The sequence below is a fragment of the Mesorhizobium ventifaucium genome, assembly GCF_935822925.1.
Lineage (GTDB): Bacteria > Pseudomonadota > Alphaproteobacteria > Rhizobiales > Rhizobiaceae > Mesorhizobium > Mesorhizobium ventifaucium.
Genome location: NZ_CAKXZS010000023.1, coordinates 1 through 57132, shown reverse-complemented (window position 1 = coordinate 57132; position 57132 = coordinate 1). Strand labels below are relative to the sequence as shown.

Sequence of the window (57132 nt, the reverse complement as noted above, 5' to 3'; positions counted from 1 at the left end):
GGCGATCGAAGCAGGCGCTCCGATGTCAGCCGAGGAGGAAATCCAGGCGCTGGCCGAGGTCCGTCGGAAGGACCGGAAGTGAAACTGCGACGGCCCGGCTTGCTCTGAATGGAATCCAACTTTCTTTGAATGGAATAAAGCCGGCAATCGCCCGTTACTCCGCCGGGCCGCAACTGCCGGTCCGGTCTGAAACAAGGAGTAACTACCATGGCAAGACACTGGAAACTCAAGTCGGCACTGGTCGCAGGAATGGCAGCGCTCGCGGGCACCGCGGCGCAGGCGAAGGAGCATCCCGCGGCGGCGCCGGAAACCGAGCGTCCGCCGGCCACAATGAGCAGCCAAAGCGAGGGTGCCTACATCGTCGCTGGCAACAGCTCGTCAAATTCGAGTTCCAATTCGTCGTCCAACGGTTCGTCGAATTCCAGCTCTAATTCGTCGAGCAATTCGAATTCGAACTCGTCGTCGAACTCCAGCTCCAATTCGTCGAGCAACTCGAATTCGAACTCATCGTCGAACAGTTCCTCCAACTCGAACTCGAACGGTTCGGATCGCGGGTGGTCGCGCAACTGGCGGCGTTGACGTCGGCAGGGCGATAGAGCGACGGCGCGCTTCGACATGAAAACCCGCCGCTCTACACAATCCCCAGACAAACGGGGGCCAGCCGGCCCCCGTTTCGCATCGCTGGCGATTGGCATAGGCCACCACGACTTGGTCGTCCCAGGGCGGAGCAAGGAGCGAAGCGACGCGGCGCAGACCCTGGGATGACGAAGTGGAGGGATGCTTCGGCTACTCTCGAAGGTTTGCGATCTGCCACTGAGATGGCCGCTGAAAGCGACCGTGGACGTTCGCTGCCGATCGGCCCCGACGCGTCAAGATAAAGCGGCGGTGCGCTTCGACTGACAGTCGGCCGCGCTCCACAAAGAAACGGGGCCAGCGGCCCCGTTTCGGATTTCTTCTCCGGCAAAAATTCTAGCGGGCCGCGCGGGCCCATTTGCGATACCAGCCTTCGCTGGCAATCGTGTTGCGGTAGACCGTTTCGCGCTCTGTCGCCTCGGCTCCCGTTTCCGCCTGGATCTCGGCCTTGAGCGCCACATCTTCGCGGCGAAACGGTAAGACCTGGACTAGCGGCGTTCCCTTTTCGATGACGTAGAGGCCATCCGGCGCCGTCGCAAAGAACGGAAAATGGATGTGGGCTGCATAGGTGTCGGTATCAACGATGCCGGCGACGCATTCAAAAGGCTGAGCCGGCCGATTGAGCGGCGGCAGGAACAAACAACTCCAGCCCGGCGGGGTTCGGATTGACCAGTAATTGTGAAACTTGCATGGCGGTGCCGGTTCCTTCGGATTGCCGGCGACCTGATGGGCGCCATGATTGCTGACCATCACCCTGTCGAACTCCCAGCCGGCATCGACGGCGCTGCCGCCATCCTTGATCTCGAGGCGGACGGTCGCCGCGAGCGGCAGGATCCAGCCGGTTGTCATCGCGTCGAGAAACGGCATGCAGCGCTTGACGGTCAGGCCGTTGTTGGTGGCCGAGGCTTGCTGCGGATCGACCGCCGGCAGTTTGCGGAACCAATCCGGCAGGACCGTCTTGGCCGCCACTGGCGGCGCGATGACGCCATGATCTTCCGGCCGACAGGCAAACCGGATCGAGCGAGAGGTCTTCTGAGAAGTCTGGGAAAAATGAAACATCGATGGCCTCCATGGAAAAATCCGAGGAGGAACGGGCCGGAGCCGGATTTATTCCCGGGTGGACGTCAACCGTCTGATTGATGCAGGCAGACCACGATAGTTTGGCCGCAGCAGAGCGACAGCGGCGCGCCAGCAGCGTTGGCTAAAGCACCAATCGCATCAGCGGCCGGCCTGCCTTGCGCTCTACCAGCCTCTCGAAGCCGGCTTTCTCGAACACCCGCGACGAGCCGACGAACAGCCCGATCGAACGCGAATCTTTCGACAGGTCGATCGGACATGCCTCGACCAGCCGCGCGCCATTCTGGCGAGCAAATTCGATGCCGCCTTCGACCAGCCGGTGCGTTATCCCTCTGCCGCGCGCCTTGACGCGGATGAAGAAGCAGGAGATCGCCCAGACGCCCGGATCGATGGCGTCGGCGGGATCGACTGGCGCCGACCCCCTGCCCTTGTTGTTCCATTCGGGCACGTCGGCACGCGGGCCGATCTGCATCCAGCCGACCGCCTTGCCATCCTCGAACGCCAACAGGCCCGGTGGCGGCCCGGCCTCGATCCGCGCCTTGATGTGGTCCTTGTTGCGCTCCCGGTTGCTGGCGCGGCGCGCTGCCGGCGACAGCCGGAAATGTGTGCACCAGCAGCCGTAGCAGGCGCCCTGTTTACCGAAAAGATCTTCAAAATCCGCCCAAAGCTCGGGCACGACCGGCGCTATGGTCTTATTCATGAACTCTCTCGGCCCGCCGCTTGTCGTGGCGTCCGTCCTGACGTACCATTGCATTTGTTCTCTTTATGTTCGCAGCAATGGCGGCTCCTGTCAACAATCCCGATCACGGTTTTTGCCGCGACTGCCTGACCTTGCAGCGCGGCGCGGCACGGCGCTGCGAACGCTGCGGCAGCCCACGGCTTGCCCGCCATCCGGAGCTCTACCGGCTGCATCTTGCCCATATCGACTGCGACGCGTTTTACGCGGCGGTCGAAAAGCGCGACAACCCGGCGCTGAAGGACCGGCCGTTGATCATCGGCGGCGGCAAACGCGGCGTCGTCTCCACCGCTTGCTACATCGCCCGTATCCACGGGGTGCGCTCGGCGATGCCGATGTTCAAGGCGCTCGAAGCCTGTCCGGAAGCGGTCGTCATCCCGCCTAACATGGAAAAATATGCGCGGGTCGGCCGCGAGGTGCGCGCCATGATGCAGGCGCTGACGCCGCTGGTCGAGCCGATCTCCATCGACGAAGCGTTTCTTGACCTTGCCGGCACCGAGCGCCTGCATGGCTTGCCGCCGGCGGTGGTGCTGGCGCGCTTTGCGTTGGGTGTGGAGAAAGAGATCGGCATCACCGTTTCATCAGGCCTTTCCTACTGCAAGTTCTTGGCCAAGGTGGCGTCGGACTTTCGCAAGCCGCGCGGCTATTCGGTGATTGGCGAGGCCGAGGCGACCGGCTTTCTGGCCGAGCAACCGGTGACGCTGATCTGGGGTGTGGGAAAAGCCTTCGCCGCCACGCTTGAGCGGGACGGCATCCGCACCATCGGCCAGTTGCAGCGCATGGAGCGCAGCGACCTGATGCGCCGCTACGGCGTCATGGGAGACCGGCTCTACCATCTTTCACGCGGCGAGGACGACCGCCGCGTCCACCCCGACCAGGATGCGAAAAGCGTTTCGGCAGAGACCACTTTCGACACCGACATTGCCTCACTCGATGAATTGGTTTCGGTGCTGAGAGCGCTGTCGGAAAAAGTCTCGGGGCGGCTGAAGAAATCCGGCATTGCCGGGCGCACCGTCGTGCTGAAGCTGAAGACCCAGGATTTCAAGATCCGCACGCGCAACCGGCAGCTCGGCGATCCGACACGGCTGGCCGACCGCATTTTCTCGACTGGGCTCGAGCTGCTGCGCAAGGAAGCGGACGGCACCAGATACCGGCTGCTCGGCATCGGCGTCAGCGACCTCTCGAATGACGAAAAGGCCGATCCACCCGACCTCGTCGATAGCCAGTCACGCAAGCGTGCCATGGCCGAAGGAGCCATCGACACGTTGCGCGACAAGTTCGGCCGCAGGGCGGTTGAGACCGGCTACACCTTCGGCAAGGGCCGCAACGTCCACCCGCCCGAGCCGATCGAGGACTAGGTTATGGCATGACCCCGAACCGAAGGTCCGCGCAAACGAAAAGCGGATGCAGTTTTCGGAAAGATCACGCTCAAACAAGAAAGGTAAAGCGGCCCCTTCAGATGCGTCGCAAATCGATCCGGCTGGTCATCACGCGCTCGCCGGTTTTCGGGTCGACGTCGATAACGGTCAGCCGCATGCCGTCCTCGCCGTTCTTCTCGACGGTCATTTGCGCGGTGCGATCGCCGTTGACCTCCTTGGCCCAGCGGATGCCGAGATTGATCGCATTGCCCGAGCGCTTGCCGCTGAGCTGCGCCGGCCCGGTGCGGGATCCGACATAGGTGCCGGTGTACTTCGTCCCGCTGGACTTCAGATCGGCACTGATGGCACGCGTCACCACGACAAGACCGCGGCAGGTGCCGTCCAGCGACAATGAACTCGATGTCGCGTCGGAATTGAAGCGGCAGGAGACGTTCACCGTCGGCGCCTCGGTGGTTACCTTGACGGTGCCCTTGCCGGCAAAATTCCCCTCGAACGAGCGAAGAAAATCGGCCTCGTCGGCATCAGCCGCGCCGGCCGCAGCCGCCAGGCAGCCGGCAAGTGCAAATCGTGCGAATGATTTCATGGGATCTCCTCGTTGATATCGAAACGACGATATTTCCAAACAAACTGGCTGTTGGACCAACGCTCGCCGTGACGGCAGGTTCCGCCCTCAGCATGACCGTTTTGCGACGTGCCGCTCTGGCCCAGCCGAATGCGTTGACTAGCGGTTGCAGTGAAAGTCCCGGCTTGCGACATAGCGCGCATGGCACCCTCTCCCTCGATCCCCAAGGCCGCGTTCTGGATGGCGCTGTCGATCGCATCGTTCCTGACGATGTCGGTCGCCGGCCGCGCCACGACCGCCGAGCTCAACGTCTTCCAGGTGCTGGAGCTGCGCTCGGTGATCGGCCTCTTCATCCTCCTGCCGCTGGTGACGATGTCAGGCGGTTTTGCGGCAATGCGCAGCAAACGCCCCACGGCCCATATCGCCCGCAACGTCGTCCATTTTGTCGGCCAGGCGGCATGGCTCTACGCCTTGACATTGATCCCGCTGGCCGTGCTGATCTCCATCGAATTCACGACGCCGATCTGGACGGCCATTCTGGCGGTCGGCTTTCTTGGTGAAAGACTAAGCCGGCCAAGACTTGCGGCGATCATGCTCGGGCTGATCGGTGTGCTGATCATCGTCCGTCCGGGCGTCAGCTCCGTCGATCCGGGACATGTTGTCGTGCTGGGTGCCGCGGCCTGCTTCGGTATATCCGTGGTCCTGGTCAAATCGCTGACGCGGACGGACAGCGTCGTGTGCATCATCTTCTGGATGCTGGTCATCCAGTCGGTGCTCGGCCTGATCCCGGCGCTCTACGAATGGCGCAACCCGCCGCTCGAATTGTGGCCGTGGATCCTGCTGATCGCCTTCACCGGAATGTCGTCGCATTTCTGCATGGCGCGCGCACTCGCCTATGCCGACGCCACCGTCATCTCGCCGATGGACTTTTTGCGCGTGCCGCTGTCGGCGCTGATCGGCTGGCTGCTGTATCAGGAGCAGATCGACGCTTTCACCGCCGGCGGCGCCTTGCTGATCCTGCTGGGCAATCTGCTCAACCTGCAGAAAAAAGCGACCAAACCTGCGGAAGTGGCAGCATCTTAGCATTTTGCAGCCAAACGTCTTCGTTTGGCGTCCGACAAAATGCGTTAAGGCAAAGAGCTAGAGCGCGGTTTTGGTTCCACAAAACCGCGCTCTAAAGCGCGTCGCGTTTGACCGACCTCATGCGACGCGCTTTAGGTTGTTGTTTATGCATGTCGTTATCGCAAAACCGCTGCAAACTTTTGCGCGACATGCATTAGCCCGGCATTTCAGTCGCCTTCGTCGGGTATGTTGAGGAGATGCCCGCAGGCCTTGCAGTGAACGGCGTCGGCTTCATGCCGCTGAAGGCCGCATTGCGGGCACGGGAAGAAGACCTTGTTGGGACGGAAGAGCGCCTGTGCCAACCTGACGAACAGCGATATGCCGATGATCATGGTGACGATCGAGGTGAGCTTCCCGGCTATCCCCGGCAGGACGATGTCGCCGAAGCCGGTCGTGGTCACCGTGGCGACGGTGAAATACAGCGCATCGACATAGCCTTCGAGACCGGCCCCGGTGCGGAAGAAGAAGGTGTAGACGAAACCGGTGACGACAAACAGGAATGTCAGGAGATTGATGACTGCGTGGCTTGCCTCGCGCCATCTTTTGAGGCCGCGCATCTCGAAGAACCGCCACAGCGCGCCGCTGCGCGACAGCGACCACAGCCGCAATATACGCAGAAAACCCAGATTGGCCAGCGCTGAAGGCATCAGCAGCGTCAGCAGGATGAAAGCGTCGACCCACGACGCCGGCTGTTTCATCAGGCGCAGCATGTCGTTGGAGGCAAGCAGCCGCGCAATCATGTCGGCGGCGACAAGGGCTGCGACAGAATAGTCGAGCCAGAGGAACGAAGGCGACTCCTGGATCACCGGTGTGGCGATGAAGAAGGCGATGATGGCAAGGTCGATGATAACAGCCGCCAGTTGAAACCGGAAAGCCGCAGGCGTGCGCCCGTGATAAAGCTTGCGCAATTTGTCGCGCAGCCGTGCCAGGCCTGAAAACTCCGACCCGTCCTTGTCTGCAGGCTTCATGACCATTGCGATAGCCTTCGCCACGGCGGCCGTCCAGTGGTGCAGCGCCATGCTTTGGGCGTTGCGGCAGCCGCAGGTCTGGCCCTAGACAAGCTCCACTTCCACCACGCCCGGCACAGCGCGCATGGCCGACGCGATCTGTGGCGAGACGCGGTAACGATTGGGCAGTTCGATCTCGACCTCGCCCTGCGCCTCATCCTTGATGACGATGATACTCACCTGGCTGTCGCCGCGCTGGGTAAGCTGCGATTGAATCGCCGACGCCGGCCGGTCGTCCCTGACAAAGATGCGCAGGGCCTTCTGGATGCGGCTTGCCTCGTCTTCCAGCGACTGCACGGTCTGGATGCGCAGATTGACGCCTTCGGGCCTGTCCTCGGCCGAAACGGTGATCACCACCGAACGGCCGGGCTCGAGCAGGTCGCGATACTGCGCCAGCCCTTCGGAAAACAGCACTGCTTCATACTGGCCCGACGTGTCGGAGAACTGCACGACGCCCATCTTGTTGCCGGTGCGTGTCTTGCGCTCCTGCTTGGTGGTGACGGTGCCGGCAAGCCGCCCGGCGGCAGCGCCGCGTTTGACGGCAGCCGAGAACTCGGCCCAGGTCTGCACCCGCATCTTCTGCAGCGCCGCCTTGTATTCGTCCAGCGGGTGCGCCGAGAGATAGAAGCCGACCACCTGGAATTCACGGTGCAGGCGGTCGGCGGCAAGCCACGGGTCGGTCGCCGGCAGGTTGAGCGCCTGCGACTGTGCGCCGAGCGAGGCGCCGAAAATGTCGTGCTGGCCCGACATTGCATTCTGCTGCGCCAGCGAGGCCAGCCCCATCATCCGCTCGACGCCAGCCATCATCGCAGCGCGCTCGTGGCCGAAGCAGTCGAGCGCGCCGGCCATGATCAGGCTTTCGAAGACGCGCTTGCCGACGATCTTCGGGTCGACCCTTTCGCAGAAATCGGCGAGGCTCTTGAACGGTTTTTCGCCGCGCATGGCGACGATATGCTCGACCGCCGCGTCACCGACGCCCTTGAGCGCGGCCAGCGAATAGAAGATCCGGTTCTCGCCGACTTCGAAGGCGCGGAAGCTAGTCATCACCGACGGCGCCACGACATCGATGCCGAGGCGCAGCGCGTCCTGGCGGAAATCGGCGAGCTTGTCGGTGTTGCCCATGTCGAGCGTCATCGACGCGGCCAGGAACTCGACCGGGTAGTGCGCCTTCAGATAGGCCGTCTGGTAGGAGACGACCGCATAGGCGGCGGCATGCGACTTGTTGAAACCGTAGTCGGCGAACTTTGCCAGCAGGTCGAAAATGAAGTCGGCTTGCGGCTTGCCGACGCCACGCTCGATCGCGCCCGAGACGAAGCGCTCGCGCTGCTTGTCCATCTCGGCGCGGATCTTCTTGCCCATGGCGCGGCGCAGCAGGTCGGCTTCGCCGAGCGAATATCCGGCAAGCTCCTGCGCGATCTGCATCACCTGCTCCTGGTAGACGATGACGCCTTGCGTCTCCTTGACCAGATGGTCGATCTTCGGATGGATCGACGCCATCTCCTCCTCGCCATGCTTTCTGGCGTTGTAGGTCGGGATGTTCTCCATCGGGCCCGGCCGGTAAAGCGCGACCAGCGCGATGATGTCCTCAATGCAGTCGGGCCGCATGCCGATCAGCGCCTTGCGCATGCCGGCACTTTCCACCTGGAACACGCCGACCACTTCGCCGCGCGACAGCATCGCGTAGGTGTCGGGGTCCTCGAGCGGAATGTGGGCGAGATCGATCTCGATGCCGCGGCGGCGGATCAGCTTGACCGCGGTCTCCAGCACCGTCAGCGTCTTCAGGCCGAGGAAGTCGAACTTCACCAGCCCGGCCTGCTCGACATACTTCATGTTGAACTGGGTCACCGGCATGTCGGAGCGCGGGTCGCGGTACATCGGCACCAGCTCCCACAGCGGCCGGTCGCCGATGACGATGCCGGCGGCATGCGTCGAGGCGTGGCGGTAGAGCCCTTCCAGCTTCTGCGCCATGTCGAGCAGCGTCTGCACGATCGGCTCGCGCTCCGCCTCCTCGGCAAAACGCGGCTCGTTGGCGATGGCGTCGGCGAGCTTGACCGGATTGGCAGGGTTCGACGGCACCATTTTGCTGAGCTTGTCGACCTGGCCATAGGGCATCTGCAGCACGCGGCCGACATCGCGCAGCACCGCGCGGGCCTGCAGCGTGCCGAAGGTGATGATCTGGCCGACCTGGTCGCGGCCATATTTCTGCTGGACGTAGCGGATGACCTCCTCGCGCCGGTCCTGGCAGAAATCGATGTCGAAGTCGGGCATCGACACGCGGTCGGGATTGAGGAAGCGCTCGAACAGCAGCGAGAAGCGCAGCGGATCGATGTCGGTGATGGTCGTCGAATACGCGACCAGCGAGCCGGCGCCCGAACCGCGCCCCGGCCCGACCGGAATGCCCTGCGCCTTCGCCCATTTGATGAAGTCGGCGACGATCAGGAAGTAGCCGGGGAATTTCATCTTCTCGATGATGCCGAGCTCGAATTCCAGCCGTTCGCGGTATTGCTCGACCGTAAAGCCAGGGGCCAGGCCGTGCGCGGTGAGCCGCGCCTCCAGTCCCTCATGCGCCTGTCTGGCAAGCTCCTGCGCCTCCGCCTTCACCGCCGCGTCGGCGTCGGCGACATCGCCGCCGGCAAAGCGCGGCAGGATCGGGTTGCGGGTCTTGGGATAATAGGAGCAGCGCAGCGCGATCTCGACGGTGTTGTCGATCGCCTCCGGCAGATCGGCGAACAGCCTCGCCATGTCGGCCTGGCTTCTCAGAAAATTGTCGGGCGACAGCCGCCGGCGATTGTCGACGGCGACGACCGACCCTTCGGCGATGGCGATCAGCGCATCATGCGCCTCATAGTCGTCGCGCGAGGAGAAAAACGCCTCGTTGGTGGCAACCAGCGGCAAGTCATTGATATAGGCGAGGTCGACTGACGATTTCTCGATGGCCCGGTCATAGCCGGAAACCCGTTCCAGCTCGACATAGAGCCGGTCGCCGAACAGCGCCTTGAGCGCCAGAAGCCGCGTCTCGGCGAGGTCACGGCGGTCCTCTTTCAGCGCGTTGCCGATCGGGCCGCGCGGCCCGCCGCTGAGACAGATCAGGCCGTCGCAATGGCCTTCCAGCATCTCGGTCGTCAGATGCACGGCCTCGCCGGGCGGCGTTTCCAAATAGACCCGGCTGATCAGCCTGACCAGATTGCTGTAGCCGGCCCCGGTCGCCGCGATCAAAACCACGGGTCGCATTTCCGGGCCTTGCCGCCTGCGGTCGCGCTGGCTGTCGCTGGCTTCACCGGAAAAAGCGAGAGCGGTCTGGCAGCCGATGATCGGCTGGATACCCTCCTTCACCGCCTTTTGTGCGAATTCGAGCGCGCCGAACAGATTATTGGTGTCGGTGACGGCAATGGCCGGGGCGTCATCCCTCACCGCATGGGCGACGACCGTGCCGAGTTGCAAAGCCCCTTCGAGCAGCGAATAGGCCGAATGCACACGCAGATGAATGAACGGCCGCGCCGGCGCTTCCGGCCGCGACGCCTTCACAAAGGCCTCGCGCCGCAACGGATCGCGTGGAAGTGTCTCATTCGCCATGGATTTTTAGCGCCGTTTGAAAGGACTCATTCGATGAAGATGTATTGTCCGGCACCGGACGATGCGAGTCCAGCGAGAGCCGGCGCTAAACCATCAGCGTTTGACCGGCCAATTGTCGATGCTGGCGCTGCACCTCATCCGCCTGCCGGCACCTCTCCCCGTACAAGTGACGGGGCGAAGGGGGGCTGGCCGCAACCTTGGCACCCATTCTGCAACGCTGGTGATTGGCGAAATCCTTTGCGAAGGCCTCTTTCTCCCCGTCACTATACGGGAGAAATGCCCGGCAGGGCAAAGAGGGGCAGCGCCAACCAATGCGATTGCCTTACAACTGTCGGTGGTGACAAGTGACGGCATCTATCCTCACGCGAATTCCATGATCACCGCATCGACGGCGAGACTGTCGCCCGGTTTTGCCTTGAGTTTCGACACGGTGAGATCGCGCTCGGCGCGCAGCACGTTTTCCATCTTCATCGCCTCGACGACCGCCAGCGTCTCGCCGGCCTTGACCTCCTGCCCTTCGGCAACGGCGATCGACACGACAAGACCGGGCATCGGGCAGAGCAGCATCTTGGAGGTGTCGGGCGCCACTTTTTCCGGCATCAGCCTTTCGAGTTCGGCGGTGCGCGGCAGCATGGCGCGTGCGCTCACCGACATGCCTTTCCAGGCGATGCGAAGGCCGTTCAGCACCGGCCTGACCTGCGCGGCGATTCTTCGCTGGCCGACCGTTCCGCGCCAGATGAGATCGCCCGGCCGCCAGTCGGACGCCACCGTCATCGCCGTGCCACCGTCGATCGACAGACGGAGCTCCATCGGAATGGAGATCATGCCTTCGATAACCGAGACCGAAAGGTAATCCTTGCCGATCTTGACCACCCAGTCGCGTTTCAGGACACCCGAATGCGGCGCCAGCCGCCCGCCCAGCCGGTCGAGCCGGTCGCGGCGCAGCAGTTCGACCGCGGTGGCGACGGCTGCGAGCACGGCCTTTTCCTCGCTATCAGGCACGATCGGCGCGAAGCCGTCGGGATATTCCTCTGATATGAAGGCGGTCGATATCCGCCCTTCCCGCCAGCGCGGATGCTGCATAAGTGCTGCCAGAAACGGCATGTTGTGCTCGATGCCGTCGACGACAAAACTGTCGAGCGCTTCCGACATGGCGTCGATTGCCGCGAGCCGCGTCGGCGCCCAGGTGCACAGCTTGGCGACCATCGGGTCATAGAACATCGAGATTTCCGAACCCTCGGTGACCCCGGTATCGTTGCGGATGAGGATGTCGCCGAACTGTCCCTCTTGCGGCGGCCGGTATCTCGTCAGTCGGCCGATCGACGGCAGGAAATTGCGATACGGGTCCTCGGCGTAGAGCCGGCTTTCCACCGCCCAGCCGTTCAGCTTGACGTCGCTTTGCTTGATGGCGAGCTTTTCGCCGGCCGCTATGCGGATCATCTGCTCGACCAGGTCGATGCCGGTGACGAGCTCGGTCACCGGATGCTCGACCTGCAATCGCGTATTCATTTCAAGGAAATAGAAGTTCTTTTCACTATCGACGATGAACTCGACCGTGCCGGCGCTCTGGTAGTCGACCGCACTGGCCAGCACCACCGCCTGCTCGCCCATGGCTTTCCGGGTCTTGGCGTCGAGGAAAGGTGAAGGCGCCTCTTCGACGACCTTCTGGTTGCGGCGCTGGATCGAGCATTCGCGCTCGCCGAGATAGAGCGCATTGCCATGCGCGTCGGCCAGCACCTGGATCTCGATATGGCGCGGATCGACCACGAACTTCTCGATGAAGACGCGGTCGTCGCCGAAGGAGCTCTTGGCCTCCGACCGCGCCCGGTCGAACCCGTTGCGCACCTCGGCCTTGCTCCAGGCGATGCGCATTCCCTTGCCGCCGCCGCCGGCCGAGGCCTTGATCATCACGGGATAGCCGATCTCGCCGGCGATCTTTTCCGCATCGACGGCATTCTCGATGACGCCGAGCCAGCCTGGCACCGTGCTGACCTTGGCTGCATTGGCGAATTTCTTCGACTCGATCTTGTCGCCCATCGCCCTGATCGCTCTGGGTTTCGGGCCGATGAAGACGATGCCTTCTTTCTCCAGCGCTTCACAGAAGGATGCGCGTTCGGACAAAAACCCGTAGCCGGGATGCACGCCTTCAGCACCTGTCGCCTTGCAGGCGGCGATGATCCTCTCCGGCACCAGATAGCTCTCAGCGGCCGGCGAAGGCCCGATATGCACAGCCTCGTCGGCCATCTCGACATGTACGGCGTCGCGATCGGCATCCGAATAGACCGCGACGGTGGCGATGCCCATCTTGCGCGCCGTCTTGATGACGCGGCAGGCGATCTCGCCACGATTGGCGATCAGGATTTTTGTGAACATGCGGGTTGCGTTCCCTCGGCTGCCTTTCTTTTATGGGCTTCGCCCGGCCGGTCAAGGCAAGTTGGCGCATATCCCCCGGGCGCAAGTCGGCTGGCGCCGACCAAACCCGGCTATGAACTGTCAATTCGTCCCATAGTCCAGAACCTGCATATACGCTAATGCTCGGCCCCGATTGCAGATTTGCCCTGAGAGGAGATGCTGATGAAAACCCGCGCCGCTGTCGCAGTCGCCGCCGGAAAGCCGCTGGAGATCCTGGAGGTCGACCTCGACGGCCCGCGCGACGGCGAGGTGCTGGTCGAGATCAAGGCGACCGGCATCTGCCACACCGACGAATTCACGCTGTCGGGCGCCGATCCCGAAGGCATCTTTCCGGCGATCCTCGGCCATGAGGGTGCGGGAATCGTCGTCGATGTCGGCAAGGGCGTCACCTCGGTCAAGAAGGGTGACCACGTCATCCCGCTCTACACCCCGGAATGCCGGCAATGCCCGTCCTGCCTGTCCAGAAAAACCAATCTGTGCACCGCGATCCGCGCCACCCAGGGACAAGGCCTGATGCCAGACGGCTCGTCGCGCTTCTCGATCGGCAAGGACAAGATCTTCCACTATATGGGCTGCTCGACCTTCTCCAACTTCACCGTGCTGCCCGAGATCGCGCTGGCCAAGGTCAATCCCGACGCCCCCTTCGACAAGATCTGCTACATCGGCTGCGGCGTCACCACCGGCATCGGCGCGGTGATCAACACTGCCAAAGTCGAGATCGGTGCCACGGCCGCCGTCTTCGGCCTCGGCGGCATCGGCCTCAACGTCATCCAGGGGCTGCGCCTCGCCGGCGCCGACATGATCATCGGCGTCGACCTGAACAACGACAAGAAGGAATGGGGCGAGAAATTCGGCATGACGCATTTCGTCAATCCGAAGGAGATCGACGGCGACATCGTGCCCCATCTCGTCAACATGACCAAGCGCGGCGCCGACCAGATCGGCGGCGCCGACTATACGTTCGACTGCACCGGCAGCACCAAGGTGATGCGCCAGGCGCTTGAGGCATCGCACCGCGGCTGGGGCAAGTCGGTGGTCATCGGCGTTGCCGGCGCCGGCCAGGAGATCTCGACGCGGCCGTTCCAGCTGGTCACCGGACGCACCTGGATGGGCACCGCCTTCGGGGGCGCGCGCGGCCGCACCGACGTGCCCAAGATCGTCGACTGGTACATGGAGAAGAAGATCGAGATCGACCCGATGATCACCCACACGCTGAAGCTGGAGGACATCAACAAGGGTTTTGACCTGATGCATGAGGGCAAGAGCATCAGGAGCGTGGTGGTTTATTAAGAATTCGCGACGTGGCGGGAGGAAGCAAGGCAATCGCTTCAGGTTTGCGCTGCCCCTCATTGCCCTGCCGGGCGTTTCTCCATAGTGACTGTATAGTGACGGGAGAAAGACGCCTTCGCATAGGATTTCGCCAATCTCCAGCGTGGCAGAAAACGTGCCGAGGTTGCGGTCAGCCCCTTCGCCCCGTCACTATACGGGGAGAAGGTGCCGGCAGGCGGATGAGGGGCAGCGCCGACCTTTGACCGCTCGAATATCATCGTAAAGACCTGGCGAAATCGCCCGGCTTCATACGCGCTGGAACGAACCATGCCCGCACCCGCCATTTACGTCGATGCTGATGCCTGTCCGGTGAAGGCCGAGGTCGAGAAGGTCGCCGAGCGCCACGGCCTCGTCGTCACCTTTGTCTCCAATGGCGGCCTGCGCCCGTCGCACGATCCGATGATCCGCAACGTCGTCGTGTCAAAAGGCGCCGACGCGGCGGACGACTGGATCGTCGACAATGCCAAGCCCAACGACATCGTTGTGACATCAGACATCCCGCTTGCCGCCCGCACGGTGGCGCTCGGCGCCCATGTGCTTGGGCCGACCGGACGCCCGTTCACGCCCGAAACGATCGGCATGGCGGTGGCGATGCGCGACCTCAAGCAGCACCTGCGCGAGACCGGCGAAAGCAAGGGCTACAACGCCAGTTTCGCGCCGCAGGACCGCTCGCGGTTTCTCGGCGAGCTCGACCGCATCTTGCGGCGTGCGCTGAAATCCGCCGCACCGGATTAGAACGCGATCTTGAGGCCCAGCTTGCCGCTGACGGTTGAACTGTCATCGGACAATTTGCCGCGAATTTCAGTGCTGACGGTTGTCGATGAAGACATCTTCAGATTGAAGCCGGAGGACAGCGCAACCGAGAAGTCCGCATCCTCAAAATTGCTCTTCAGACCAGAAACGCTTGCCGTGTTCGAATAGCCGAAACGCTGCTGCAGATCCGCGCGCGCGTAGGGGCTGATGACCATGCCGTTTCCGAGCTGATAATCCGCGTAAACCCCAGGGTCGAACTTGATCGCGCCAAACGATAAACGGCTCTTTCCAAATTCAGCGCCGGAGTCGTCCCTGTATGCGTCGCCGGTAAAGGTAACACCCAACAGTCCGCCGCGAAGATCGAAACGCACGCGATCGGTCAAGTTGAAGATCCGGCCGATCGACCCTGTTATGGCGTAGCCTTGCGTGTTGTAGCTGCCGTCATTTTCCTTGACGTCCGTGTTGCCCAGGAAAGCCGACGCGGCCACAAGAGCATAGCTGGTGCCGCGACGATAAAGCCCATAGCCGCCGAACATCCCGCTTCTGTTGGTCGCGTCTCCAACTCCAAAATCGTCGGCATTGACGTCAGCCGAGGCATAACCGCCGAACAGCCCCAGGTTCAAACCATGCTTGCTGTCGAACCCGAAGTGCTTTGCCGCATTGAAGTCGACACTGACGGCAGCGGAAAATTCATCGACGTCGAAACTCGGTCCGTCAAAGACGTCCGAATCGTTCGAAACGATGAAGCCGTCATGCTCCGTGTGGGCTAATTGGCCGGAAGCGAAGACGCCGAACGGTGAAGACTGGGCCGGCAAAGCTGCGTTTGCGGGGTCGACGACACCCGCCTGGATGATGTCGTCAGACAATTTGAGAAGCGCATCCAGAGACGTGTCGACGATCGCGCTATTGACGGTCACGCCGCCATAGCAACCCGGCAGCAGGGAGATGTCCCCTTCACTGACCTCGATACAGGCGTTTGCCTTCGAAGGCAGGAAAACCAAGGCAGCACCAATCGAAATTGAACTCGCGCACAGGCGCAATCGCCAACTCCTGCCTTTCATTGTCCCCTTCCCCTGCTACTTGTGTCGTCTGGCTCAAATATCAGGACATGCAATGCGCAGTTGAGCTATGAAAAGCATCACTGACTGCAGTAGATGCGGGTGCAACACTAAGCCAGCGCCGGTAGGAGCATAACAAATTATCTCTGCCGTGGATATGATTTCGAGTGGACCGCTTCCGGCGGACCGAAATGGCTGCGGCGGCTACCTTCCGGCTGGACCCCGAGGCATCTTCAGGGAAACCGAGTTCGGCCAGATCGCAGGCGGGTCGCGCCTTGCGCTTCCTTTGATATGGGTTCTGGTGTAAAAATTGCGGCGGTCTTCGGAGATAGCGGTTCCGGCGCATGAGCAGAACGGCGCCAGTCGGGCGGACGCTTCGGCGACTTGACGATGTCACGCGCCGAAACGAGCCCTTGCCATGAGCTACCGTCTCCTCCTGCGCATTGCTGTGGTCCTGCTGGTTTCACTTGTCGGATCCCTCGGCGCTCAAGCCGCGGTCGAGGAAAGCCAGTCGCCACAGCCGAGCAAGCGGCTCGCGATCGTCATCGGCAACTCCGACTACCGGGGCGCCCGTCTCCCGCAACTGGCCAATGCAGCAAACGACGCCGCCAGAATCTCTGAAAGCCTGAAGAGGCTGAAATTCGATGTGCTAACGGCGACCAACCTGTCGTCCGACGGGTTTGCCAAGCTTTTCAAACAAGCCGAGGGCAAGTTGGCAAGCGCCAGTGCTGTCCTCATCTTCTACGCGGGCCACGGCGTGCAACTCGGGGGCGAGAACTATCTTCTGCCGGTCGATACGCCCAGCGCCGAGAGCCTGCAGGAGTTGATTGGGAGCGCGGTCAAGCTCAACGAGGTGATTTCGAGATTTGCCAGCCGTGACAGGCAGACCTTCGTGTTTCTTGATGCCTGTCGTAACAACCCGATGGGCAAAGGCCCAAGCGCCATGGACGGCCTCGCGCAGATCGAAGTCGGTGAAAACACGTTCATTGCCTTTGCAACACAGCCTGGCAACGTTGCTGTCGACGGCTCGGGCGACAACAGCCCGTTCACCACGGCATTGCTAAAGAACGTCGAGATTCCCGGGCTCAGCATTTCGGACATGATGATCCGCGTGCGCAACGAGACCGAGGCAATCACCATCGGTCGTCAAGTTCCTTGGGACCAGTCGAACCTTCGCGAGCAGTTTTACTTCACCGAGCAGCAAGTGCTCGACCCGGCCCAGCTCAGCGCCAGCCTGTCGCGCATCCTGGCCGATCCTGCCGCCAAGGAGAGGTTGAAGGTCGAGCTCGCTTCCAACGACCTGCAGACGGCCGTGCTGATCGTTGGCCAGACATTGCGTTCGGTCGAGGTTTCCCCCTTGCCCGACGCTGCGGCCAAGCCCGCCGGCACGCAGGTCGCCAGCCTTGAGGGGGCGAGGCAGAGTATCGTCTCCGGACTTGAAGCGCTGATCGTCGGTACTTCGGCGACTGAAACGGATTCCAAAAAAGCGACCGATCTCGCGCGCAGCATCCAGACCGAATTGCGACGCTTGGGCTGTTACCGGATGACAGTGGACGGAAGTTGGGGCAAGGGCTCCGTGCGCGCGCTCACCAACTACTACAAGAACACCGCGAGAACCGCATCCGCGACCGAGCCCACGGTTGAGCTCCTGAGCGACCTGTTCCTGCACTCCGGGCGGGTTTGCAAGGATCCGGTGGTCGTGCGGAAGATCAAGCCGGCGAAGGTGGCATCGGAGGCGGCTCCGGCGCGCAAGGCGGCCGGCAGCCGAAAAGCCGCAAGGTCGCAGCAGCAATCTTCGCGTCCGGCTGCACCGCCGCCCGACATCAGCGGCGGCATTGGGATCGGCGGCGTTTTCTAGAGCGTTTGATGTGTTTCCCCTATGGCGAGCCGATCCTCGCGGAGAGTGGCGCAGGCATGCGCAGACTTCAGAAGTGCTACAATGTCGTTTGCACGTCTCAAGACAACCGGGCCATGACGACCGAGCTGCCCCTGAAGAACCCACAGCACCGCCACATCCAGTTCGCGGTGTCGGCCTGCATCGGTGTGGTGGCACTGGCGATCGCGCTGGTCCTGCGCACTCCGCTCGCCTTCTCGATCGGCGCCAATGCGTTTTTCGCCGCCTACACCGCCATCGTCGTCGCCCAGATGCCGCTGCTCACCGGCCGCTATCTGAGCAAGAATGCCCGCGCCACCGACCAGCCGGTGCTGGTCATCTTTGCGGTGACGCTGATTGTCGTCGCTGTCGCCGTAATCTCGTTGTTCCAAATGATCAATCGCGAGGGCAGCGCGCACCCTGTCGAACTCACCTTCGCGCTGCTGTCGATCCCGCTCGGCTGGTTCACCATCCACGCCATGACCGCGCTGCACTACGCACATGTTTACTGGCTGAACGACGAAGAGACCGATCCGGGCAGCAAAGCGAAGCAGAAAAAGCCGGTCGGCGGCCTCCTGTTTCCCGGCAAGGAGCAGCCGGACGGCTGGGATTTCCTCTACTTCTCGGCCACCATCGGCATGACCTCGCAGACCTCCGATACCGCGGTCTCGACCACCCAAATGCGCCGCATCGTGCTTTTGCATTCGATCGTGTCTTTCTTTTTCAATACAGTGATCGTCGCCGCCGCGGTCAACCTCGCCGTCAGTTTCGGGAGCCAGTAGTATCGGGCAGGCCGTAATAATTCCGTGATCGGATGAAACATCGCTTTGGCTGGCAGCGTATTGGGAGGAGAACGATCGGAAAGGCCGATTGAACGGCCGGAAGGACACGAAAAAATGCAATCGGTTGCCAGGAGCCAATCCGCCGTCGGGCCACATACTGCCGCGCCGAAGGATGCAACGCTGATCTACCGGCAGTCGCGCTGGACGCGGCTGACGCACTGGCTCTGGGCCATTTCGCTGTTCTTCATGCTGCTTTCCGGCCTGCAGATCTTCAACGCCCGCCCCCAGCTCTATATCGGCAAGGAATCGGGATTCGCATATAACAACACGATCTTCGCCATCGGCGCCGAGAACACCGCAAACGGCCCACGCGGCTACACCGAAATCTTCGGCAAGCGCTTCGACACAACCGGTGTGCTCGGCTGGTCGGGGCCGGCGGGTCGCGAGACGTCGCGCGCCTTCCCGTCCTGGGCGACGATCCCCTCCTACTACGACCTCGGCACCGCCCGCGTCGTCCATTTCTTCTTCGCCTGGATACTGACCACGACACTGGTCGTCTGGCTGATCGCCAGCCTGATCAATGGTCATCTGCGCCGCGATCTTGTCCCGCGCATCGCCGATCTCAGGCGCTTGCCGCGAGACATCGTGGACCACGCCAGGCTCAAATTCCACCACACGCGTGAATACAACACGCTGCAGAAGATGGCCTATGGCGGCGTGATGCTCGTGCTGCTGCCGCTGATGATCATCACCGGCCTTGCCATGTCGCCGAGCATGAACGCGGCGCTGCCGTTCCTCAACGATCTGCTCGGCGGACGCCAGACTGCGCGGACAATCCATTTCATCGTGATGCTGCTGCTCGTCGCCTTCTTCATCATCCATATGCTGATGATCCTCGCCGCCGGGCCGATCAACGAGCTGCGTTCCATCATCACCGGCTGGTCCCGGACCGATCCGCCGGCGCATGGCAGCAAGACGCCGCAGAGGGATGCGTGAGATGCCTAAGTTTGTGATCAGCCGCAGAAAGTTCCTGACCTCGGCCAGCCTAGGCATCTCCGGCATCATGCTGTCGGGTTGCGATGCCTTCGACAGCCAGCTTGGCGTCGGCGACGGCCTGCGCAGTTTCCTTGAAGGCGCCAACGGCCTGACCTGGCGCGCGCAGCGGCTGCTCGCCGGCGATTCGCTGGCGCCGGAATTCACCGAGGCCGACATTCGCCAGCCGCAGCGGCCGAACGGCGTCACCGCGCCGGACGACGATGTCTACAAGGGCCTGCTCGCCAACGATTTCGCTGACTGGCGCCTCGAGATCTCTGGCCTTGTCGAAAAGCCGCTGTCGCTGACCCGTGAGCAATTGATGAACATGCCAAGCCGCACCCAGATCACCCGCCACGACTGCGTCGAAGGCTGGAGTTGCATCGCCAAATGGACCGGCACGCCGCTGTCGCTGGTGCTTGATCAGGCGGTGGTCAAGCCGCAGGCGCGCTACGTCATGTTCCATTGCCTCGACACGATCGACCGCAGCCTGTCCGGCGACATCAAATATTACGGCTCGATCGACCTGATCGATGCCCGTCACCCGCAGACGATCCTTGCCTATGGCCTGAACGGCAAGCCGCTGCCGGTCGAGAACGGCGCGCCGCTGCGCGTCCGCGTCGAGCGCCAGATCGGCTACAAGATGCCAAAGTATCTCCGCCGGATCGAATTGGTCGACAGTTTCGCCGCTATCGGCGGCGGCAGAGGCGGCTACTGGGAGGACAATGGCTACGACTGGTACGGCGGCATCTGATCGAAACCGGCTATCCCTTCTCCCCTTGTGGGAGAAGGTGGCCGAGCGAAGCTCGGTCGGATGAGGGGTGCTCCAGCTTAGCACCGACGGCGATCCTTCCCCTCAACCGTCTCGGCGCTGCGCGCCGATCCACCGCCCGGGGCGAGTCACGGGCCTCGCCCGCCTTTCGGGCCCACAAGGGGAGAAGGCAAGATTGCGCCGTCGCTGGCAGGTGACAAGGTGTCGCCGACAGGCTATGGATGACGAGTCGAGGGCTCGAATCGAGTCCTACCTGTTTGCGGGAGAGAGCAGCGAGAGCTGCCGCCGAAGGGGAAATCGCCCGAAATCTCTCAGGCAAAAAGAACCGTAGACGGGAAAGACACTCTGGAAAGTCGGGGTTTTTATTCGCCCCGCGCCGAAGGTGTAAGCGCTGCCGACAGAGTTACGGGGCGCGAGTCTCTCAGGCTTCAGACAGAGGGGCACGGACTGGTCGCCATTCGCGGCCGATTGCGTGCGACTCTGGAGACGACATGACGGGCGACGACACCAAACACCTTCCCCTCGAAGACCTGCACGTGGCCGCCGGTGCGCGCTTTGGCGCGTTCGCCGGCTGGTCGATGCCGCTCACCTATCCGGCCGGCGTGATGAAGGAGCACCTTCATACCCGCGAACATGCCGGCTTGTTCGACATCTCACACATGAAGCTGTTCGAGATCAGTGGCTCGGGCGCTGAAGCGCTGCTCAATCGTGCCTGCCCGTTCGACGCCGGCGCGCTTGAGATTTCCCAGTCCAAATACACGTTCTTTCTCAATGAAGCCGCCGGCATCATCGACGATCTGATCGTCACTAGGCTCGGCCGGCAACGCTTCTTGGTCGTCGCCAATGCCGGCAATGCTGAAGCCGACGAAAAACACCTTCGTCAGCTTGCCCTGGATTTTGATGCCAACGGGGAGTTTGACGCCAAGATTGAAGCACTCGACCGCGTCTTCCTGGCGATCCAGGGCCCCGAAGCCTGGGCCGCCCTGTCGCGCGCCGGCATCGAAACCGGATCGCTGCTGTTCATGCACGGCTTCGAGCCGCGCGAAAACTGGTTCATGAGCCGCTCGGGCTATACCGGTGAAGACGGTTTCGAGATCGGCCTGCCGGAAGCGGGCGCGCGAAATCTCGTCGCCAAATTGATCGAGGACGAGCGCGTGATGTGGGTTGGCCTGGCCGCCCGTGACAGCCTGCGGCTCGAAGCAGGGTTGTGCCTGCACGGACTGGACATCACGCCTGAGATCGACCCGGCCAGCGCCGGGCTGATGTGGGCGATCCCGAAGGAGGTTCGCGCCTCTGGCGCCTTCATCGGCGCCGACGCATTGCGTGCGATCCTGGAGCGCGGCCCGGCGCAGAAACGCGTCGGCCTGAAGCCGGAAGGCCGCCAGCCGGTGCGCGCGGGTGCAGCCCTTTTCGATGCCGACGGCAATCCCGCCGGCCACGTCACCTCCGGCGGCTTCGGCCCCTCGGCCGCCCATCCGGTCGCCATGGGCTACGTCCAGGCGTCGCTGGCCAAACCTGGCGCAGAACTCTTCGCCGACGTTCGCGGGACCAAAATACCGGTCGATATCAATCCCCTGCCCTTCACGCCTCATCGCTACCGCAAAGGATGAACTTCATGGCAAAGACCTATTTCACCGAAGATCACGAATGGCTCCGCGTCGAAGGCGGTATCGCCACCGTCGGCATCACCGACTACGCGCAGGAACAGCTCGGCGATCTCGTCTTCGTCGAATTGCCGGAGCTTGGGAAAAAGCTGGCCAAGGGCGACACGGCCGTCGTGGTCGAATCGGTCAAGGCGGCATCGGACGTCTATGCACCGGTCGACGGCGAGATCACCGAGGCCAACACCGCGCTTTCGTCTGATCCCTCCCTGGTCAATTCGGCGGCGACCGGCGACGGCTGGCTGTGGAAGATGAAGCTGGCCGATGAAAGCCAACTCGAAGGTCTCCTGGATGAGACCGCCTACAAAGCCCATATTGGTTGAGAGAGCAGGACCAGGAAGATGACTGCAGCACCCTACCCCTTCTCGGCCCGCCATATTGGCCCTGGCCTCAATGATGTCAGAGCCATGCTGGCGACGATCGGCGTTCCGTCGGTCGAGACGCTGATCAGCCAGGCTGTGCCGAAATCGATCCGGCTCGACCGGCCGCTGGCCTTGCCGGCCCCGGCAAGCGAAGCGGAGGCGCTGGCCGAGCTTTCAGCGACAATGGCGAAAAATACTCTTCTGAAAAGCTTCATCGGCGCCGGCTACCACGGCGTCCACGTGCCGCCGGTCATCCAGCGCAACCTATTCGAGAACCCGGCCTGGTATACGGCTTACACGCCCTACCAGGCCGAGATCAGCCAGGGTCGGCTCGAAATGCTTTTCAATTTCCAGACCTTGGTCACCGAACTGACCGGGCTTCCGGTCGCGTCGGCCTCGTTGCTCGACGAGGCGACGGCGGTGGCCGAGGCGGTCGGCATCGCGCTACGCCACCACCGCGACAAGCGGACCAAGGTGGCGCTGGCCGGCACGCCGCATCCGCAGACGCTTGACGTCGTGCGCACCCGCGCCGAGCCGCTCGGCATCGAGGTCGACGGCGAAACCATCGACGACAACACAGCCGCTCTGCTGGTCTCCTGGCCCGATACGTTTGGCATCTATGGCGACCACAGGGCGGCAATCGAGAAAGCCCGCGCCATCGGCGCGCTGGTCGTCTTCATTGCCGATCCGCTCGCCCTGACGCTGACCGACGCGCCGGCTGCGCTTGGTGCCGACATCGCCGTCGGCCCGATGCAGCGCTTCGGCGTGCCCATGGGCTTTGGCGGGCCGCACGCTGCCTATTGCGCCGTTTCCGACAGGCTGACACGGCTGATGCCCGGCCGCCTTGTCGGCCAGTCCACCGACAGCAAGGGGCGGCCCGGCTATCGCCTCGCCTTGCAGACGCGTGAACAGCATATCCGCCGCGACAAGGCGACCTCGAACATCTGCACCGCGCAGGCGCTGCTCGCCAACATGGCGACCGCCTATGCGATCTGGCACGGCCCTGCCGGACTGCAGGCGATTGCCGGCCGAATTCATGCATTGGCCAACCGGCTGGCAGCCGGTCTCACGGCGTCAGGACTTTCAGTGCTTGGCGCCAGCCGCTTCGACACGGTGACGGTGGAAGTGAAAGGCAGAGCCGGTGCAATCGCCGCCGCTGCTGAAAAGACCGGCCGCTTGCTGCGCGTCATCGACGCCGACCACATCGGCATCAGCTTCGACGAAACCTCGACCGATGCCGATCTGGACGCCATAGCAGCACTCTTCGGCGCCAAGGCAGGCTCCGTCGCCGGCAGCACCATGCCCGGAAAGCCGCGCGGCAAGGCGTTTCTCAGCCAGCCGGTCTTCCACGAAAACCACTCGGAAACCGAGATGATGCGCTTCCTGCGCCGGCTGGCCGACAAGGATCTGGCGCTCGACCGCGCCATGATCCCGCTCGGCTCCTGCACGATGAAGCTCAACGCCGCCGCCGAGATGATGCCGGTGAGCTGGCCAAGCGTCGCCAATCTGCATCCATTCGCGCCGGCTAGGCATTCGGCAGGCTATCGCGCCATGATCGACGAGCTGGAAGCCTGGCTGGCGGAAATCACCGGCTTTGACGCGGTGACCTTGCAGCCCAATGCCGGCAGCCAAGGCGAATATGCCGGGCTGCTCGCCATTCGCGGCTATCACCGCTCGCGCGGCGAAGCTCACCGCACCGTCTGCCTGATCCCGTCATCGGCGCATGGCACCAATCCGGCGAGTGCGGCGATGGCCGGCATGAGCGTCGTCGTCGTGCGCTGCACCGAGGATGGTAATATCGATATGGACGACATGAGTGCCAAAGCCAATGAGCATTCCAAGAATCTCGCCGCACTTATGTTCACCTATCCCTCGACGCATGGCGTATACGAGGAAGGCGCGCGCCACCTCTGCGCCCTCATTCACGAGCATGGCGGCCAGGTCTATTTCGACGGCGCCAACCTCAACGCCCTGGTCGGCCTCGCCCGCCCCGGCGACATCGGCGCCGATGTCTGCCACATGAACCTGCACAAGACCTTCTGCATCCCGCATGGCGGCGGCGGTCCCGGCGTCGGCCCGATCGGCGTCAAGGCGCATCTGCAACGGTTTCTGCCCGGCCACGTCAGCGAAGGCTCGGGCCATGCCGTGTCGGCTGCACCGTTCGGCAGCGCGTCGATCCTGCCGATCACCTGGATGTATATCCGCATGATGGGCGCTTCGGGCCTGAAGCAGGCGACCGAGACGGCGATCGTTTCCGCCAACTATGTGGCGACGCGGCTCGCACCGCACTTCCCGCTGCTCTACAAGGGCAGGCACGATCGCATCGCCCATGAGTGCATCCTCGACACCCGCGTGCTCAAGGAGAACTCCGGCATCAGCGTCGACGATATCGCCAAGCGGCTGATCGATTATGGTTTCCATGCGCCGACCATGTCGTTTCCGGTCGCCGGCACGCTGATGGTCGAGCCGACCGAGTCCGAGCCCAAAAGCGAGCTCGATCGCTTCTGCGAGGCGATGATCGCGATATCGGGCGAGGCAGCCAAGGTGGCGAAAGGCGAATGGCCCCTGGCCGACAATCCGCTGGTCAATGCGCCGCATACCGCGGCCGAGGCGCTGGCCGGCCAGTGGACCCATCCCTATTCGCGGCTGGAGGCGGCCTACCCGGCCGGTGATGCCGACACTTCAGCCAAATACTGGCCGCCGGTGTCGCGCATCGACAATGTCGCCGGCGACCGCAACCTCGTCTGCTCCTGCCCGCCGCTGTCGGAATATCTGGGGGCGGCGGAGTAGAACCAGCCGACTGCGAGGCAGACTGCCCCTTCATTTCCCGCGCACACGCAATGAGGGTGGCACGATGCGGCAAACCCCTGAAGGCCGGAGTTTCGACCCATTTACGCCGCTTGGTTGCCGGATGGTTTTGCGGTAAGAGGCTCCATCGTCGAACGTAACAGGAACCTCCGTCGCCTGCCCGCAAAAAGCGTGGCAGTATCGGGTGGTGATTCGCAGCATCGCAATCCAGGACCGGCATGGACGACAGCAACGATCTTTTCGGCAATTTGGACAAGCGACCGCAACCGGTTCGCGCCACCGCGCGCCCGGCCGACCCGCTGGTGCAAGCGGCGAAGCGCCCGCCATCCCGCGACGGCAGCGAGAGCTACAGTGCAGCCGACATCGAGGTTCTGGAAGGGCTGGAGCCGGTGCGGCGGCGGCCCGGCATGTATATCGGTGGTACCGACGACAAGGCGATGCACCATTTGTTCGCCGAGGTCATCGACAATTCGATGGACGAGGCGGTCGCCGGCCACGCGACTTTCATCGATGTCGAGCTTTCGGCCGACGGATATCTGGCGGTGGCCGACAATGGCCGCGGCATTCCGGTCGATCCGCATCCGAAATTCAAGAAGCCGGCGCTCGAAGTCATCATGACGACGCTGCATTCGGGCGGCAAATTCGACAGCAAGGTCTACGAGACCTCGGGCGGCCTGCACGGCGTCGGCGTCTCCGTCGTCAACGCGCTGTCGGACCATCTCGAGGTCGAGGTCGCGCGCGGCCGCCAGCTCTATCGCCAGCGCTTTTCGCGCGGTGTTCCGGTGACCGGCCTGGAGCAGCTCGGCGAGGTGCATAACCGGCGCGGTACCAGGATACGCTTCCATCCCGACGAGCAGATCTTCGGCAAGGGGGCGGCGTTCGAGCCAGCGCGGCTCTACCGCATGACCCGCTCGAAAGCCTATCTGTTCGGAGGCGTCGAGATCCGCTGGACCTGCGACCCGTCGCTGATCAAGGAGAAGGACACGACGCCGGCCAAGGCCGAGTTCCATTTTCCCGGTGGCCTCAAGGATTATCTGAAGGCCTCGCTCGGTGACGAATTCCAGGTCACCCGCGAAATCTTTGCCGGCAAGAGCGACAGGCAAGGCGGCCACGGCTCGCTCGAATGGGCGGTGACCTGGTTCGGCGGCGACGGATTTCTCAATTCCTACTGCAACACCATTCCGACCGGCGAAGGCGGCACCCATGAAGCCGGCTTCCGCAACGTCTTGACGCGCGGCCTGCGCGCCTATGCCGAGCTGGTCGGCAACAAACGTGCTTCGATCGTCACCTCGGAAGACGTCATGATCTCGGCGGCGGGCATGCTGTCGGTGTTCATCCGCGAGCCGGAATTCGTCGGCCAGACCAAGGACCGGCTGGCGACGATCGAGGCGATCAGGATCGTCGAGGCCGCGATCCGCGATCCCTTCGATCACTGGCTGGCCGACAACCCGCAGGAAGCTTCGAAGCTGCTCGAATGGGTGATCGCGCGTGCTGACGAGCGGGTGCGCCGCCGCCAGGAAAAGGAAGTCTCGCGCAAGAGCGCGGTGCGCAAGCTGCGGCTGCCCGGCAAGCTCGCCGACTGCACGCAGAATGCCGCGGCCGGCGCCGAGCTCTTCATCGTCGAGGGCGATTCGGCTGGCGGCTCGGCAAAACAGGCACGCGACCGCGCCAGCCAGGCAGTGCTCCCGCTGCGCGGAAAGATTCTCAACGTCGCCAGCGCCGGCAACGACAAACTTGCCGGCAACCAGCAGATTTCCGACCTGATCCAGGCGCTGGGCTGTGGCACGCGGTCAAAATACCGCGATCAGGATCTGCGCTACGACCGGGTTATCATCATGACCGACGCCGACGTCGACGGCGCCCACATCGCTTCGCTGCTGATCACCTTCTTCTATCAGGAGATGCCGAGCCTGGTCCGCGACGGCCATCTCTATCTGGCGGTGCCGCCGCTTTACTCGATCCGCCAAGGCGGCAAGGTCGCCTATGCCCGCGACGATGCGCATAAGGACGAACTGCTGCGCACCGAGTTCAACGGGCGCGGCAAGGTCGAAATCGGCCGCTTCAAGGGGTTGGGCGAAATGATGGCCGCCCAGCTCAAGGAAACCACCATGGACCCGAGAAAGCGCACACTGCTCAGGGTCGACGTGATCGACGCCGAGGCGGCGACCAAGGATGCGGTCGACGCGCTGATGGGCACCAAGCCGGAAGCCCGCTTCCGCTTCATCCAGGAACGCGCGGAATTCGCCGAGACGGAAGTGCTGGACATCTGAGCTAACCAGCTAGCGTGAATGCGGAGTTCCCGGATTTCTTTCGTGAAGGATAAGGTCTAAGCCGCCGCGATCGCCAGCGCATGGCCGCGCGCGTTTTCGCGCAGCGCCTCGAGGTGGATCGATTTGACCAATCCGGCGAGATCGCCTTCGGCGGACTGCCCGCCCAATTCCTTCAGCATCAGCCAGCTGACTTCCTGGACGCCGGCGAGGCGCTTGCCATTGGCGACCTCGCGCCAGATCTTTAGCGCGCGCAGGATGATGGCGTGCGTGGCCGCGGCAAGGCCGGCGCTGCGGAGCAGCGCCTGCAGCGCCACGTCGTGCCCGCCGGCCAGCAGCGCCCTCACCCGTTGTTCGGATTGCTGGCTGAGCGCGACCAGCGCCGAGCCGAAGAAATCGACCTTGCCGTGCGCGATGGTGCGAATGATGAAGCTTGCGGTCAGGTCGCCGCGCAGGCGCAGGTGCTCGATGAGCGCCGCATGTTCTTCCTGGCGCGTGCCTTCGATCAGCGTCATGGAAGCTTTGACGCAGGCGTCGCGCATGACGCGCTCGGTTCTGGCACGGCCCATCAGCGCCAGCACCAGCGGCGAACCTTTGAGCGTTTCACCAAGTTTTATCAGCAGCATATGCCGGCAGTCGGCGGGCAGGCGCGCATCCGATATCAGCGCTTCGCGCACCGAGGGCAGATGGCCATGGCGTTCGGCGATACGGCGGAAGCTGAGCGAAGCGATGTCGGCGCCGTTGTTGGCGAGAAGCGTGGCGCAGGCTTCCGGCTCGCCGATTTCGGCGATCGCCGCGGCGACCTTCATGGAGACGCGCGGACGATCGGCGATCAGTTTCTGGATCGCCTTCTGGCCGCCGGCAACGCGGTCGATCAGATCGGCATCGGTGAGCATCGGCGAGCGTGCCAGCACCAGGCTTGCAACTTCCGGTTGATCGGACGCCAGCGCGCTGATGATCTGCAGCGGCGCGTGATGGCTCGTCGACAACGCTTCTGCAATCGCCAGCCGCACTTTCGACGAAGCATCGTCGAGCAGCAGCGTCAGCGCCGCCTCCGCCGCGCAGCGATCCTCAAAAGGCAGCTCGGCATTGATGTAGGCGCGAGCCAATGCGCTTGCTGCCGCGGCGCGCTCAGAGACCCTTGCCGTGTGGATCCATTTCAGGAAATGCGAAACAACCATGCCGCCCGCTACGCCCCTAGCCCGAGTTCGTTCCCGCCCCAGTGAAGACCGTAGGCAGAAATGGTTTACGAACGGTTCACCATGTTTGTTAACTGGCCCCTGTTTGTTAACTTGCTTGCGAGCGCGGTATGCAGCGCCTATCAACCCCAGAGCGACGTGCGCGCTTTCGGACGCACAAAGCACGCTAATACTTTGAATCTTCGCATCGTGCTTTCCAAAAATCGATTCCGATTTTCGAGGCGATGCGGCACCGGAGGAGATCGACCATGGCCGGGCTTTATCTGGAAGAGTTCGTCGTCGGTCATGTCTTCCGGCACACGCTGCGGAAAACCGTCACTGAAAGCGACAACATGCTGTTTTCGGTAATGACGCTGAACCCGCAGCCGCTGCACATCGATTTCGACTTCGCCGCCAAAAGCGAATGGGGCAAGCCGCTGGTCAATTCGCTGTTCACGCTGGGCCTGATGATCGGTATTTCGGTGAACGACATCACCGTCGGCACCACCATCGCCAATCTCGGCATGAAGGAGACGGTGTTTCCGCATCCGGTCTTCCACGGCGACACCATCCGCGTCGAGACGACGGTGGTGTCGGTGCGCAACTCCAGATCAAAGCCGGACCGCGGCATCGTCGAATTCGAGCACCGCGCCTACAACCAGGACGACATGCTCGTCGCCAAATGCACGAGGCAGGCGATGATGATGAAGAAGGCGGCCTGACCGATGCGCTCGCTGCTGTTCGTTCCCGGCGATTCGGAAAAGAAGCTGGACAAGGCGTTTGGCCCGGGCGCCGACGTTGTCATCGTCGATCTCGAGGATTCGGTCGCGCCACAAAACAAAACCTTGGCACGCGATATCGCCGCACGCTTTATCGCCGGACACAGGCATCAGACCAAGTCCGCGATCTATGTCCGCATCAACGATCTCTCGACCGGCCTGGCGGATGACGATCTGGCGGCACTCGTGCCAGTGAAACCCGACGGCATCATGCTGCCGAAGGCGAACAGCGGACAGGATGTCCAGCAGCTCTCGGCCAAGCTCAGGGTGCACGAGGCCGAAAGCGGGGTGCCGGATGGTGCGTTAAAAATTCTGCCGATCATCACCGAAACAGCTGCAGGCGTGCTGGCGGCTGCGACCTACGCCAACGCAAGTGCGCGGCTTGTCGGCGTGACCTGGGGTGCGGAAGATCTATCGGCAGCAATCGGTGCGCGCACGGCCCGCGGCGAGAATGGCCGCTACACCGATGTGTTCCGCTTCGCCCGCACCATGACCATCCTCGCCGCTGGTACCGCGGAAGTCGTGGCGATCGACACGGTTTTCCCGGATTTTCGCGACATGGCCGGCTTCGCGGCGGAATGCGCCGAGGCCGAGCGCGACGGCTTCACCGGCAAGATGGCGATCCATCCGGCGCAAGTGCCGGTCATCAACGCTGCCTTCACGCCGTCGACCGAGGCGGTGAAACACTCATTGGCGATCGTCCAGGCATTCGAGGCGGCTGGAAATCCCGGCGTCGTCGGCATCGGCGGCAAGATGTACGACCGGCCGCATCTGCGGCTTGCCGAGCGGCTTCTGGCACGCGCCAGGGCGGCGGGGATTTCGGCCTGATCCTTCCCCAGCCCTAATCCTTTCCCCAATGAGGCCGGCGCATCGAGAATATCTCGCTGACGCTGGCATAATCCATATAGCCGAGACGGCCGACATTGCCCGCCCTGACGATATCGAAGATGCCGTCTTTCAGGAAGGCATCGTCGATATGCACACCGACGACTTCGCCGGCAACGACGATGGCGCTGGTCAGTGTCCCGTCCAACGCCTTTGGCCGCAGGATCTCCGTCACCCGGCATTCAAGCGCCGCGGGCGCCGCCGCCACGCGGGGCGGCGCAACCAGCCGCGACGGGGCCATGGCGAGATCGGCATAGTCGAATTCGGTGACGCCGCGCGGCGCATCGACCGCGGTGCGGACCATTTTTTCAGCGAGATCGCGGCTGACGAGATTGGCGACGAATTCGCCCGTTTCTTCGGCGAAAGTGGCGCTGTCCTTCTCGCCTTCGGACGAAAACCAGACGATGAAGGGCCGCGTCGAAAAAGCATTGAAGAAGGAATACGGGGCGAGATTGACCTCGCCGGCCCTGTTCACCGTCGATATCCAGCCGATCGGCCGTGGCGCCACGATCGCCTTGGACGGGTCATGCGGCAGCCCGTGACCTTTAGACGACTCGTAGAACATTCAGCCCACCCAAGGCCCTGCATAGTCGGCATAGAGCTTTGCCGGATCCGGCCGCGGCCGCTCCGGCGCCGGCCCTTGGTAGGTGCCAATATGGATGAAGCCGACGACCCGCTCATGCGGCGCCAGCCCCAGGATCGCCCTGCCCTCCGGCACGTCGGAATACCAGTTGCTGATCATGTTGGTGCCATAGCCCAGCGCATTGGCTGATAGCATCAGGTTCATCGCCGCCATGCCGCCGGACAGGAACATTTCCCATTGCGGGATTTTTGGGTTTTCCTTCGGGCTCGAAACCACGCCGATCACCAGCGGCGCGCGCGAAAAACGCGCCAGTTCCTGGTTGTGGCGGCCTTCCGGCAGCGGACCTTCGCGCTGTGCGGCAAGTGCCGCCAGCTTCTTGCCGATCTCGACGCGCGCCTCGCCCCGGTAGAGGATGAAGCGCCAGGGCTCGAGCCGGCCGTGGTCCGGCACCCGCGAGGCGGCGGCAATCATCGTCGCGATGTCAGCGTCGCTGGGTGCCGGTTCCTTCAACTCCGGGATCGGCGCGGAATTTCGGGTCAGCAGAAAGTCGATAATCGACGACGCCATGGGCGCAAGTCTCCTTGGAATTTGAGCTGAAGCGCACCATCAGACATCGGGCGGCTCGGGCATTGGCGCGGCGCGCCGCACAGAGAGCCTCTAGCAGGATCTGATCAGACTCTTAAGCCTTGAAATTGCCACCGCCTTGGGCTTCAACGCAAGCCATGTTTGAGGGGACATTGCGTCTTATCCTGATCTGGCTCGCTGCCGCACTGTTGATGGTGCCGGTTTCGCTTGCCGTAGCTCAGGATGCAGACGGCCTCGGTGATCTGAAACTTCCCGGAATTTCGACCTATGCGCCCCCCAAAAGTGAGACACCGCTGGCATCGGGGAGCAGCGGCGCAATCACGCTGTCGGCGCAATTGACCGACAAGGGCGCGGACATCACGCGCGGCATCGTCTGGCGCGTCTTCAAGCCTGACCCCACCGGCGACGGCAAGCTGCCGATGGTCGCTTCCGCCCATGGCGGCAGCGCGGTGTTCCAACTCGAGCCCGGCAGCTATCTGGTCCATGCCTCTTATGGCCGGGCCGGCGCCACCAAGCGCATCACCGTCGGCAAGGACGCCAAGCGCGAAAGCCTCGTGCTCGATGCCGGAGGACTCAAGCTCGATGCCGTGCTGTCAGGCGGGGTGCGCATACCGCCGAAGAAACTGCGCTTTTCGATCTATGAAGGCCAAGCCGAACCCAATCACGATCGCGCCCTGATCATACCCGACGTCGAGCCGAACAGCGTCGTGCGGCTGAACGCGGGCGTCTACCACGTCGTCTCGACCTATGGCTCGGTGAACGCGGTCATCCGCTCCGACATCCGCGTAGAGGCCGGCAAGCTGACCGAAGCGGCCGTCGAGCATCGTGCGGCGGAGATGACCATGAAGCTGGTGCGCGAGCCGGGCGGAGAGGCGATCGCCGACACCTCCTGGTCGTTGCTCAACGAATCCGGCGATCCCATCCAGGAAACCGTCGGCGCCTTTGCTTCGATGGTGCTTGCCGAGGGCGACTACACCATCATCGCCAAGAACCGCGACCGCATCTACCAGAAGGATTTTACCGTCGTGGCCGGGCAGAACAAGGAAATCCAGGTTCTGGCCACAGAGGCCTCGGCGATCGATCCCCAAGAAGGCGCCGACTAAATCGTCGGGGCACTGCCTTACAGGGTTTCGGCGATCAGGCCGCCTTGCGAATGCGTCGCGGCAGAAACTGGCCGCGGCCGCGCTGTTCGGCCGGAGCCAGATCGAAGACAGCCCGGTAAAGCCGCTCGAGCAAAGCCTTGCGGTCGCGCACCGGCTCCAGTTCGTCCCATCCCAGCACGTCGCCGACGTGCACGTCGATCGATTTGCCGGACAGCCGCGCGAATTCGTGGATGAGCAGGGAAGTGCGCAGCGTCAGCGAAGCCCTGCCGACGAACTTCGCCACGCGACCGTCACGCTCGGCCAGGTTCATAGGTCCGCTGACCAGGTGGAACAGCCGCCCGTTCTGGCCGGAAAAGTGCATCGGGACAACCGACGCCTTGGCATCCTGGACGAGACGGGCCGGAAACATCTTCCACGGCAGGTCGCGCGCCCGGCCAAAACCTTTCGGCGCGGTGGCGACGCCGCCGGCGGGGAAGACGACGATGATGACGCCGTCTTTCAGCAGCCGCACCGCCTCATGGCGCACCGCCATGTTGTTCTTCAGCGCGTCCTTGGTCTCGGAAAAGTCGATCGGCAGAGAATAGGGCTCCATCTCGCGGATCTTGAGCAGATCCTTGTGGATCATAACACGGAACGGGCGCTGCAGCTGCTCGGCCAGCGACAGCACCGCAATGCCGTCGCCGATGCCGAACGGATGGTTGGCGACGATCACCAGCGGCGTGTCAGGCAATTTTTCCGGCGGCCATTGGCCGCTGGTGCGCACCTCGACATCGATCAACTCCAGCATGCGGCTGAACACGCGCTCGCCGGTCGGCACCACATGGCGGCGCCAAAAGTCATAGAGCGCCGCGAAGCGATCGCGGCCGGACAGGCCTTCGATGGAGTGGATGAACCAGCGCGTCAGCGCCGGCTGATGCGGGCTGGCATAGGAAAGCTCGGGAAACGGTCTTTCGCGCATCTTCAGCTTGAGCATGAGGCTCGTTACAGGGCTGGCGTGACAAGCGTATGAAATGGCGGGCATGTGAATGGCGTGCATGTGAATGGCGTGCATGTGAATGGCAGTGGATCGCTCCACCGCCATTCCATTGACAATCCGGCTGAACTCAGGCCGCGCGTTTCCGCCTGCGGTCGGGCGTCACCGCCTCTTCGGCAAGCATTGCCACTGCCTGGCCAAGGCCAAGCGACTCCTGGTCGCGCGAGCCGAGTCGGCGGATGTTGACAGTCTCTTCCTCCGCCTCGCGCTTCCCGCAGACGAGGATGACCGGAACCTTGGCCAGGCTGTGCTCGCGGACCTTGTAGTTGATCTTCTCGTTGCGAAGATCGGCTTCCGCCAACAGGCCGGCCGCCTTCAGCTGCGCGACGACCTTTTGCGCGTAATCGTCGGCATCGGAGGTGATCGTTGCAACCACCACTTGCAGCGGTGCGAACCACAGCGGGAAATGGCCGGAATAGTTCTCGATCAGGATGCCGAGGAAGCGCTCCATCGAACCGCAGATGGCGCGGTGCACCATCACCGGCTGCTTCTTTTCCGAATCGGAGCCGATGTAGAAGGCGCCGAACCGTTCCGGCAGGTTGAAATCAACTTGTGTGGTGCCGCATTGCCAGTCGCGGCCGATGGCGTCCTTCAGCACATATTCGAACTTCGGCCCGTAGAACGTGCCCTCGCCCGGATTGACGCCCGTCTTGATCCGGTTACCCGAGCGCGCCGCGATCTTGTCGAGCACGTCCTGCAGCACGCCCTCGGCATGATCCCACATCGCGTCGGTGCCGACCCGTTTTTCGGGGCGGGTCGCCAGCTTGACCGTGATTTCGTCGAAGCCGAAATCGGCATAGGTCGACAGGATCAGGTCGTTGATCTTGATGCACTCGTCGGCGAGCTGTTCCTCGGTGCAGAAGATGTGGGCATCGTCCTGGGTAAAGCCGCGCACGCGCATCAGCCCATGCAGCGCGCCGGACGGCTCATAGCGATGCACATTGCCGAATTCCGCAAGTTTTACCGGCAGATCGCGGTACGACTTCAGCCCGTGCTTGAAGATCTGGACGTGGCCGGGGCAGTTCATCGGCTTCAGCGCAAACATCCGGTCGTCGTCGGTGTTGTCGCCGGCAACCGTCACCTTGAACATATTGTCGCGGTACCAGCCCCAGTGACCTGACGTCTCCCATAGGCTCTTGTCGAGCACTTGCGGCGCGTTGACTTCCTGATAGCCCTGCTCGTCGAGGCGGCGGCGCATGTAGTTGACCAGGTTCTGGAACAGTCTCCAGCCCTTGGCATGCCAAAAGACGACGCCCGGCCCCTCCTCCTGGAAATGGAACAGGTCCATCTCGCGGCCGAGCTTCCTGTGGTCGCGCTTTTCGGCTTCCTCCAGCATGGTCTGATAGGCATCGAGCTGCGCCTGATCGGCCCAGGCCGTGCCATAGATGCGGGTCAGCATCGGGTTGTTCGAATCGCCGCGCCAATAGGCGCCGGCCACCTTCATCAGCTTGACGGCGCTGCCGATCTGTCCGGTCGAGACCATATGCGGGCCGCGGCAGAGATCGAACCAATCGCCTTGCGCATAGATCTTGAGGTCCTGATCTTCGGGAATGGCGTCGATCAGTTCCAGCTTGTAGCGCTCGCCCTTGTCGGCAAAGATCTTTTTCGCCTTATCGCGCGACCACACCTCTTTGGTGAACGGCTTGTTGCGCGCGATGATCTCGCGCATCTTCTTCTCGATCACCGGGAAATCGTCGGGCGTGAACGGCTCGTTGCGGGCAAAATCATAGTAGAATCCGTTCTCGATCACCGGGCCGATGGTCACCTGCGTGCCCGGCCACAATTCCTGCACGGCTTCGGCCAACACGTGCGCTGCGTCATGGCGGATGAGCTCCAGTGCGCGCGGGTCTTCGCGGGTGATGATCTCGACCTTGCCGGACTTGCCGAGCGGGTCGGAAAGATCGCGCACCACGCCATCGATCGAGTAGGCGACCGCCTTCCTGGCCAGCGACTTCGAGATCGATTCCGCCAGGCCGGCTCCGGTCATCCCCGCATCGTAGTCGCGGACTGAGCCATCGGGAAATGTCAGGGAAACGGAATTCAGCATAAAATTCTCCTATCCAGTCCCGCAAACGAGCGCGGGTGGTGAAATGCATGTGGCCCAAAAGTTTGCAGCGGTTTTGGGTCGACGGCATGCATCAAGTAAAAGCCGGATGCGTCCGGCGGCAGTCTTTTATGGGCAGATTCCCGTGCCGTAAAGGCGAATGGCCGATCACTTGGTCTTGTTGATGAGATTCGGCAGCTCTTTCAGGAACATCGCTCGCGTCTGAGGACCCTTCGGCGTATCGGAACGTTTCGTATCGATTACCAGGCGGGCAAAGACGATGCTGCGAGCATCCTTGTTGGCCCAGCCGACAAACCAGCCAAGCGAGCGCCAGCCAAGCGAGCGCTTGTCGGCGCTGTCGCCAAGCCTGGTGGTCCCGGTCTTGCCCTGCACCGTCCAGCCACCTGCCTCGAAGGTCGGCAAGATCGCCTTGGTCATGGCATAGGCCTTGTCCGAAACCGGCAGTTCGCCGGCAAGCAGGCGGCGCATGAAATTCACCTGTTCGACCGGCGAAATCTCAAGCGAAGAATTCACCCAGGACCGGGTGAGGCCATCATTCTTACCGGGATTGCCGGCAACATCGGTGTTGCCGTAGTCGAATTTCGAGACGTAGCCTGCAAATCGCTCGTTGCCGAGCCGGGGGGTGATTTCCTGCGAAAACCACAGCACCGAGTCCTTTTCCCAGATCGTCGGGTCGACGGTTTTCTGGTCCCGCTTGACCGCCTTGAACTCGGACTTGTAGTCCCAGGCCGGCGTGTGCTCGTCGCTCAGGATTCCCGCGTCATAGCCGATCAGCGCCAATGGCACCTTGAAAGTCGAGGCGGGACTGAAGCGCTGGTCGCAGACCCCGTCCCGATACAGCGTTTCACCGCTTGCAGCATCCAGGATCAGTGTGCATTCGACCTCCTCCAGCGGCGCCGATTGAGCGCGGATCGGAAAACCAAAAAGCCAGGCCAGAAGGTAGATAACCACGGCGAAAACGAATGGACGGCGGTCTATCTGGCGCATTGGCAATCTCTCCTGATGGCTATCAGGAGCGGCTTAGCGAGGCGTCTTGTCTCGATTTTGTCTTAAATGCGCAACGTGCGGTTAACCCTAGCAAATCGTAAAGATCCTGCTCTGTTTGCAGAGCTTACGTCCCACCGGCATCAGTTTCCGGATCACTGCGTTTTTTTCCGATCCGCCAGTATCGCCAGGGCGTGAACCAGACATAGCGCTCGGCCAGCATCTCCGGCACCCGGTCGATGCCATGCGTTCCGCCCGGCCCGCAGCGCAGCACGCGGAAAAAACCCATCCAGCCGCCGGCCCATAGCCCATGGCGGGCGATCGCTTCGTGCGCGTATTCGGAACAGGTCGGAAAATGCCGGCAGGAATTGCCGACAAAGCCGGACAGCGTCAGCTGGTAAAAGCGCACGAGCGAGGTGCCGAGGATTCGGCCGGGCGTCTTGCGCCAGGGGCCCGGCCAGTTGCGTGTGTATCGCGGCCTCTGGTGCGTGTGATCCATCGCCATTTGACGGCTACGCTGCCTGTTCGGCGCGCTTCTTCTCGATCTGGCCGATCGCGTCGACCACCGCATCGAAGGTCAGCATGGTCGAGGCGTGGCGCGCCTTGTAGTCGCGCACCGGTTCGAGGTATCTGAGGTCGGCGAAGCGGCCTTCCGGCGGCGCGCCGTTTTCCTTCAGCATCTTCAACATCGTCTCGCGAACGCTGCGCAATTCATCCGCGCTGGCGCCGACGACATGCTGCGCCATGATCGAGGACGACGCCTGGCCAAGCGCGCAGGCTTTGACGTCATGGGCGAAATCGGTGACGACGCCGTCATCCATCTTCAGATCGACGGTCACGGTCGAGCCGCACAGCTTGGAATGCGCGCGCGCGGTTGCATCGGGCTGGTCGAGCCGGCCGATCCGCGCGATATTCCCGGCAAATCCCAGAATTTTCGCATTGTAGACGTCGTCGATCATATTTTTCCAATCCGTCGCCGCCGAGCGAACAGCGATTGCCGCTGACGGTCTTCCTTTCGCTCGCAACGATCATATATAATGCTGGTACTCGGGTATGGACAAGGCAACCAACCACCGCGTCCCTGCTCAAATCACTTCACGCCGCTTACGGGCTGGAAACAGGGCACGTTTCTAACACCCGAAAGGTCGTGGTCCGTTCAACTCGTTCCTCCTGAGAGGGGAACTACGGGAGACGCCTTTATGGATGCCGTCATCAAGAAATTCATGCCCCCTTCCGCCTATATGGAAAAGCCGGTCACCGATCGGCCGACCGAAGCCGAAGCCGAGGCCGCGGTTCGCACGCTGTTGCGCTGGACCGGCGACAATCCGGACCGTGAGGGCCTGGTCGATACGCCAAAGCGTGTGGTTAAGGCCTATCGCGAAATGTTCGGCGGCTACGACAAATGCCCGGCCGAAGAACTCGGCCGCACCTTCGAGGAAGTCGCCGGCTATGACGACCTTGTCCTCGTCAAGGATATAACGTTCCATTCGCATTGCGAGCACCACATGGTGCCGATCATCGGCAAGGCGCATGTCGGCTATCTGCCGGACGGCAAGGTCGTCGGCCTGTCCAAGATCGCTCGCGTCGTCGATATCTTTGCCCAGCGCCTGCAGACCCAGGAAGCGATGACCGCTCAGATCGCCGGCGTCATCCAGGATGTGCTCAATCCGCGCGGCGTCGCCGTCATGCTCGAGGCCGAGCATATGTGCATGGCCATGCGCGGCATCCGCAAGGAAGGCTCGACGACGCTGACCTCGACCTTCACCGGCGTCTTCAAGGACACCCCCGAGGAACAGGTCCGTTTCGTCACCATGGTGCGGGGCGGCAGGGGCTGAACGATCCTCGCCGGCCGCCAGCCATGGTCGCGAGAAAGAACCGGTTCTCGGATCTAGATCATGGCCAAACAACAAGACAGAGCCTCGCCCATTCCGATCCTGTCGGACTGGACGAGGCTCTGAATAAGGACCGGCGATGTCGGCAGTGGAATTTCCGAAAGCTCCATCAGACAAGAAAACACTGGAAGAAAGCACGGTCTTTTCGCCGCGCTTCGATGCCGGCGGCCTGGTCACCGTCGTCGTTACCGATGCCGAAGACGGCATGCTGCTGATGGTCGCGCATATGAACGCCGAAGCGCTGGCGCTGACACTGGAAACCGGCATTGCCCACTACTGGTCGCGCTCGCGCAGCACTCTGTGGAAGAAGGGCGAAACGTCCGGGAATGTCCAGAAAATCGTCGAGATGCTCACGGATTGTGACCAGGACGCAATATGGCTGCGCGTCAAAGTGATGGGCCACGACGCAACCTGCCACACCGGCCGGCGTTCCTGCTTTTATCGGACGGTGGGACTGATCGACGGCAAGGGGACGCTTGCCAGCGATGGCAGCAAGCCGCTGTTGGATGCGCAAGAAACGTATCGAAAGCCCCATGAACCATCCATTTGAACCATTCGCCGAACTGCAATCACGTATATTCATGATTTCGATACGGCCTGCCGATACGCTAGCCGCGGGACAAGGGAGATTGTGATGCTCGACTGGGCGTCATTGCATAACAAACCTGACGTTCGGGAGGCCAATGGCCTGTCATCGTCCGCCGGTGCATCCAAAACGAGCCCCGCCAGGAAAACAGGCATTTCGCTGGCATTGGGCGGCGGCTGCGCGCGTGGCTGGGCCCATATAGGCGTGCTGCGCGCGCTCGACGAAGCCGGCATCGAAGTGTCGATGATCGCCGGCACCTCGATCGGCGCGCTGGTCGGCGGCTGTTATCTTGCCGGCAAGCTGGATGAGCTGGAAGAATTCGCCAGAAGCCTGACCAAGCGGCGCATTTTTGGTCTTCTCGATCTCAATTTGCGCGGCAGCGGGCTGTTCGGCGGCATGAAGCTCGATGCACGGCTGCGCGAGCACATGGCCGGCATCCGTTTCGAAGATCTGCCCAAGCCTTTCGTCTGCGTCACCACGGAGATCCGCACCGGCCATGAAATCTGGCTGTCGGGCGGCTCGCTGATCACCGCCATGCGCGCCTCCTATGCCCTGCCCGGCGTATTCGAACCGGTCAGTTGCAACGGGCGCGTGCTGGTCGACGGTGCGCTGGTCAATCCGGTCCCGGTCTCGGTCTGCCGCGCCTACGAGCAGCCGCTCGTGGTCGCGGTGAACCTTCACTACGATCTGTTCGGCCGCGCCGCCGTCATCAAGCACAGCGCCGGCGAACTGGTCGTCGAGAAGGACGCGCCAAGGCCCGGCCTGATCGACACAGGGCACCAGTACCAGACACGGCTCGGCATTACCGGGATTATGGTCGAAGCCTTCAACATCATCCAGGACCGCATTTCGCGGGCGCGACTTGCCGGCGACCCGCCTGATATGTCGCTGCAGCCAAAACTCAGCCATATCGGCCTGACCGAATTCCATCGCGCCGACGAGGCGATCCGCATCGGCTATCAGGTGACGATGGCCCAGATCGACGAGTTGGCCCGCCTGCAGACGGTTCTGGCTTAAACGCGATCCGCGCGGCAGAATCGGGAAGCGATTCTCAGGCGCGCGCGGCATCGACGATGCGGAACTGCACCGTGCGGTTGCCGTTCCAGTGATTGCCCGACAGCGAACCGGCGACATGCACCGGCTTGCCCCTGTTCTTGAACAGGAATTCGCCGAGCGCCGTATCGGTGGCGCGAAACGCGATCGCCTGGATGCGTCCACCACTTTCCGACTGCAACTCGGCGCGGATGTGATTGGTGCCGACCGGCCTCGCATCGGCAAGGCGATGGCGCGGCAGAGCAAAGACCGGTGCGACATGCCCGGCGCCGAACGGGCCGGCTTTCTCCAGTGCATCGAGAAGGCCAAGCGTCGCGCCCTCGGCGGCCAGCGCACCGTCGATCGCCAGGCTCTCCTCGCCTTGCAGCCGGAACACCTCGGCCGCCGCTCGTTCCTCGAAAAAGGCCCTGAGCGCGCCAAGTTTCGCCCGCTCCACCGTGATGCCGGCCGCCATGCCGTGGCCGCCGCCCTTGACGATCAGCCCGGCAATCGCCGCCTCGCGCACCAGCCGGCCAAGATCGAAGCCCGACACCGAACGGCCCGACCCGGTGCCGACACCATTGGCGTTGAAGGCGATGGCGAAAGCCGGCCGGCGCGCATGGTCCTTGAGCCGCGAGGCCAGCAGGCCGACGATGCCCGAATGCCAGTTGGAGCTGGCGGTGACGACGATGGCTGGCCCATTGCCGCCGGCAAGCTCGGCATCGGCCTCGACGCGTGCGGCGGCCAGCATTTCCAGTTCCATCTGCTGCCGCTCCTGATTGAGCCGGTCCAGCGTCTCGGCGATGGTGCGGGCCTCGACGGGGTCGTCGGTGGCGAGCAGGCGGCTGCCGAGTGCTGCGTCGCCGATGCGCCCACCGGCATTGATGCGCGGACCGATCAGATAGGCCAGATGAAAGGTGCTGACCGGCTCGCCGATGCGCGAGACTCGCGCCAACGCCGCCAATCCTTCGTTCCGCTGCTGGCGTGCGATCTGCAGCCCCTTGACCACGAAGGCGCGGTTGACGCCGGTCAGCGGCACCACGTCGCAAACGGTGGCCAGCGCAACAAGGTCGAGCAAGCCGAGCAGATCCGGCGGTGCGGCATCTGGCAACCGACCGCGCAGGATCTTCCCCGTCTGCACCAGCGCCAGGAAGACGACGCCGGCGGCACAAAGATGGCCCTGCCCCGAAAGGTCGTCCTCGCGATTGGGATTGACGACCGCAACCGCTGCCGGCAACGGACCGCCGAGTTGGTGATGATCGAGCACCACGACATCGGCGCCGGCAGCGTTCGCGGCGTCGATGGAGACGGCGCTGTTGGTGCCGCAGTCGACGGTGACGATCAGCGTCGCGCCGCGCGAGACGAGTTCGCGCATCGCTTCTGGATTGGGGCCGTACCCTTCGAAGATACGGTCCGGTATGTAGATCTCCGCAGGCACGGAGAAATGCGTGAGGAACCGCTTGAGCAGCGCCGACGAGGCCGCGCCATCGACATCGTAGTCGCCGAAGATCGCCACCTTTTCCCTGGCAACGACTGCCCCGGCGATGCGGGCGGCGGCCTTGCCCATGTCGGTCAGCGACGCCGGGTCCGGCAAAAGATCGCGGATGGTCGGATCAAGGAACCGCTCGGTCTGCTCGGCGGACACGCCGCGCCCGGCAAGCACGCGCGCAACGATGTCCGGCACGCCATAGCCTTGCGCTATGGCAAGCGCGATCATGTCCTGCCGCTCGGTCAACCGGTGTTCCCAGGAAACACCTGATGCCGACTGCCTGACATCGAGGAAGATACGGTTTTCGCCCGTCATGCGACGCGCCGTCTGCGGATTGTCATTTCTCACAATATGCGACGGCAAGCCCGAGTCGGGAATCAAAACTTTTCCAGATCCTGGTGCTTGGCCTTGATCTCGCGCACGGTGCGCGACGACGAGCGCAATACGATCGTATGCGTGGTGATGGAATTGCGGCCGAACTTGACGCCGGCCAGCATGTTGCCGTCGGTTACGCCGGTTGCTGCAAACAGCACGTCGCCGCGCGCCATGTCTTGCGCGCGGTAGACCCGCTTCGGATCGAGGATGCCCATCTTCGCCGCGCGTGCCTCCTTTTGCGGCGTGTCGAGGATCAGCCTTCCCTGCATCTGGCCGCCGGTGCAGCGCAATGCTGCCGCCGCCAGCACACCCTCCGGCGCGCCGCCGGTGCCGAGATAGATGTCGATGCCGGTTTCGTCCGGATCGGTGGTGTGGATGACGCCGGCTACGTCACCATCGCCGATCAGCCGGATCGCAGCGCCCGTGGCGCGCACCGCCTCGATCAGCGCGCCATGGCGCGGCCGGTCGAGGATGCAGGCGGTGATCTCCGACACCGCCACGCCCTTGGCCCTGGCCAGGCTGGCGATGTTTTCGGCCGGCGAAGCATCGATGTCGATGACGCCGTCCGCATAACCCGGGCCAATGGCGATCTTGTCCATATAGACGTCGGGCGCGAACAGAAGGCTGCCCTTTTCCGCGATGGCGATGACCGCCAATGCATTGGGCAGGTTCTTGGCGCAGATCGTCGTGCCTTCGAGCGGATCGAGCGCAATATCGACCGCCGGGCCTTTGCCGGAACCGACCTCTTCGCCGATATAGAGCATCGGCGCCTCGTCGCGCTCGCCTTCGCCGATCACCACCGTGCCATTGAGGGCGAGGCGGTTGAGTTCTTCGCGCATCGCGTCGACAGCGGCCTGGTCGGCGGCCTTTTCGTCGCCGCGTCCGCGCAATCTGGCTGCCGCAACGGCGGCGCGTTCGGTCACACGCACCAGTTCCATGGTTAGTATTCGGTCAAGGCCGGCGACGATGTTCTGGGCAACGTTCATCGGTGGACAATCCTCATTGGCACATTGCCTCCCGCCAGAGGCGCGCCGGTTGTGTCAAAGCTCCATGACAACAGCAAGACTTGGCCGGGTCTTTTTTGAAAACACAACGATATCAATCGATTAAAGGAGAAAAGAGATATGCCTATTCCGCCCGCTCGATGCGGATGACTTGCGGCTTGTCGGTCAGATGATCGTCCCTGGTGATGCCGTCGACTGCCCTGCGGACCGCCGCTTCCGTCGTCTCGTGGGTCACGAGAATCACTGTTTTCTGCAAGGCGGTATCCGGCCCGGCGGCGTGCTGCACGATCGATTCCAGTGAAATGTCGTTGTCGGCCATGCGCTTGGCGATGGCGGCAAAGACGCCGATGCGGTCATGCACGGTCAGCCGGATGAAATAGCCGCCCGCATGGCTGCGCATCTGCGCCTTCTTGTACGGCCGCAATTCCTTCGCCGGCAGGCCGAACACCGGACCGTGCTGGAAGCCGGGCCGGCTCTTGGCGATGTCGGCAATGTCGCCGACCACCGCCGATGCGGTGGCGTTGCCGCCGGCACCGGGACCGGAAAGCAAAAGCTCGCCAAGGATATCGGTTTCGATGGCCACCGCATTGGTGACGCCGTGCACCTGCGCGATGACCGAGGCCGTCGGCACCATGGTCGGGTGCACGCGCTGTTCGATACCGCTTTCCGTGCGCTGGGCGACGCCGAGCAGCTTTATCCGGTAGCCGAGATCGCCGGCCGCGCGGATGTCGGCCTGGCTGATGTTGGAAATGCCTTCCATGTAGATGTTGTTGGCGGCAATCCTCGTGCCGAAGGCAAGGCTGGTCAGGATCGACAGCTTGTGCGCGGTATCGTGGCCCTCGATGTCGAAGGTCGGGTCGGCCTCGGCATAACCCAGCCGCTGCGCATCCTTCAGGCAGGCGTCGAACGACAGGCCCTCGGCTTCCATGCGGGTCAGGATATAGTTGCAGGTGCCGTTGAGGATGCCGAAGACGCGGGTCACCGAATTGCCGGCCATCGCCTCGCGCATCGTCTTGATGACCGGAATGCCGCCCGCCACCGCCGCCTCGTAATTGAGCAGGACGCCCTTCTTCTCGGCGGTCTCGGCCAGCGCCACGCCATGCTTGGCGAGCAGCGCCTTGTTGGCGGTGACGACGTGGCGGCCGGCTTCAAGCGCCGCTTTCACGGATGAATGCGACGGCCCCTCGTCGCCGCCGATCAGCTCGACGAAGACATCGATCTCGGCGGTCTGCGCCATTGCTACCGGATCGTCGAACCACTTGGCCGCGCCGAGATCGACGCCGCGGTCGCGTTTGGGATCGCGGGCCGAAACGGCCGACACGACGACCTCGCGACCGCATTGCCGCGTCAGTTCCGGCGCCTTGTCGCGCAGCACGCGCGCCACCGACGCGCCGACGGTGCCGAGACCGGCGATTCCAACACGCAACGCTTCAGCCATGTCCGGCGACGCCCCTCAAGAATTTGGTCGATGTGATATCAGGCAACTCAACGATGCGCGGCGAGCGGCACCACATTGTTGGGCTGTTTGGCGCTGGACGCCAGGAAGCGCTTGATGTTGCGCGCCGCCTGCCGGATCCGGTGCTCGTTCTCGACCAGCGCGATGCGCACATGGTCATCGCCATGCTCACCGAAACCGACGCCCGGCGCCACCGCCACGTCGGCGTGCTCGATCAGAAGCTTGGAGAATTCGAGCGAGCCGAGATGCTTGAACGGCTCCGGGATCGGCGCCCAGGCGAACATCGACGCCGCCGGCGCCGGGACGACCCAGCCGGCGCGGCTGAAGGCGTCGACCATGACGTCGCGGCGCTTGTGGTAGATGTCGCGCACTTCGGCGATATCGGCGCCGTCGCCGTTGAGCGCATGCGCCGCCGCCACCTGGATCGGCGTGAAGGCGCCGTAGTCCAGATAGGATTTCACCCGCGTCAGCGCCGAGATCAGCCGCTCGTTGCCGACGGCAAAACCCATGCGCCAGCCGGGCATCGAAAAGGTCTTCGACATCGAGGTGAACTCGACCGCCACGTCGATCGCGCCCGGCACCTGCAGCACCGAAGGCGGCGGATTGCCGTCGAAATAGATTTCCGAATAGGCAAGGTCAGACAGGATGATGATGTCGTTCTTCTTGGCGAAGGCCACCACCTCCTTGTAGAAATCGAGCGAGGCGACCTGCGCCGTCGGGTTCGACGGGTAATTGAGGATCAACGCCAGCGGCTTCGGGATCGAATGGCGGATGCCGCGCTCCAGCGCCGGAATGAAGCCGTCGTCCGGCTCCACCTGCAACGAGCGGATGACGCCGCCCGACATGATGAAGCCGAAAGCGTGGATCGGATAGGTCGGGTTGGGGCACAGGATCACGTCGCCGGGCGCGGTGATGGCCTGCGCCATATTGGCAAAACCCTCCTTCGAGCCCAGCGTCGCCACCACTTGCGTGTCCGGGTCGAGTTTCACGCCGAAACGGCGGGCATAGTAATTGGCCTGGGCGCGGCGCAGGCCCGGAATGCCGCGCGACGATGAATAGCGATGCGTGCGCGGGTCGCGCACCACCTCGCACAATTTGTCGACGATGGCCTTGGGCGTCGGCAGGTCCGGATTGCCCATGCCAAGGTCGATGATGTCGGCGCCGCGCGAGCGGGCGCTGGCCTTCAGCCGGTTGACCTGCTCGAAGACGTAGGGCGGAAGCCGGCGGACCTTGTGAAATTCTTCCATATCAGTTCCAGTGGTGGGTCAATTCCAGACGGTCAAAGCGGTTTTGGCAAAGGTGCTTGTCGGTCGCGCGATATAACCTTATTTGCAGGTAGGGTCGAGGGCAGGATCGCATTTGGCTTCGATCTGCTTCAGCGCATCCGTGCCGTGCTGCTTCGCCAATGTGTTCAGCGCCGCCGGGTTGGCGACCTTGACCGCGCCGCCCTTTGAGCCCTGCGCCTGAGCCTCCGCCTTCAACTGGGCGAGCTTGGCGTTTCTTTCCGTCTCGGTGAATTGCTCCGCCGCCGCCTGCGGCGGGATATTCAGGTTCGGATAGGTGCCGGTGTTCTTCGGTCCGTCGGTAGCCGCGACGGGCGTGGCGCCTTCGATGTTGGTGCTCGAACAGCCCGATATAGCCAGCAAGACGACCGCCGCGCCCACGCGGCAAAAACGACCAGTGCCAGAAAAAAAAGCTTTGCCAATACTAATTGTCATAATGTTTCCCTGGCAGCCGAGATAGAGCGCGTTGGACCTTGTCGGATGTGCCATGATAATATGTCAAGAAAACGCTTCAGGAGGAACCCCGCGTACCATGTCCAAAACACCCGATTCGGGCAAAGCGGAAGATGACCGGCCTTCGACCGTCGAGCAATATCTGGTCAAGGACCCGGAACGCTTCGCCTTGAACATGGCCCGCATGATCGAGCAGGCCGGCAAGGCGGCTTCCGCATGGGCCGAGCCGCGCGAAAAAGGCGACGTGCGCGATCATGTCGCCGAGCCGGTCGTCGACATGGTGAAAACCTTCTCCAAGCTCAGCGAATACTGGCTTTCCGATCCGCAGCGCGCGCTGGAGGCGCAAACGCGGCTGTTTTCCGGCTACATGACCGTCTGGGCCAACTCCATCCAGCGCCTCAGCGACGGCGGCGAAGACGCCGAAGACGCGGTCAAGCCCGAGCCCGGCGACAAGCGTTTCCAGGACCCGGAATGGGGCCGCAACGCTTTCTTCGATTTCCTCAAGCAGGCCTATCTCGTCACCTCGCGCTGGGCGAACGACCTGGTCGAGCACGCCGATGGCCTGGACGAGCACACCCGCCACAAGGCCGGTTTCTACGTCAAGCAGGTGTCCAACGCCATTTCGCCGTCGAATTTCATCCTGACCAACCCGGAACTGTTTCGCGAGACAATCGCCTCGAATGGCGAAAACCTGGTGCGCGGCATGAAGATGCTGGCCGAGGACATCGCCGCCGGCAAGGGCGACCTGAAACTGAGACAGGCCGACTATTCGTCGTTCGAGATCGGCAAGAACCTGGCCACGACACCCGGCAAGGTGGTGGGCCGCAGCGACGTCGCCGAGATCTTGCAATATGATCCGGCGACCGAGACCGTGCTCAATCGGCCGCTGCTGATCTGCCCGCCATGGATCAACAAATTCTACATTCTCGATCTCAACCCGCAAAAATCCTTCATCCGCTGGGCCGTCGAGCAGGGCCACACCGTCTTCGTCATCTCCTGGATCAACCCGGACGAGCGGCACGGCACCAAGAGCTGGGAGGCCTATATCAGAGAGGGCCTGCAATACGGCCTGGACACGATCGAAAAGGCCACCGGCGAACAGGACGTCAACGCCGTCGGCTATTGCGTCGGCGGCACGCTTCTGGCAGCGGCCCTGGCGCTTTTGGCGCAGGAAGGCGACCACCGCATCAAATCGGCCACCTTCTTCACCACGCAGGTCGATTTCACCCACGCCGGCGACCTGAAAGTGTTCGTCGACGAGGAGCAGGTCGCGGCCGTCGAAAAGGCGATGAACGAGAAAGGCTATCTCGACGGCACCAAAATGGCGACCGCCTTCAACATGCTGCGCTCGGGCGACCTGATCTGGCCCTATGTCGTCAACAACTACATGCGCGGCAAGGATCCCCTGCCCTTCGACCTGCTCTACTGGAACGCCGATTCGACCCGCATGGCCGCAGCCAACCATTCCTTCTACCTGCGCAATTGCTATCTCGAGAACAGACTTTCGCAAGGCGAGATGGAACTGGCGGGCCGCGTGGTATCGCTGAAGGATGTCACCATCCCGGTCTACAACCTCGCCTCCAAGGAAGACCATATCGCGCCGGCGCTTTCGGTGTTCCTCGGTTCGAAATATTTCGGCGGCGAGGTCGACTACGTCCTGGCCGGCTCCGGCCACATCGCCGGCGTCGTCAATCCGCCGGCGGCGCAGAAATATCACTACTGGACCGGCGGCAAGCCAACGGGCGACTTCAACGAGTGGCTTGCCAAGGCCACGAACCATCCCGGCTCCTGGTGGTCGCACTGGCAACGCTGGATCGAGGCCAGGGACGACACCCGCGTGCCGGCCCGCAAGCCCGGCAAGCACATGAAAACCCTGGGCGATGCGCCAGGCACCTATGTCAAGGTGCGTGTGTAACCTTCTGTAATGTGTGGTGAGTTGACGCGCCGGTAAAAGAGGGCGAAATGGTGTCGTCAAGCCTTAAGCACTCCCGATTCTTATCTAGCCGTCGAATTACTCTGGGGCTTGCGGATTTGACACAGGTCTCGTTTCCGTTCGGGGACAAGGTTTTATTGCGGCGAGACGTTTCGACGCCGCCAATGAAGTACCGACCGGACATCGAGGGGGAATTTGGTTTTGAAATCAGCAGGATCGCGCCTCGCGAAGGGAGAAAGCCGCGCCATTGCGGCCGCGCTTTTCTCCGTGCTCCTGGCGTCCTGCACCTCGGCCGGCGACCCGTCCCTGTCCGTCGGCATGCCTGGCTACAATGCTTCGGCTACGGACATCAGCACCGCCTCCGGCACCCAACAGGTCACCACTGACTCGTCGTCGCAGATGACGACTTCACAAATGACGATGACCGCCAAGGGCGACGCAAGCCTTCCCGAGCAGGTCGCTTATGTGCCAGTGGCCAAGCCAGGGGCGCAGGCCCCCCAGGGAGGCGCCAAGTCGGATGCCGGCTTCCCCGTCCCGGCTAAAGCGGGCGCAGCGACGGCTGCGGGCCAGACGCCGCAGCCACAGGCGGCGCAGACGGCTGAACAGGCCGACGCTGCTACGCAGAAGACTGAAACCGCCGATGCCGGCACGGCCGCTCCGAAGTCCAAGGCCGAGGCCGCCGCGCCGGCGACGAACAATCCGGTCTATGTGACCGCCGCAGAGCCGCAGGCCTACGCGCCAAAGAAGAAGGGGTTCCTTGCCTCTCTGTTCAGCGCCACGCCCGCCTCGGCAGCACCTGCCCCGCAGGCCAGCAACCGGTCGGGCGAGCAACCGCCGGCGGCGCAGCCCAAGGCCGCTCAGCCCAAGGCGGTGGCAAAATCGGCAATCACCCTGGCCTCAGCCAAATCGGCTGAAAAGCCGGTGCAATTGGCTTCGCTCGGCGATACCAGCCATTTCACCGACGACGGCCTGCCTGGCGTACGCAAGACCGCGCTTTTCGAGATCAAGCGCAAATCCGGCCTCGACGACGACAGCGACGTCGATCTGAACGAGGATGAGGGCGGCGCCTATCAGGTGGCATACGCTCCCGGGCTTGCCAGGCTGGCGCCCAACGGTCTTTTGAAGCAGACCGAGAATGTCGACGTTGCCTGCCTAAAACCTTCGCTGGTCCGCGTGCTGAAGACGATCGAGGGCCACTACGGCAAGAAGATGATCGTCACCTCCGGCTATCGTGACCCGGCCCGCAACCGCCGCGCCAACGGCGCCAAGAACTCGCTGCACATGTATTGCGCCGCCGCCGACATCCAGGTTCCAGGCGTCTCGAAAGCGCAACTGGCAAGCTACATCCGCAGCATGCCAGGGCGCGGCGGCGTCGGCACCTACTGCCATACCGAATCCGTACACATCGACGTCGGTCCCGAGCGCGACTGGAACTGGCGCTGCCGCCGGCGGCGGTAACGGCTGGTTCTTCCCTCGCTTATGCAACGTCCGCAATGCGCAGGACGGCACGCGATGCTGCGTCGAACCGGGGAAAGCGCTGAAAATGCGCGGTTTTGTGGTCACTGAAAAAAGTTGTCGCAGGTAGCGGCAGACGGGTTGCCGGTTTGGTGCAACGCAACTATAAGCGCTCACATCTGAGCGCGCCCATCGTCTAGCGGTCAGGACACCGCCCTTTCACGGCGGTAACAGGGGTTCGATTCCCCTTGGGCGTACCAGACAAAATCAAGCACTTAGGGGAAAATTCCCCGTTCCTGTCCAACGTTTGGCCAATTTCCTTCTGGCTTTGTCGAGTCGAACGATCCCTGTCACACTCCTCTCGTCAAAACCGGAGGAGGGCGAACATGACAGATTGGGATCACAACCGAAAATTTCGGTACACGAAAGATGCGCCACCGGCGGAGTGGCCCGATCGCATACGCGGGATCAGTCAGGAAGGTCTCGCACTCTTGGGGATAAACCCGAAGACCAACACACTTCACTGGGATGGACAGGAGCTTGCGATTGAAAAGCGTCTTGCCAATTTCGAGCGAGGCATGGCGCTGGTCGTGACGATCGCCACCGTTGTTGTTGCCTGCGTTGAGGTCGGTCGTGCAGTTGGATGGTTCGAGCAATGAAAAGCCACCGTGAGGCAGCGGGCCGTGTGTCGCCAAGTTGGCAACTTACCTTGCGGCCAAGGCAGACAGGCGAACGGTCGCCGCTATGTCGAGAACGGTGGTGGAGGCCAAGGGGCTTCCTGCCGAAAGGCGCGGCAGAGTAGCTATGCTCGTCACCGTCAGCCGGGAGGAGTGTAGAGCGGCTCTCTGCATCGATGAACCAAGCACCGGCCATCACGCGTCGCACAAACCCTACCGCTGGGATTAACGACCAGTCGCACGCATTGCTGTACTGGCGGACGTAGAGGGCATAGGTGTTCGGGCCGGTGGTCAGCACCGCCGAGCCATGGCTCTGGATTAGCGCCTGCGTCTGTTGGCAGGTCATGGCGCGGGTGTCCGGCCTGGCCTGGGCGAGGGTTGTGAAGGCAAGCGTGACCGCTGCCGAGGTCAACGCAATCCGGCGAATGGACATGACGAGACTCCCATGATGAGGCCATTTGGTTGACAAGCTCGTATGTCGCAGGGCAGCTGTGCAATGGCGGCCTCCAAATCGGAATTCCGGACTGGAGCAAACCGCCCGCCCCGTTAGCTACCGACTAAAAGTGACTATCTGGGATAGTTCGGCGATGTCGCCGTAGATCATCGAACCTTTGACGAGAAAACACTTATCACCGAGGACTTCGAAGAGTGAGCTTGACGCGGTGCAAACCGGCAGGTTCTTCGAATTGGCGTACGTACCGAGCGTCGCGGTTTCGACCTTACGGTCCGCGGCTTCGGCATAGCTGACGCTGATCGCGAGGATAGCGAAAGCAAGGTGGCTCGGGGATAAGTAAGCTCGCGACATGAATCAAAATAGCACCGGCCCTTGATGGGCTTCGTCCATCGATTGGATGAAGCGGTCCATTATATTAGCTATCACTTGACTAAGGGTGCCGGCCACTTTCAGCCCCTCGTTCGAACGTCGGTTTCCAGTCGCGATTGCGCACTCGCTGCTGGCCTTCGTAGTCAGGAATGATAGTGAAGAAGCATAGCGTTGGACCGGCTGACGATCAGTCTTCGAAGCAACGGCGGAAAAGCGCCATGACGGGTTTGAGATGGATGGACTGTTTAACGAACCTCAGCAACCTTCCGCCTTCAGGGATCGCACCATTCGCACCACAATCGGATCGTACGGGATTTTTTCATCGCTGCTGTAATTTATGACAAAAAGCGCGGCACGGTCGTTGCAGACCGCAATAGCGCGGACATATCGGATCTGTTCGTTCTTGATACCCGAGTAGCTGGCCCATCTCGGCGTGACGCGCCTATAGGTCAGTTTCCAGCCCTCCTTTTCATCCTCGACCATGCGGTGCTCGATCTCGGCGCGAAAACTGTGCTCGCCGAGCCTTGCGCCCCACACGGCAAGAAGGGCATCGTTTTCGCCCCGGAATTCCGCGCCCTGGTCTGAACGCTGCGTCAGGACAAAGCCAGGGGGAACATCGAATATGAAGGCAAACTGCCTGACGCCGAAAGGCTGCCACGCTTGCGCATGGAGAAACGTACTGCAAAACAAAATTGAAACGAGGCTCAACAGAAAACGTGCCATTGGCATTAAATTAGCGTCGCGCCATATACCGTCCAGACCGGACAAGATTGGCGACAAAGAAAAAGTAGCAGACGACTTGCCGCTGATTTCAGCCTCGTGCGCGAAAGAAGCGGCTCGCCTGACACGGGCTTTGATGCCCGGCTTCACCCACTGCGTTTGCCGGTCGTAGCTTCATGGGGCCTCTGGCGGCGGCGTTGGCGGCACCGCATGAACTTCCCCACCACTGAAGAATATTAGCTGTCGCTTGACTAAAATGCCGCCCGCACCAGACTTATGGAATGGCGCGGGGAATTGGGATCGGAGATCTGGTGGCGATCACGGCCGCCGTCCGCAGGCGGGTCACTGAGGATCGCGTGAGCGTCTCGATTCCGAGCTACAACTTTCCGCATTCGATCATCGATCATACGAAGGTGAAGAAGGGGCAGCAGATCGAGCTCACCGGCGAGATCACGCGCATAGACGAGGAAAGCGGCAGGGTAACAATCGCCATGGGACCGCTGGTGACGGTCGACATCGACAAGATCAGGCTAGTCGATAAGTACAGGCCACCGAAGCGAAAAAAGCCGTTGCGTGACATGGTAGTAGATTGAATTATCGCACCTCGCCATTGTTCATATGGGGTCTGAGGAACTGCTTGCTGTTGTGGCGCGTTAATCTGTATCGGGAGATAGGAACATGTCTGTGCAAAACGAAGACTATCGAACGAACAGAGCCGACTACGCGATTGCCGCAAAGCATGGCCCTGCGGCCGCTAAGGGAAATCGCGACAAACTGCTCGCAAGAAAAAAGAAGTTGCTGGTGGCACGCGATCGGAGGCTGCTTGCAAACCCATCGGAAAGCGCGCCGGATGATCCGAAAGCTGGGACGCGTGGTTAGCGTAAAGCGCCCTTGCGGGTGGGTTGCTTGTGCGCCGTTTTTCTTATGGGCCTGAGCCCAACCATGAAGCCGAGGCGCTGGCAAAGGCGATCATCGAAACCGTCGATCGGCTAGAGCGCCGCAACAGGGAAGATCCGTGACGCCTAAGCTCGGCGACGTTCTTCGGTCAGCCCTGCCCTTGAGTTCCTCCAGGCTGTTCGCGCCATTTCTAAATAGCAACATGACTAGCCACGCCGCGGCGTCACGGCCTTGCTCGTCCGAAATACCACAGGTGAGGCAATACTCGTCCAAAGCTTGGCGAAGAATGCTGAGCTGCTCCGGGTCAGCTATTCCTGTGAAGGGCATCGGGCCAACTCCCTTTTGCGGTAGGGCGAAAGCGATCGACACTTTCAATCGCCCCTGTGCCGTTCGAAAGCAGGCGACGGTTCATTGTACGAGATCGGGCAGAAGACTCTATTCGGAAGTATGACAAGCCCGCCCTACCGCTTGGCAGCTAGGACCTTTGCTTCCCGGAGCAGCGATGCCCATTGAAGCCCAAGGAAGAAGATAAACTCCCGGGCCTGTTCTTCGGTAATGCCGGTTTCTTTGACCAAGCGTCGAACGACGATATCAATGTTGTTCGGCGCCCTATCCTGTTCGTCAGCCATAGGAGAAACTCCTTACGCTGGTAACCTCGCTATCTGGCGCTTGTTCCCAAGCGCGTGACTAAAAGAGCACCTTACGGCTCTCAACTGGAAAGTCCACGCCTCTATTAGGAATCGCTCGGCTTATTGCCAGAGGCTGGCGCAACGGAAACTCAAAGCGCGCTATGGAAGATACCAACTAGCGAGGGCGTACGCTGCCAAGCCCAACATTGAGAGCGCATACAGAACCAGGAACAACGGAACCACGGACGGCTGGCTGTCGAGGGCGGGGTCAGCTTCTTCCCATTCCTCAACCAGATTGCGATCCCGCCTGGCCTCCGTGACCGCCAAACCGTCCGGCCCAATTTTACCGTCGATCTCTCTCGAAATTCTTTTCGTGATATCGGCTAGGATCACTGGATCCTCGGGCAGGTTGCCCGGAAACCCCTCAGGAAGATTGTCGCCATCGTTCTTGTCCATGGCGCCAACAATGTTCTCTGCCTCACTTATGTTCCAAGTTTCCAATGTAAAATTTTTACCAAGACTCGACTCAACGGCGGGGGAAGGGAAAAGGCGGCTGTCGGGGAGCGACACAATCAACCGTCAACCAGCCACCCAGACAAGCAGTGCGACGCCGATGGCGTAAGGAACCAAAACAACCGCCAGCGCTACCCAAAAGCCTGGATCTGCCAAAGCGGCCATTTCGCTGAGAAGTTGCTTCATTCCGGCGAAAGGCGCGACCGCGCCTGGTGTTCCGTGCGAGTAATAAAGCCTGCGCCTCTGGCGGAGAGCGCGGGCTCGATCGGGGGTTGGGGCCCGATCTGCAGCGAGCAAGCCCGGGGGCGCCCACTGCTCACAGACAATCATTAGGATTTACTAAAGTTCCATTTGGGAACACACCCGCTAGCCTACCTCGGATAAGCGGATCGGCACGGTGACGTTGCCGGATTTAAGCGTCTTTCAAACGATAGGCGCGAGAATCGCGTCAGGGTCGAGGTCAAGAGCCGTGACTAGCAGGATGGCGTCCGGATCGTCGCAGCAGACCTCGGGTCGATCGGGAGCAAACCAGCGGGCGAAATAGATCGGGTTTTGTGTCAAGGCGGCATAGGCGGAAGCCATCTTGCCAGCTTCGATGATACGAGACTGCACTAGCGATTTCAGAACTGTCTTAAGAGATGGCGGCGTTGGCTCTGGGCCGGTGAACTTCTCACCATCGAATGAACGCCGGCGAAAACATCGTCGGGAACCTCTGTCCATCCCGACTCTGGGCCGCCTTCGAAATGTGGCAGATCGTACGAAATCGAATCCACCACGCCATCAATGATGCGGGCGTACCTCATGCCGTCCTCCAGAATTTCACCCGGGCGTAGACTTCGATCCCCTGCGAAAGAGCTGTACCAAGACCGTTTCCGGCGGCTCCGCTGGCGTGATACTGGATCGCATAGGCTTTGCCCGCCACGACCGGGGCACCGCCCGTCGATATCCCGCCTGAGTTCGGGCCGCTGTTGCCATGGGCAACCATCCCCATTCCGGCGGTTGTGGTGTCGGTCATGTTTTGCAGACGTGAGCCGAAACTGGAGATCGTGTACGAAAGAATCTCCCATTCGACCCAGCCATCAACAGTCGGAGTGAACTGGTCGGAGGAGATCGACACGAGGCCTGACGGATCTCGGTAAACGCTGGCGGACTTCCAACTATTTCCATTCAAACCTATCGGTCGGCTCAAGGCCGGATTGAAACGCATGGCGAAGGGCCGCCAGAGACGCCATTTTCTCATTCAGGTAGGCATCGAAGAACAGCACTGCTCCGTCTTGTACAACGCGAGTGTAGCGGGTCTCCTCCTCGGGGCCGTGGGCGTGTGGTCCGTGCTTCAGGCCGGAAAACGCATTGTGGTCGGCACCGTCGAGAACCAGCAGATATTGATGAGGGATGGTCAGCGCTTCGTAAGGAAGGGTCCGCTGTATCGGATCGAATTCCTTGTTGCCGGGCACCGCATTGCCATCTTTCGTGCCGGTGATGTGGAAGAGCGGGATACTGATATCGCGGTAAAGGGCGGCCAAGTCGCCGCCCTGGATGGGTATGTTCGGGCTCATGACCAAGCCGGCGCGAATTCTTGGCTCCTTGAACGACCATTGCCCGCCCGGACCCATTCTCTGCCCTGCGGCAACCATCGTCGAGACGCCTCCATAAGAGTGTCCGGCCATGCCGATGCGTGTCAACTCCAGGCGGCCGGCGAGCCGCCCCTCGCCGTTCATGCGCGCAAGCTCGCGCAGGGCAAAGGGCACGTCCTGAAATCTCGCGCGCGCAGCATTGGCGTCCCACATGGCTTCACGAAGAATGCGGTAGACTTCCGCAAGAGAGTTTGCGTGTTGCCAGATCGAACTGTCCGTCCCGGTATGCTGCAGGTGCACCGCCACGTAACCGCTTTCCGCCAGGCGCCGCCCGAGGTAAGGCATCGCCTCGCGCGATCCGCCAATGCCATGCGACACAAGGATTACCGGGTAAGCGCCAAAGAGGGGAGCCGGGGCATAAAGCCTGTACGGCACCGAACGGCTGCGCGATTCGTCGCGAAAGGCGCCATCAAAGACAGTATATCCCGAAGGTGAATCATCCACGGTTTCGTTCATCCGCCAGTCTCGCAGGAATGTATGCTCGAAAGTATCTATTGTTGGCCAGGTTCCTTGACCCGCTGGACCGAAAGCCTTAAGGCAATTAGAGACTGTTTGGAAACTCTACTCTGGCGGCCATCTGATGGCGTTTTCTGCGCTTCCGGCCTTCGCCGGCCGAAGCACTTATGAGCGGTCGTGGCAGTGAAAGCTACGGCCGGCGTAGGCCGGTGCTCACGGACCCAGATGTCCGTTGCGCTCCGGTTCTCGAAACCACCACCATATGACTCGCCGGAGCGACTTTCGAAACAGTCTCTTACAGGTGGAAGCCACATCCAAGACATCTATTGCCCGCTAGGTTTGTGCTATGGTGGTGTTTGAAACAAGCGCTCACTATTACCGCTTCTTTGCCAACGAGTCTCGTCGTGGCGGCTCTCCCCTCTATGAAAAGCTGTCGCTTGGGATTGCGGACAATGTCGCGCTGCAGCGCCTGGCGGCAGGGCGCAGGAAGGGTCAGCCGGCAGCGAACCTTGTCTTCGGCGCGGTACAGTATCTCCTGCTTGGGGGCGTCGATCATCCTCTCAAGGATTACTATCCGAGTCTGGGCGGAACGCGGCCGGCCGACGATCGCGCATTCGAACTTTTCGCCGCTTTTTGCGGTGCCCACGAAGCCGAACTCGTCGACATCATCTCGAAGCGCGCGACCAATACCAACGAGGCTGGCCGTAGCGCGCTGCTGCTGCCCGCATTCGATCTGGTTGCGCGAGAAGCGGCCGCTCCCCTTGGGCTCGTCGAGATCGGATCCAGCGCCGGCCTGAACCTGAACTTCGACAGGTATGGATATCGGTATACGGACGGGAAAGGCGCTCCGAAGCTGGAGCGGTGGACCGACGCGGATTTCGTCCTTTCCTGCATCCTTGAAGGGCCTGGCGTGCCTGTATTGGGGATGTTCCCGCCCCCCGTTTCATCGAGGATCGGCCTCGAACTTTATCCGACCGATGTTCGGGATGAAAATGAACGCCGATGGCTCAAGGCGCTTGTCTGGCCCGAGCGCATTGACCGGCTTACAAAACTGGATGGCGCCTTGAAGGTCGCCGCCGCGCATCCACCCCGGATCAGAGGCGGCGACGCCGTGTTGAACCTGAGCTCTGCGCTGGCGGAAATTCCGCCCTATCAAGCCCGGTGCGTGTATCACACGATAATGGGCTATCAGCTTTCTGGCGATCAACACCGACGCATAAACGATATCCTGCTGGAGGCGAGCAAGACGGCGCCGGTCTGGCGCGTCACCGTGGAAGGCGAGGTCGCACACCCCAACCCCACTGAGACGTTCAATCCTCTCAAGGTCAGCAGATACTTCAATGGCGAGCGCAAGGTCAAAACGCTCGCGGTCTGCGATCCGCACGGGCTATCGATGGAGTGGAAAGGCTAGTCTAGAGCATCGGACGTTCAA

General features: G+C 62.2%; 51 protein-coding genes, 1 tRNA gene and 1 riboswitch (1 of these 53 only partly in view). Of the genes, 25 read left to right on the top strand and 27 right to left on the bottom strand.

The window, feature by feature from the left end; genetic code table 11:
- A protein-coding gene (locus NMG70_RS18265; RefSeq protein ID WP_254025847.1) for an anti-sigma factor family protein crosses the window boundary here: on the top strand, nt 1-82 show its final stretch. It extends 710 nt beyond the left edge of the window; only the last 82 of its 792 coding nucleotides appear in the window; the start codon falls outside the window, past its left edge; its stop codon occupies nt 80-82.
- A 271-nt stretch (nt 83-353) separates the two neighbouring features.
- On the opposite strand, the gene NMG70_RS18260 is transcribed toward NMG70_RS18265, so the two are convergent.
- The 3 genes from NMG70_RS18260 to NMG70_RS18250 all read right to left on the bottom strand — a co-directional run bounded on the left by NMG70_RS18260 (nt 354) and on the right by NMG70_RS18250 (nt 2410).
- Entirely contained in the window at nt 354-617 is a 264-nt protein-coding gene (locus tag NMG70_RS18260) for a hypothetical protein (protein ID WP_254025846.1), read from the bottom strand.
- A gap of 352 nt (nt 618-969) precedes the next feature.
- Nucleotides 970-1692, bottom strand: a complete 723-nt coding sequence (locus NMG70_RS18255) for a DUF6065 family protein (RefSeq protein ID WP_254025845.1) — start codon at nt 1690-1692, stop codon at nt 970-972.
- Between the two features lie 142 nt (nt 1693-1834).
- A complete protein-coding gene (locus NMG70_RS18250; protein ID WP_254025844.1) occupies nt 1835-2410 on the bottom strand; it encodes a GNAT family N-acetyltransferase in 576 nt (191 codons plus the stop codon).
- Between the two features lie 65 nt (nt 2411-2475).
- On the opposite strand from NMG70_RS18250, the gene NMG70_RS18245 reads away from it, so the two are divergent.
- The gene (locus tag NMG70_RS18245) at nt 2476-3804 is read left to right on the top strand and encodes a DNA polymerase IV (protein WP_254025843.1); all 1329 of its coding nucleotides are present in this window, start codon (nt 2476-2478) and stop codon (nt 3802-3804) included.
- A 97-nt stretch (nt 3805-3901) separates the two neighbouring features.
- On the opposite strand, the gene NMG70_RS18240 is transcribed toward NMG70_RS18245, so the two are convergent.
- The gene (locus NMG70_RS18240; protein WP_254025842.1) at nt 3902-4408 is read right to left on the bottom strand and encodes a hypothetical protein; all 507 of its coding nucleotides are present in this window, start codon (nt 4406-4408) and stop codon (nt 3902-3904) included.
- 180 nt (nt 4409-4588) lie between these two features.
- Here NMG70_RS18240 and NMG70_RS18235 point away from each other — a divergent pair, with 180 nt between their 5' ends.
- The gene (locus NMG70_RS18235) at nt 4589-5470 is read left to right on the top strand and encodes a DMT family transporter (protein ID WP_254025841.1); all 882 of its coding nucleotides are present in this window, start codon (nt 4589-4591) and stop codon (nt 5468-5470) included.
- 206 nt (nt 5471-5676) lie between these two features.
- On the opposite strand, the gene NMG70_RS18230 is transcribed toward NMG70_RS18235, so the two are convergent.
- The 3 genes from NMG70_RS18230 to NMG70_RS18220 form a co-directional block, all read right to left on the bottom strand.
- The gene (locus tag NMG70_RS18230) at nt 5677-6477 is read right to left on the bottom strand and encodes a potassium channel family protein (RefSeq protein ID WP_254026227.1); all 801 of its coding nucleotides are present in this window, start codon (nt 6475-6477) and stop codon (nt 5677-5679) included.
- Between the two features lie 84 nt (nt 6478-6561).
- A complete protein-coding gene (dnaE, locus tag NMG70_RS18225; protein WP_254025840.1) occupies nt 6562-10089 on the bottom strand; it encodes a DNA polymerase III subunit alpha in 3528 nt (1175 codons plus the stop codon).
- A 360-nt stretch (nt 10090-10449) separates the two neighbouring features.
- Entirely contained in the window at nt 10450-12462 is a 2013-nt protein-coding gene (locus NMG70_RS18220; RefSeq protein ID WP_254025839.1) for an acetyl-CoA carboxylase biotin carboxylase subunit, read from the bottom strand.
- 201 nt (nt 12463-12663) lie between these two features.
- Here NMG70_RS18220 and NMG70_RS18215 point away from each other — a divergent pair, with 201 nt between their 5' ends.
- Entirely contained in the window at nt 12664-13791 is a 1128-nt protein-coding gene (locus NMG70_RS18215; protein WP_254025838.1) for an S-(hydroxymethyl)glutathione dehydrogenase/class III alcohol dehydrogenase, read from the top strand.
- 306 nt (nt 13792-14097) lie between these two features.
- A complete protein-coding gene (locus NMG70_RS18210) occupies nt 14098-14565 on the top strand; it encodes a YaiI/YqxD family protein (RefSeq protein ID WP_254025837.1) in 468 nt (155 codons plus the stop codon).
- Here NMG70_RS18210 and NMG70_RS18205 read toward each other — a convergent pair.
- On the bottom strand, nt 14562-15644 hold the full coding sequence (locus tag NMG70_RS18205) for an autotransporter outer membrane beta-barrel domain-containing protein (RefSeq protein ID WP_254025836.1): 1083 nt from the start codon (nt 15642-15644) through the stop codon (nt 14562-14564). The genes NMG70_RS18210 and NMG70_RS18205 overlap by 4 nt on opposite strands.
- Nucleotides 15645-16059: 415 nt before the next feature.
- Between NMG70_RS18205 and NMG70_RS18200 the strand changes: the two genes are divergently transcribed.
- From NMG70_RS18200 to parE, 8 genes are all read left to right on the top strand, one after another.
- Nucleotides 16060-17499: a caspase family protein gene (locus tag NMG70_RS18200; RefSeq protein ID WP_254025835.1), complete on the top strand. Its 1440-nt coding sequence runs from the start codon at nt 16060-16062 to the stop codon at nt 17497-17499.
- A gap of 113 nt (nt 17500-17612) precedes the next feature.
- Nucleotides 17613-18296: a DUF1345 domain-containing protein gene (locus NMG70_RS18195; RefSeq protein WP_254025834.1), complete on the top strand. Its 684-nt coding sequence runs from the start codon at nt 17613-17615 to the stop codon at nt 18294-18296.
- A gap of 114 nt (nt 18297-18410) precedes the next feature.
- A complete protein-coding gene (locus NMG70_RS18190; RefSeq protein ID WP_254025833.1) occupies nt 18411-19292 on the top strand; it encodes a cytochrome b/b6 domain-containing protein in 882 nt (293 codons plus the stop codon).
- A gap of 1 nt (nt 19293) precedes the next feature.
- The gene (locus tag NMG70_RS18185; protein ID WP_254025832.1) at nt 19294-20082 is read left to right on the top strand and encodes a molybdopterin-binding protein; all 789 of its coding nucleotides are present in this window, start codon (nt 19294-19296) and stop codon (nt 20080-20082) included.
- Nucleotides 20083-20350: 268 nt separating this feature from the next.
- Nucleotides 20351-20438, top strand: a riboswitch (glycine riboswitch).
- A gap of 153 nt (nt 20439-20591) precedes the next feature.
- Nucleotides 20592-21710: a glycine cleavage system aminomethyltransferase GcvT gene (gene gcvT / locus NMG70_RS18180; RefSeq protein WP_254025831.1), complete on the top strand. Its 1119-nt coding sequence runs from the start codon at nt 20592-20594 to the stop codon at nt 21708-21710.
- Between the two features lie 5 nt (nt 21711-21715).
- The gene (gene gcvH / locus NMG70_RS18175; protein WP_254025830.1) at nt 21716-22084 is read left to right on the top strand and encodes a glycine cleavage system protein GcvH; all 369 of its coding nucleotides are present in this window, start codon (nt 21716-21718) and stop codon (nt 22082-22084) included.
- 18 nt (nt 22085-22102) lie between these two features.
- A complete protein-coding gene (gene gcvP / locus NMG70_RS18170; RefSeq protein ID WP_254025829.1) occupies nt 22103-24913 on the top strand; it encodes an aminomethyl-transferring glycine dehydrogenase in 2811 nt (936 codons plus the stop codon).
- Nucleotides 24914-25149: 236 nt separating this feature from the next.
- Nucleotides 25150-27201, top strand: a complete 2052-nt coding sequence (parE, locus tag NMG70_RS18165) for a DNA topoisomerase IV subunit B (RefSeq protein WP_254025828.1) — start codon at nt 25150-25152, stop codon at nt 27199-27201.
- 56 nt (nt 27202-27257) lie between these two features.
- Here parE and NMG70_RS18160 read toward each other — a convergent pair whose 3' ends face one another.
- Nucleotides 27258-28379: a DUF2336 domain-containing protein gene (locus tag NMG70_RS18160; protein ID WP_254025827.1), complete on the bottom strand. Its 1122-nt coding sequence runs from the start codon at nt 28377-28379 to the stop codon at nt 27258-27260.
- A 242-nt stretch (nt 28380-28621) separates the two neighbouring features.
- Between NMG70_RS18160 and NMG70_RS18155 the strand changes: the two genes are divergently transcribed.
- Nucleotides 28622-29098 (top strand): MaoC family dehydratase, encoded by a 477-nt coding sequence (locus tag NMG70_RS18155; RefSeq protein ID WP_436798418.1) that lies wholly within the window; start codon nt 28622-28624, stop codon nt 29096-29098.
- 3 nt (nt 29099-29101) lie between these two features.
- Nucleotides 29102-29983: an HpcH/HpaI aldolase/citrate lyase family protein gene (locus NMG70_RS18150; protein WP_254025825.1), complete on the top strand. Its 882-nt coding sequence runs from the start codon at nt 29102-29104 to the stop codon at nt 29981-29983.
- Nucleotides 29984-29996: 13 nt separating this feature from the next.
- On the opposite strand, the gene NMG70_RS18145 is transcribed toward NMG70_RS18150, so the two are convergent.
- Both NMG70_RS18145 and NMG70_RS18140 read right to left on the bottom strand, forming a co-directional pair.
- Entirely contained in the window at nt 29997-30605 is a 609-nt protein-coding gene (locus NMG70_RS18145; protein WP_254025824.1) for a flavin reductase family protein, read from the bottom strand.
- On the bottom strand, nt 30606-31190 hold the full coding sequence (locus NMG70_RS18140) for a nitroreductase family protein (RefSeq protein WP_254025823.1): 585 nt from the start codon (nt 31188-31190) through the stop codon (nt 30606-30608).
- A gap of 155 nt (nt 31191-31345) precedes the next feature.
- On the opposite strand from NMG70_RS18140, the gene NMG70_RS18135 reads away from it, so the two are divergent.
- Nucleotides 31346-32311, top strand: coding sequence for an RgsD C-terminal domain-containing protein (locus tag NMG70_RS18135; protein ID WP_254025822.1), 966 nt, complete (start codon nt 31346-31348; stop codon nt 32309-32311).
- Between the two features lie 34 nt (nt 32312-32345).
- On the opposite strand, the gene NMG70_RS18130 is transcribed toward NMG70_RS18135, so the two are convergent.
- The 5 genes from NMG70_RS18130 to NMG70_RS18110 form a co-directional block, all read right to left on the bottom strand.
- The gene (locus NMG70_RS18130; RefSeq protein ID WP_254025821.1) at nt 32346-33284 is read right to left on the bottom strand and encodes a lysophospholipid acyltransferase family protein; all 939 of its coding nucleotides are present in this window, start codon (nt 33282-33284) and stop codon (nt 32346-32348) included.
- Nucleotides 33285-33414: 130 nt separating this feature from the next.
- A complete protein-coding gene (gene thrS, locus NMG70_RS18125) occupies nt 33415-35391 on the bottom strand; it encodes a threonine--tRNA ligase (protein ID WP_254025820.1) in 1977 nt (658 codons plus the stop codon).
- Nucleotides 35392-35556: 165 nt separating this feature from the next.
- Complete coding sequence (blaOXA, locus tag NMG70_RS18120) at nt 35557-36396, bottom strand: class D beta-lactamase (RefSeq protein WP_254025819.1); 840 nt, start codon at nt 36394-36396, stop codon at nt 35557-35559.
- 124 nt (nt 36397-36520) lie between these two features.
- Nucleotides 36521-36898, bottom strand: a complete 378-nt coding sequence (gene yidD / locus NMG70_RS18115; protein WP_254025818.1) for a membrane protein insertion efficiency factor YidD — start codon at nt 36896-36898, stop codon at nt 36521-36523.
- Between the two features lie 7 nt (nt 36899-36905).
- Entirely contained in the window at nt 36906-37352 is a 447-nt protein-coding gene (locus tag NMG70_RS18110; RefSeq protein ID WP_254025817.1) for an iron-sulfur cluster assembly scaffold protein, read from the bottom strand.
- A gap of 240 nt (nt 37353-37592) precedes the next feature.
- Between NMG70_RS18110 and folE the strand changes: the two genes are divergently transcribed.
- The 3 genes from folE (at nt 37593) to NMG70_RS18095 (ending at nt 39888) form a co-directional block, all read left to right on the top strand.
- Complete coding sequence (folE, locus tag NMG70_RS18105) at nt 37593-38228, top strand: GTP cyclohydrolase I FolE (protein WP_023801043.1); 636 nt, start codon at nt 37593-37595, stop codon at nt 38226-38228.
- Between the two features lie 136 nt (nt 38229-38364).
- Nucleotides 38365-38835 (top strand): phosphoribosyl-AMP cyclohydrolase, encoded by a 471-nt coding sequence (hisI, locus tag NMG70_RS18100; protein WP_254025816.1) that lies wholly within the window; start codon nt 38365-38367, stop codon nt 38833-38835.
- Nucleotides 38836-38919: 84 nt separating this feature from the next.
- Nucleotides 38920-39888, top strand: a complete 969-nt coding sequence (locus tag NMG70_RS18095) for a patatin family protein (RefSeq protein ID WP_254025815.1) — start codon at nt 38920-38922, stop codon at nt 39886-39888.
- A 34-nt stretch (nt 39889-39922) separates the two neighbouring features.
- Here NMG70_RS18095 and recJ read toward each other — a convergent pair whose 3' ends face one another.
- The 5 genes from recJ to NMG70_RS18070 all read right to left on the bottom strand — a co-directional run bounded on the left by recJ (nt 39923) and on the right by NMG70_RS18070 (nt 45873).
- The gene (gene recJ / locus NMG70_RS18090) at nt 39923-41707 is read right to left on the bottom strand and encodes a single-stranded-DNA-specific exonuclease RecJ (protein ID WP_254025814.1); all 1785 of its coding nucleotides are present in this window, start codon (nt 41705-41707) and stop codon (nt 39923-39925) included.
- A 62-nt stretch (nt 41708-41769) separates the two neighbouring features.
- A complete protein-coding gene (glpX, locus tag NMG70_RS18085) occupies nt 41770-42753 on the bottom strand; it encodes a class II fructose-bisphosphatase (protein WP_254025813.1) in 984 nt (327 codons plus the stop codon).
- A 142-nt stretch (nt 42754-42895) separates the two neighbouring features.
- Nucleotides 42896-44209, bottom strand: coding sequence for a homoserine dehydrogenase (locus tag NMG70_RS18080; protein WP_254025812.1), 1314 nt, complete (start codon nt 44207-44209; stop codon nt 42896-42898).
- A gap of 47 nt (nt 44210-44256) precedes the next feature.
- Nucleotides 44257-45474, bottom strand: coding sequence for an LL-diaminopimelate aminotransferase (locus NMG70_RS18075; RefSeq protein ID WP_077383891.1), 1218 nt, complete (start codon nt 45472-45474; stop codon nt 44257-44259).
- Nucleotides 45475-45552: 78 nt separating this feature from the next.
- Nucleotides 45553-45873, bottom strand: a complete 321-nt coding sequence (locus NMG70_RS18070) for a hypothetical protein (RefSeq protein WP_367185549.1) — start codon at nt 45871-45873, stop codon at nt 45553-45555.
- 169 nt (nt 45874-46042) lie between these two features.
- On the opposite strand from NMG70_RS18070, the gene phaC reads away from it, so the two are divergent.
- The 4 genes from phaC (at nt 46043) to NMG70_RS18050 (ending at nt 50010) form a co-directional block, all read left to right on the top strand.
- A complete protein-coding gene (phaC, locus tag NMG70_RS18065) occupies nt 46043-47878 on the top strand; it encodes a class I poly(R)-hydroxyalkanoic acid synthase (RefSeq protein ID WP_254025810.1) in 1836 nt (611 codons plus the stop codon).
- A 213-nt stretch (nt 47879-48091) separates the two neighbouring features.
- Complete coding sequence (locus NMG70_RS18060; RefSeq protein WP_254025809.1) at nt 48092-49354, top strand: D-Ala-D-Ala carboxypeptidase family metallohydrolase; 1263 nt, start codon at nt 48092-48094, stop codon at nt 49352-49354.
- A 182-nt stretch (nt 49355-49536) separates the two neighbouring features.
- Nucleotides 49537-49611, top strand: a tRNA-Glu gene (locus tag NMG70_RS18055).
- Nucleotides 49612-49737: 126 nt separating this feature from the next.
- On the top strand, nt 49738-50010 hold the full coding sequence (locus tag NMG70_RS18050; RefSeq protein WP_254025808.1) for a hypothetical protein: 273 nt from the start codon (nt 49738-49740) through the stop codon (nt 50008-50010).
- A gap of 1096 nt (nt 50011-51106) precedes the next feature.
- Here the strand turns inward: NMG70_RS18050 and NMG70_RS18040 are convergent.
- Nucleotides 51107-51721, bottom strand: coding sequence for a hypothetical protein (locus tag NMG70_RS18040; RefSeq protein WP_254025807.1), 615 nt, complete (start codon nt 51719-51721; stop codon nt 51107-51109).
- Between the two features lie 131 nt (nt 51722-51852).
- Between NMG70_RS18040 and NMG70_RS18035 the strand changes: the two genes are divergently transcribed.
- Nucleotides 51853-52164, top strand: a complete 312-nt coding sequence (locus NMG70_RS18035) for a hypothetical protein (RefSeq protein ID WP_254025806.1) — start codon at nt 51853-51855, stop codon at nt 52162-52164.
- Between the two features lie 765 nt (nt 52165-52929).
- On the opposite strand, the gene NMG70_RS18030 is transcribed toward NMG70_RS18035, so the two are convergent.
- The 5 genes from NMG70_RS18030 to NMG70_RS18010 all read right to left on the bottom strand — a co-directional run bounded on the left by NMG70_RS18030 (nt 52930) and on the right by NMG70_RS18010 (nt 55700).
- On the bottom strand, nt 52930-53097 hold the full coding sequence (locus NMG70_RS18030; RefSeq protein ID WP_254025805.1) for a hypothetical protein: 168 nt from the start codon (nt 53095-53097) through the stop codon (nt 52930-52932).
- A 159-nt stretch (nt 53098-53256) separates the two neighbouring features.
- On the bottom strand, nt 53257-53553 hold the full coding sequence (locus NMG70_RS18025) for a hypothetical protein (RefSeq protein ID WP_254025804.1): 297 nt from the start codon (nt 53551-53553) through the stop codon (nt 53257-53259).
- Between the two features lie 480 nt (nt 53554-54033).
- On the bottom strand, nt 54034-54222 hold the full coding sequence (locus tag NMG70_RS18020; RefSeq protein WP_254025803.1) for a hypothetical protein: 189 nt from the start codon (nt 54220-54222) through the stop codon (nt 54034-54036).
- Nucleotides 54223-54409: 187 nt separating this feature from the next.
- Nucleotides 54410-54817 (bottom strand): hypothetical protein, encoded by a 408-nt coding sequence (locus tag NMG70_RS18015; RefSeq protein WP_254025802.1) that lies wholly within the window; start codon nt 54815-54817, stop codon nt 54410-54412.
- A complete protein-coding gene (locus NMG70_RS18010) occupies nt 54768-55700 on the bottom strand; it encodes an alpha/beta hydrolase family protein (RefSeq protein WP_254025801.1) in 933 nt (310 codons plus the stop codon). Before NMG70_RS18010 ends, NMG70_RS18015 begins: the two co-directional genes overlap by 50 nt.
- 346 nt (nt 55701-56046) lie before the next feature.
- Here NMG70_RS18010 and NMG70_RS18005 point away from each other — a divergent pair, with 346 nt between their 5' ends.
- Nucleotides 56047-57111: a DUF2332 domain-containing protein gene (locus NMG70_RS18005; protein WP_254025800.1), complete on the top strand. Its 1065-nt coding sequence runs from the start codon at nt 56047-56049 to the stop codon at nt 57109-57111.
- The last annotated feature ends 21 nt before the right edge of the window (nt 57112-57132 follow it).

What these genes read in the sequence shown, in the direction of transcription:
- glpX (WP_254025813.1), bottom strand. Translation starts at nt 42,753, where the DNA reads ATGAACGTTGCCCAGAACATCGTCGCCGGCCTTGACCGAATACTAACC.
- NMG70_RS18015 (WP_254025802.1), bottom strand. Translation starts at nt 54,817, where the DNA reads ATGCGTTTCAATCCGGCCTTGAGCCGACCGATAGGTTTGAATGGAAAT.
- NMG70_RS18260 (WP_254025846.1), bottom strand. Translation starts at nt 617, where the DNA reads ATGTCGAAGCGCGCCGTCGCTCTATCGCCCTGCCGACGTCAACGCCGC.
- gcvH (WP_254025830.1), top strand. Translation starts at nt 21,716, where the DNA reads ATGGCAAAGACCTATTTCACCGAAGATCACGAATGGCTCCGCGTCGAA.
- NMG70_RS18080 (WP_254025812.1), bottom strand. Translation starts at nt 44,209, where the DNA reads ATGGCTGAAGCGTTGCGTGTTGGAATCGCCGGTCTCGGCACCGTCGGC.
- folE (WP_023801043.1), top strand. Translation starts at nt 37,593, where the DNA reads ATGGATGCCGTCATCAAGAAATTCATGCCCCCTTCCGCCTATATGGAA.
- NMG70_RS18195 (WP_254025834.1), top strand. Translation starts at nt 17,613, where the DNA reads ATGACGACCGAGCTGCCCCTGAAGAACCCACAGCACCGCCACATCCAG.
- hisI (WP_254025816.1), top strand. Translation starts at nt 38,365, where the DNA reads ATGTCGGCAGTGGAATTTCCGAAAGCTCCATCAGACAAGAAAACACTG.
- NMG70_RS18220 (WP_254025839.1), bottom strand. Translation starts at nt 12,462, where the DNA reads ATGTTCACAAAAATCCTGATCGCCAATCGTGGCGAGATCGCCTGCCGC.
- phaC (WP_254025810.1), top strand. Translation starts at nt 46,043, where the DNA reads ATGTCCAAAACACCCGATTCGGGCAAAGCGGAAGATGACCGGCCTTCG.
- NMG70_RS18150 (WP_254025825.1), top strand. Translation starts at nt 29,102, where the DNA reads ATGCGCTCGCTGCTGTTCGTTCCCGGCGATTCGGAAAAGAAGCTGGAC.
- NMG70_RS18010 (WP_254025801.1), bottom strand. Translation starts at nt 55,700, where the DNA reads ATGAACGAAACCGTGGATGATTCACCTTCGGGATATACTGTCTTTGAT.
- NMG70_RS18200 (WP_254025835.1), top strand. Translation starts at nt 16,060, where the DNA reads ATGAGCTACCGTCTCCTCCTGCGCATTGCTGTGGTCCTGCTGGTTTCA.
- thrS (WP_254025820.1), bottom strand. Translation starts at nt 35,391, where the DNA reads ATGCTGAATTCCGTTTCCCTGACATTTCCCGATGGCTCAGTCCGCGAC.
- NMG70_RS18255 (WP_254025845.1), bottom strand. Translation starts at nt 1,692, where the DNA reads ATGTTTCATTTTTCCCAGACTTCTCAGAAGACCTCTCGCTCGATCCGG.
- blaOXA (WP_254025819.1), bottom strand. Translation starts at nt 36,396, where the DNA reads ATGCGCCAGATAGACCGCCGTCCATTCGTTTTCGCCGTGGTTATCTAC.
- NMG70_RS18190 (WP_254025833.1), top strand. Translation starts at nt 18,411, where the DNA reads ATGCAATCGGTTGCCAGGAGCCAATCCGCCGTCGGGCCACATACTGCC.
- NMG70_RS18210 (WP_254025837.1), top strand. Translation starts at nt 14,098, where the DNA reads ATGCCCGCACCCGCCATTTACGTCGATGCTGATGCCTGTCCGGTGAAG.
- yidD (WP_254025818.1), bottom strand. Translation starts at nt 36,898, where the DNA reads ATGGCGATGGATCACACGCACCAGAGGCCGCGATACACACGCAACTGG.
- NMG70_RS18050 (WP_254025808.1), top strand. Translation starts at nt 49,738, where the DNA reads ATGACAGATTGGGATCACAACCGAAAATTTCGGTACACGAAAGATGCG.
- NMG70_RS18075 (WP_077383891.1), bottom strand. Translation starts at nt 45,474, where the DNA reads ATGGAAGAATTTCACAAGGTCCGCCGGCTTCCGCCCTACGTCTTCGAG.
- NMG70_RS18130 (WP_254025821.1), bottom strand. Translation starts at nt 33,284, where the DNA reads ATGCTCAAGCTGAAGATGCGCGAAAGACCGTTTCCCGAGCTTTCCTAT.
- gcvP (WP_254025829.1), top strand. Translation starts at nt 22,103, where the DNA reads ATGACTGCAGCACCCTACCCCTTCTCGGCCCGCCATATTGGCCCTGGC.
- gcvT (WP_254025831.1), top strand. Translation starts at nt 20,592, where the DNA reads ATGACGGGCGACGACACCAAACACCTTCCCCTCGAAGACCTGCACGTG.
- NMG70_RS18035 (WP_254025806.1), top strand. Translation starts at nt 51,853, where the DNA reads ATGGCGCGGGGAATTGGGATCGGAGATCTGGTGGCGATCACGGCCGCC.
- NMG70_RS18235 (WP_254025841.1), top strand. Translation starts at nt 4,589, where the DNA reads ATGGCACCCTCTCCCTCGATCCCCAAGGCCGCGTTCTGGATGGCGCTG.
- NMG70_RS18240 (WP_254025842.1), bottom strand. Translation starts at nt 4,408, where the DNA reads ATGAAATCATTCGCACGATTTGCACTTGCCGGCTGCCTGGCGGCTGCG.
- NMG70_RS18095 (WP_254025815.1), top strand. Translation starts at nt 38,920, where the DNA reads ATGCTCGACTGGGCGTCATTGCATAACAAACCTGACGTTCGGGAGGCC.
- NMG70_RS18145 (WP_254025824.1), bottom strand. Translation starts at nt 30,605, where the DNA reads ATGTTCTACGAGTCGTCTAAAGGTCACGGGCTGCCGCATGACCCGTCC.
- dnaE (WP_254025840.1), bottom strand. Translation starts at nt 10,089, where the DNA reads ATGGCGAATGAGACACTTCCACGCGATCCGTTGCGGCGCGAGGCCTTT.
- NMG70_RS18215 (WP_254025838.1), top strand. Translation starts at nt 12,664, where the DNA reads ATGAAAACCCGCGCCGCTGTCGCAGTCGCCGCCGGAAAGCCGCTGGAG.
- NMG70_RS18245 (WP_254025843.1), top strand. Translation starts at nt 2,476, where the DNA reads ATGTTCGCAGCAATGGCGGCTCCTGTCAACAATCCCGATCACGGTTTT.
- NMG70_RS18205 (WP_254025836.1), bottom strand. Translation starts at nt 15,644, where the DNA reads ATGAAAGGCAGGAGTTGGCGATTGCGCCTGTGCGCGAGTTCAATTTCG.
- NMG70_RS18030 (WP_254025805.1), bottom strand. Translation starts at nt 53,097, where the DNA reads ATGGCTGACGAACAGGATAGGGCGCCGAACAACATTGATATCGTCGTT.
- NMG70_RS18135 (WP_254025822.1), top strand. Translation starts at nt 31,346, where the DNA reads ATGTTTGAGGGGACATTGCGTCTTATCCTGATCTGGCTCGCTGCCGCA.
- recJ (WP_254025814.1), bottom strand. Translation starts at nt 41,707, where the DNA reads ATGACGGGCGAAAACCGTATCTTCCTCGATGTCAGGCAGTCGGCATCA.
- NMG70_RS18160 (WP_254025827.1), bottom strand. Translation starts at nt 28,379, where the DNA reads ATGGTTGTTTCGCATTTCCTGAAATGGATCCACACGGCAAGGGTCTCT.
- NMG70_RS18185 (WP_254025832.1), top strand. Translation starts at nt 19,294, where the DNA reads ATGCCTAAGTTTGTGATCAGCCGCAGAAAGTTCCTGACCTCGGCCAGC.
- NMG70_RS18250 (WP_254025844.1), bottom strand. Translation starts at nt 2,410, where the DNA reads ATGAATAAGACCATAGCGCCGGTCGTGCCCGAGCTTTGGGCGGATTTT.
- NMG70_RS18005 (WP_254025800.1), top strand. Translation starts at nt 56,047, where the DNA reads ATGGTGGTGTTTGAAACAAGCGCTCACTATTACCGCTTCTTTGCCAAC.
- NMG70_RS18025 (WP_254025804.1), bottom strand. Translation starts at nt 53,553, where the DNA reads ATGGACAAGAACGATGGCGACAATCTTCCTGAGGGGTTTCCGGGCAAC.
- NMG70_RS18155 (WP_436798418.1), top strand. Translation starts at nt 28,622, where the DNA reads ATGCGGCACCGGAGGAGATCGACCATGGCCGGGCTTTATCTGGAAGAG.
- NMG70_RS18140 (WP_254025823.1), bottom strand. Translation starts at nt 31,190, where the DNA reads ATGGCGTCGTCGATTATCGACTTTCTGCTGACCCGAAATTCCGCGCCG.
- NMG70_RS18110 (WP_254025817.1), bottom strand. Translation starts at nt 37,352, where the DNA reads ATGATCGACGACGTCTACAATGCGAAAATTCTGGGATTTGCCGGGAAT.
- parE (WP_254025828.1), top strand. Translation starts at nt 25,150, where the DNA reads ATGGACGACAGCAACGATCTTTTCGGCAATTTGGACAAGCGACCGCAA.
- NMG70_RS18230 (WP_254026227.1), bottom strand. Translation starts at nt 6,477, where the DNA reads ATGAAGCCTGCAGACAAGGACGGGTCGGAGTTTTCAGGCCTGGCACGG.